Below are 57,671 nucleotides of genomic sequence, written 5' to 3'. Positions count from 1 at the left end.
GTTTTGGTAATTGTACTACTTTAGGGTTATCTAATAAATTAAGTCTACGCTTAATAGCTGTAAACATATTATTATCTAATTTAGGCGAAGCACTTCTGCTTAGCTCCCGTACAGCAGCCTCTATAGCCTCTATCTCTTTTTTAATTTCTGGGTATTGTTCCGCATCTTTATGTATTTGCAGGTTTTCCTCATTAGAGAGCAAGCCAGCAACATAAAGTTCTAATTTTCCGGACGCTATGTATTCTTCAATATTCATTTGCCTATCCTAATACATTTTTTCTTAGTTGTGTTATACAACTTCTGTTTCTTGTTTTTATAGTTCCTAAAGGAATATTTAATTCCTCCGATACTTCTTTTTGGGTATAACCTTTAAAATATAACATTTCTATAATTTGCACACACTTGTCTTTTAAGTTTAATAAAAACTTTTTTACTCCAATGGCATCCATTTTATCATCTAGGTTATTATTATCTTCTAAGATACTTACGAAATAATCTGTAGATAGGTTTTGTTTGCTGTTTTTGTGAGCTTTAGAACGCACTTCATCTATTGCAGCATTGCGTGCAATGTTTAAAATCCAAGTAAAAAACCTCCCTTTAGATGCATTGTATTTATCTGCATTATTCCAGATCTTTACAAAAACATCCTGACAAATTTCTTGTGAAATATCTGAGTTTTTTACAATTGTATTTATTACACCACAAATATTTTCAGAATACATATCATATAATTTTTCAAAAGCTTTTGGGTCTTTATTCTGAAATTGTATAACTAGGGTCTCTAATTGCATATATTGTATTTACAGTGGTAAGATAATATAAAAAAGCTACATAACTGTAGCTTTTTTATAATGTATATGTTTGTTTAATTTATTCTATAATTCCTGCGCAACTAATTCTTGCGCCAGCATCTCCACTTGGCTGAGAAGTAAAGTCGTCTACACCTTCATGAACTATAATTCCTTTTCCAAGGATATTTTTTTTAGGATCTTCACAGTCCAAACACCATTCATTGGTGTTAAATTTAATTTCAGAATTACCATTTTTATCTGCAATAAAGTTGCCAATATCTCCTTTATGGTAACCTTCTTTATCTCCCCATTTTCCGTGTTTTTCAAAAGTTGGGTTCCAGTGTCCGCCTGCAGATTTACCGTCATCAGAAGTACAATCTGCTTTTTCGTGAATATGTATTGCGTGTTCACCTTCTTTTAAACCAGTAAGGTTGGCAACCATTGCCACTTTGTTGTTATTTTGGGTAAAGGTAATTTTACCTGTAACATTACTGTTACTTTTTGGTTCCAATGTAATTGTAAGTGATTTTGAGTCCTTTGTATCAGGAATTACAGTGGCATTTGTTGTAGAAGAATCTTCAGCTTTTTTATTTTGATTTTTACAACTGTATGTAAAACTTATAAAAAGAATTGATAGCGTTACTATTATTTTTTTCATCTTGTTATGGTTTTCAATTAATACAAATTTATTGCACTAAACTAAGAGTAATACCCCTAAACCTTTAACTCATAAAAAGTAAATGGTAACGCTATCAATAAAAAATTATTTTTTAGCTAATAATACTTGGCCTTTAATCGCTACTTCGCTCCAAGTTTTGCTAACACCATCTGCACCAGTATGTAATGCTTCACAAGCTTTGTTTATAGATGCCACTGCATCTAAAGCATTCCATTCTTCTAAATTCATTACACCAGAAAAGCTATATTTATCATCTGCTAATTTTTCAGTAGTTAATGGTACAGTAGCGGTTTCTCCATTTAAAGTAACTTCTAATGAGGCCTTATCTCCTTCGGTTTTTAAAGTTCCAGAAATTAACTCGGTATTTTTCATTACACCAAAAAAGAATTCTAAAATTTTTGGATCTCTTGTGCCGGTGCCATCATTAGTAAATAAACTACTTACAGGTATACTAAATTCTGTGCCATTTAAAGCCTCAAAAGCTGTAGCGCCAGTGTTAGATTTAATAATGTTAACAGTTTTAAATGTTCCACCAACACCAATTTTATCTGTAGTTTTGTATGCAGTAAAACTTGCCTTTGTAGAGTCTGCAATTAATGAGTATTGAGCCTCTGTTTTTGCGTGACTATGATCTGCATTTTCACCTTCATGAGAATGGTCTTTTTTAGCATCTTTACAGCTAAAAGTGGTAACAGCTATTAAGCCTAAACATATTAATTTTATCTTTTTCATAATACTATAATTTAATAAAGTATAAAGGTAAAAAATCTATTACTCTTATCCTTTTAATTAATTGTAAAGGTTTTAATTTCTTTAAAAACGTTTGTGTTTAAACTACTTATTTTTGCTTTATACGGATTCCATTTTTCAGTGAAAAAAGTATTTGTTTTTTCTAGGGCAGTCTCTAATTCTTTTTTAGCAAATTGTATTAGATTTTTTTCAGTAGTTGTAAGTCCAGTTTTTCTACTACGTACATAACTACTAGCATTACCAATTCTTTGCATAACCGTAATTTCTGGGTTTCTGGTAATTCCTTGTCTTTTGTCTACTTTACCAATATACAGGGCAATAACAGCATCTATTTCTTTAACTACAGATGTAGATGATTCTATTTCTTGTTTATACTTTTCCTTGTCTAAAGCAGTTAAATCTGCTTTGTATTTATTAGCAGTATTTTTACTTTCTACCAATTGTTTTACTGCATCTGCAGCCGTTTGGGTATACTTAGCAAGTGTCTTGTTTGCATTGTACACTTCTTCAATAGCAGATTTAGAAACGTTTAACCTTGGGTCAGGTTTTACAGTTAGCATTGTTTCATCTATAGTTGTGCCATAAGTTAATTTAACTTTATAATTGTCTGGTAAAACACGTTGCCCACTTGGTTCATTTTTAGATTTACGTATGCTACGTGATGGTCTTTCTGGTCCTTTTTCAGACATATTCCAATAAAAACGATGCAAGCCTGTTTTTTTAGGGGCTTTAATTTTTATAGTACGGATTAACTCATTACCATTAAAAAACTGAAATTGTAAAGAATCTTTAGAAGCTATACCATCTTTTTTTGCAGGAGTATTTTCTTTTTCTTCCTCTTTTTTATCAGCCTCTGGTTTTTCTGCTTTTTCTTTTTTCTTATAAAAATAGGTTAGCATTGCGCCACCTTTTTTATTTTCTCCGTTAAATAAGGCATCTGCGCCAAATCTACTACCTGTAGGTTGTTGGTATGCCGCTTGGTAGGCAACAGGAGGAGTAAATAAAGCCACGTCTTTAGTAAGTATGGTTTTATCTTTAGCTATAGCTCTTAAAGGTCTAATATCATCTAAAACCCATGCGGCTCTACCAAAAGTACCAATAACAAGGTCATGTTCTCTTGGGTGTATTACTAAATCTTTGGTAGATACAGTTGGGTAGCCTTCTGTCCATTTTTGCCATTTGCTACCAGCATCAAAAGAAATGTACAAACCATCATCTGTACCTAAAAATAATAGGTTTGGAGTTTCAGGATCTTCAATAATAGATAACGCATAACTTTTTACATCATTTTCATCTACAATTCTAGTCCAAGTTTTACCATAATTAACGGTTTTGTATACGTAGGGTGTGTAGTTAAACCTACGGTAATCGTTAGCAACCAATAAAGCTTCCCCTTTGTTTTTGTTAGATGCTTTAATTTGCGGTATCCAACTACCTTCTGGTAATCCTTTTATGTTTTTGGTTACATCTGTCCAGTTGGCACCGCCATTCTGTGTTACATGTACGCGGCCATCATCTGTGCCAACCCACAACATATCTTTTTCTACAGAAGAAGGTTCTATTACTAAAATAGTACAGTGGTTTTCTGCACCGGTAGCATCCATAGTTAAACCGCCACTTTCGCTTTGTTTTTGTTTTGCTGGATCATTAGTGGTTAAATCCGGAGAAATAACCGTCCACGTTAACCCTTTGTCTGTTGTTTTATGTACAAACTGACTGCCAAAGTATGCAGTAGAATTGTTAAAAGGATCTTGCCCAATTGCAGAATTCCAGTTAAACCTTAATTTAGTTTCAGCATCTGGTGGTGTTGGTCTTACAGAGTAATTGTTCCCTGTTTTCCAATCATATCTAGATACATTTCCTTGCTGACTCATTGTATAACCAAATTGCGAATCATCTAAATCTGGTACAACATCAAAACCATCACCAAAAGAAATTTCTTGCCAGTAGCTATTTCGTATTCCTTGTGCTCTCCATACAAAAGCAGGTCCGCGCCAAGAGCCATTGTCTTGCATACCACCATAAACGTTATAAGGGTACTCATTATCTACGTTTATGTGGTAAAACTGTGCAACAGGTAAATTGCCAATAAATCTCCAAGATTTACCGCCGTCTTTGGTAATATTTAGTCCGCCATCATTACCATCCATCATAAATTGTCCGTTTTCGGGGTGTATCCACCACGCGTGATGATCTGGGTGTACGCCATTATCTGCGCCATAAGCTGGCATTAATTGGGTAAAGTTTTTACCGCCATCTTCAGATACGTTTATGTAGGTGAAAACAGAATATACTCTGTTTTCATTTTGTGGATCTACATAAATTTCTGAGTAATAAAAAGGTCTATTTCCTATATCAGATTTATCGTTAATTTTTTTCCATTTAAAACCACCATCAGTAGATTTGTATAATGCATTTTTTTTAGCTTCAACTAAAGCATAAACTACATTAGGTTTGTTGCGTGCAATAGCAATACCTATTCGACCAAGTTCACCTTTTGGCAAACCATCTTCTTCAGTAATTTTTTTCCAATTTTTACCACCATCATGGGTCATATATAAACCGCTACCAACACCACCAGATTTAAAAAACCAAGGATCTCTTTTGTGTTCCCACATTGCAGCAATAAGCTTGTTTGGGTTTGTAGGATCCATTACCAAATCTGCCACACCAGATTTGCTATTGGTAAAGAGTATTTTTTTCCAAGTAACACCACCATCTGTAGTTTTAAAAACACCACGTTCTGGGTGCTCTCCCCAAGGAGAACCAATAGCACCAACATAAACTATGTTAGGGTTTGTAGGGTCTATTACAATTCTGTGTATGTGTCTAGTTTTTTCTAAGCCCATAGGTAGCCAATTTTTACCACCATCTAAAGACTTGTAAATGCCATAACCACCATTTAAACTATTTCTAGGATTACCTTCTCCTGTACCTACCCAAATTACAGATGGGTTGCTTTGTTGTATAGCAACGGCACCAATAGATGCTGTTACCTCTTTATCAAAAATAGGGTCCCATTTTATACCGCCAGAGGTAGATTTCCATAGTCCACCAGAGGCAGTGCCTGCATAAATAATATCAGGATTAGTATGTATAGCATCTATAGCAGTTACACGGCCGCTCATACCTCCAGGGCCAATGTTTCTGGGTTTTAAATCTTGTACATAATCCATTTTAAAATCCTGTGCAGATAAGCACAAAACAGTAAAAAAGAACAGAAGTGAATGTAGTTTTTTCATTTTTTAGAGTTGTTAGTTGATTTTTAAAAATAAGTAATATTGGTTTAAATTATTGATAGTCAGTATTTTTTATTTTCTTTATTTTTTTAGGGTTTATCCATAGTATTATTCCGCTTACGCTAATAAATATTAGCCCTAGTGCTATTATTGTTGAGTACAATAGTTTAAATATTGATGCATCATTTTGTATAAAGTAATCTAGAATAGAGCCGTCGTGTATTTTTTCAATTATAGTATCTGTACGTTGTTTTACAGATACTATTTTACCAGTGTAACAGTCAATTTGTAATTCGGTAAAATGTTCATCAAACCTAATTTTAGCCACACCTTTTTTGGGTCTGTAATCTATACGATCTATAATGGTGGACAACTGTAAAGAATCTACATACGTTATGGCATTTTTTTCAATGGTTTCTAAAGCAAGTAAAGGAGTGTTTATTTTAGATGCTTTTTGGGTAGAGGGTTTTAAATAAAGTTCACTTTTCCAAGCAAGTAAAGCCCCTGTAACACTAATAAGTAGTATAAATATTGCCAAAATTATAGCTACAGTTTTGTGTAGTTTTCTGTATAAACGAGTGCTTTTTGCAAGTTTGTTAATCTTAATTTTCAATAGAAACTTATTTAAAGTTTCCGAAAATAACGAAAACTCTATTAAAATTTCATAATAATATGTTAACAAAGCAAGCTTACATTTAGCAAACATTTAATACAAATAGGTTTTTTGAAAATAGAAGTTTTATTGAAAAAGCCGTATTTTTATACTTGTATGAAGAACGATAAAATAAACAGAAAAGGTTTTGTATTTAAGCAATACAAAGCCCCTTCACAAACTCCGTTTGAAAAGCTTTTTGAAATTTTTAAAGAGCTAATTACACATACATCTGGAGATTTTGATGAGGCTATAGATTGGTTGCGGGAGTTAGATAAAGAATATAAACTTACCACAGAAGATTATACTATTGATGATTTTATAGAAGACCTAAAGGCTAAGGGCTACATTAGAGAAGAAATAAAACCAGATGGTAGTAATGGTACTGCTATTACGGCTAAAACTGAAAGAGCTATTAGGCAAGCCGCATTAGACCAAATTTTTGGTAAAATAAAACGTAGCGGTTCTGGTAACCATAAAAGCAAAGGTGTTGGAGCAGGTGATGAGCATACTGGAGACTTTAGAAATTACCAATTTGGCGATGCCTTAGATAAAGTGTCTATGACAGAAAGTTTACGTAACGCACAAATAAATAATGGCATTGGTGATTTTAGTTTAACAGAAGATGATTTGGTGGTTGAAGAAACTATGCATAAATCTCAAATGAGTACTGTACTTATGATAGATATTAGCCATAGTATGATTCTTTATGGTGAAGATCGTATTACACCAGCTAAAAAAGTAGCTATGGCACTGGCAGAATTAATTACTACGCGTTACCCAAAAGATACTTTAGATATACTTGTTTTTGGTAATGATGCTTGGCCTATAAAAATTGCAGATTTACCGTATTTACAAGTTGGTCCCTACCATACTAACACTGTTGCAGGTTTGCAATTGGCAATGGATTTACTCCGTAGAAAACGTAATACTAACAAACAAATTTTTATGATAACAGATGGTAAGCCAAGTTGTTTGCAAATGCCAGATGGTACGTATTATAAAAACAGTGTAGGTTTAGATGAAAACATTATAAATAAATGTTACGCTATGGCGCAACAGGCAAGAAAGCTACACATACCTATAACTACTTTTATGATTGCACAAGACCCATATTTAATGCAGTTTGTAAAAGAATTTACACACGCAAACCAAGGAAAAGCATTTTATACAGGTTTAAAAGGACTTGGAGAAATGATTTTTGAAGATTACGAAACCAATAGAAAAAAACGAATTAAAGGATAAAAAGAATAAAGAGAATAGAAATAGGATAATTACAATTAAATTAATTTTCTATAATCTCTTTTCTAAAAATAAAATATGAAAATAGATACAATTAAAACACTAGGCGATTTAAAAAAAGCTGGATATCAAAGTAAATCTATTAAAGATGAGTTACGCGATAATTTAATAGATAAAATTAAAAATAAAGAAACAACTTTTACGGGTATTCACGGTTACCAAAATACAGTTATACCAGAGTTAGAGCGCGCAATATTATCTAGACATAATATTAACTTATTAGGCTTACGCGGACAGGCAAAAACTCGTTTAGCAAGGTTAATGCTTAACTTATTGGATGAATACATACCAGTAGTTAAAGGATCTGAAATTAATGACGATCCCTTACAACCAATGTCTAGGTATGCTGTAGAGCTTATTAAAGAAGAAGGAGATAATACACCTATTAGTTGGTTACATAGAAGTGAACGTTTTGCAGAAAAATTGGCTACACCAGATGTTACTGTAGCAGATATTATTGGCGATGTAGACCCAATAAAAGCTGCAAACTTAAAGTTGAGTTATGCAGATGATAGAGTAATACATTATGGTATGATACCACGTGCTAACCGATGCATTTTTGTTATTAATGAGCTGCCAGATTTACAAGCAAGAATACAAGTTGCATTGTTTAACATATTGCAAGAAGGTGATATACAAATTAGAGGTTTTAAATTACGTTTACCTTTAGATATGCAATTTGTATTTACTGCCAACCCAGAAGATTATACCAACCGTGGGAGTATTGTTACCCCTTTAAAAGATAGAATAGGCTCACAGATTCTTACCCATTACCCAGAAGATATAGAAACTGCTAAAATAATTACAGAACAAGAAGCTAAGTTAGATAAGAGACAATCTAGCGCTATTATGGTACCGGAATTAGCGAAAGAATTGTTAGAGCAAATTGTTTTTGAAGCTCGTAAAAGCGAATACATAGACGCTAAAAGTGGTGTTAGTGCAAGACTTAGTATTACTGCTTTTGAAAACTTATTAAGTACAGCAGAACTTAGGGCTTTAAAAAATGGAGATGATAAAACTACAGTTAGATTAAGTGATTTTATAGGTATTATACCTGCTATTACTGGTAAAGTAGAGCTAGTTTATGAGGGTGAGCAAGAAGGTGCAGCAAGTGTAGCTTATAACTTAATTGGTGATGCGGTACAAACATTGTTTCCAGAGTATTTTCCTAAAATTGAAAAACTTAAAAAACAAGAAGATGTTAGTCCTTATGACAGTGTAGTGTCTTGGTTTTTTAATAACGAAGCTGGTTTTGAGCTTTTAGATGACTTAAGAGATAAAGAGTATAAAAATATGTTAGACGCAGTGTCTCCTTTAGATGATTTGTTAGGGGAGCACCAACCTAAGTTAAAAAAAGAAGAAAGTTATTTTGTAAAAGAGTTTATACTATGGGGCTTGGTACAGTTTAAACAATTAAGTAAATACAGGTTTACAGAGGGTATACAGTTTAAAGACCCTTATAGTAGTTACATAAGTGGTTTGTAAGCTACCACGTATTTCTAGATTTTATATTAGCATCGCAGAGTTTAATTATCTCTGCGATTCTTTTTTGCTTTGTTTCTTCTCTTTTTGCTTGGTTTAAATAGTACAAATAGCCTTTTTTATAGGATGGAGCAAAATTATTGTAATTACTAAAGGCAATAGGGTTTTTATTAAATGCTTTTTGTAGGCTGGTAGGTAAAACACCGTTTTCTACATCATCTAAAGCAGTCCAAGAGCCATTTTCTTTAGCTATTTCTATACTTTTTAGTCCGCTTTTATGCATTTGCTTGTTAGCAATTAAGTTTTTAATATGTGTTTTATTTACCTTACTCCAAACACTTTTAGGTTTTCTGGGGCAAAAATATTGTCTTCTTTTACCATCACCTAAGCTTTTTACAGTGCTGTCTATCCAGCCAAAACAAAGTGCAACTTTTACAGCATCTTCCCAACGCATACTTTGCTTTTTATGACCTACTTTATAAAGTATTAAATGTATACCAGTATTTGCATTATGGTTTTCTAATAACCAAGTTCTCCATTGGGTAGTGTTTTTAAAATAAAATTCTTCTACGTTGGTCATTTTTTGTTTGGTTATACTTTACTATAAAGATTAATGTATATTTATAATCAAAAATAAATAAAAAAATGCATCGTAATTTTAGTTTCGTTATTTTAACTTTTATAGTTTTAATGTCTATAAATGCTCAACAGCAGTCTAAACAAACCTTACCATATTACAATATACCAGAAGCTCCAGAGAATTTTACAGCAGGTGCAGTAGCAGCAAGAACTATAGACGCATTAGGTTTTAGATATTATTGGGCAACAGAAGGGTTATGTTCTCAAGATTTAGCTTACAAACCCAATAAAGAGGGGAGAAGTACTGGTGAAACCGTAGATCATATTTATGGTTTATCTAAAATGATTTTAAAGACAACCACACTAAAGGTTGATGAGGATAAGAATACCGAATTAACTTTTGAACAAAAAAGAAAGCGTACACTAGAGAACTTTAAAAAAGCTAGTGATATTTTAAAAAATGCAACCAACTTAAAAGCACACGAGTTGGTTTTTAATAAAAATTTTAAGCTTCCGTTTTGGAATGCTATTAATGGGCCTATAACAGATGCAATATGGCATAGCGGACAAATTGTTGTTATGCGCAGAACGTCTGGTAATCCAATGCCAAAAGGTGTAAATGTATTACTAGGAACAAAAAAATAATTACATAACTTAAAACTAATTCATCAATAAAAAATGAGAAAATTACAATCTTTTTTGGCAGCAGTAACCGTGTTGCTTGTAATCTCTTGTAAAGAGAAAACAGAAAAAACATCAGAAGAAATAGCAAAAACAGAATTTAAGGTAGATTTTGAAAAGTTCACACTAGATAATGGTTTACAAGTTATTTTTCATATTGATAGATCTGACCCTGTAGTAGCAGTAGCATTAACTAGCCATGTTGGGTCTGCAAGAGAAAAAGTTGGTAGAACAGGATTTGCACATTTATTTGAACACTTACTTTTTTTAGAATCTGAAAACCTTGGCAAAGGCGGTTTAGATAAAATGAGTGCACGTATTGGTGGCTCTGGTGCAAATGGATCTACAAGTAGAGACCGTACCAATTATTACCAAACAGTTCCTAAAGATGCTTTAGAAAAAATGATTTGGGCAGAAGCAGATAAGCTAGGATTTTTTATAAATACGGTTACAGAGCCTGTTTTAGCCAAAGAAAAAGAGGTTGTAAAAAATGAAAAAAGACAGCGTGTAGATAACAATCCATATGGACACGTTAATTATGTGCAAACAAAAGCATTGTACCCAGAAGGTCACCCGTACAGCTGGACGGTTATAGGATCTTTAGAAGACTTACAAAATGCTACCTTGCAAGATGTAAAAGATTTTTACAACAAATGGTATGTTCCTAACAATGTTACACTAACTATTGCAGGTGATTTTGATAAGAATCAGGCAAAAGAATGGGTTAAAAAGTATTTTGATGAAATAAAAAAAGGAGATGATATACCAGCTTTAGAAAAGCAACCCGTTACTTTAGCAGAAACAAAAAGGTTGTATTATGAAGATAATTTTGCACGTTTGCCTCAATTGTCTTTAACGTGGCCTTCTGTACCAGAGTTTCATAAAGATGCGTATGCTTTAGACGTGCTATCATCTTATTTAGCATATGGCAAAAAAGCACCTTTATACAAGATTTTAGTAGAAGATAAAAAATTAACAGATCGCGTACGTATGTACAATTACTCATCTGAACTAGCAGGAGAGTTAACACTATCTGTAACTGCTTTTGATACTACAGAGCTTACAAGTGTAAATAGTGCCATACAAGATGCTTTTGCTTTATTTGAAAAAGAAGGAATTTCTGATGCAGATATTAATAGAATAAAAGCCGGACAAGAAACAGATTTTTATAACTCGCTTTCTAGTGTATTGGGGAAAGGGTTTCAGTTAGCACAATATGAAATTTTTGCTGGAGATCCTGGTTATGTTAGTGAAGATGTTAAAAATATATTAGCAGTTACTAAAGAAGATGTTATGCGTGTGTACAATACGTATATAAAAGATAAAAATTTAGTGGCAGTAAGTGCTGTTCCAAAAGGGCAGGCATCTTTAGTGCTAAATGGGTCTAAAAAGGCAGAAGTTGTAGAGGAAAAAATTGTGGATGGCAAAGAAGCTAAGTTTGACCCAAGTATTGCTGCTACTTACCAAAAAACTCCATCTAGTTTTGACCGTAGCGTGGAACCGCCATATGGAGAAAGCCCAGATGTTATTGTGCCTGAAGTTTATAAAGAAGAGCTTTCTTCTGGTATAAAAGTCTTTGGCATAGAAAATAATGAAGTACCATTAGTAGAGTTTAATTTTACAATTAAAGGTGGTATGCTACTAGAAAATAAAGAAAAAATTGGTGTTTCTAATTTATTGGCATCTATGCTAACAAAGGGAACAAAAAATAAAACTCCTGAAGAGTTAGAGAATGCAATAGAAACTTTAGGGGCAACAATTGTTGCATCTGCCAGTGATGAATACATTACAATTTCGGCCAATTGCTTGGCTAAAAACTTTACAAAAGTAATGGACTTAGTAAACGAAATTATTTTAGAGCCACGTTGGGATGTTAAGGAGTTTGATTTGTTAAAGCAAAGTACAATTAGTCAATTGCAAAGAGCACAAGCTAACCCTAATAGTATAGCAAGAGATCAGTTTTATAAGGTTTTGTACGGAGATGATAATATTTTGTCTAATAACAATGCCGGTACAACAACATCTGTAAAAGCAATTACATTGCAAGATTTAAAAGAGTATTACAATGCTAATATATCTCCTGCAATTACCAATTTTCATATAGTAGGAGATATTACACCTAAAAATGCAATTGCCTCTTTAAAAATCTCAAATACAAAATGGGAACAAAAAGATGTAAATGTACCAACGGTAATTGCTGCTAAAACACCAGAAAAAGCGAAAGTGTATTTTTACAATGTTCCTAACGCTAAACAATCTGTGCTATTATTTGGAACACCAGCAATTGCAGCAACAGATAAAGATTTTTATCCTGCGCAGGTAATGAATTACAGATTAGGAGGAGGTAGTTTTGCGTCGCAGTTAACACAAGAACTTAGAGAAGGTAAAGGGTATACCTACGGAGTACGATCTAGTTTTAGTGGTGGTAAAACATCTGGTTTATTTACAGTGTCTAGTGGTGTACGCACCAACGTAACTTATGAGGCTTCTCAGTTGGTTAAAGATATCATGGCTAATTATAGTGAAGGCTATAACCAAAACGATTTGGAGATTTCTAAAGGCTATATGGTAAAAAGTAACGCTAGAGCTTTTGAAACTATGGGGTCTAAATTAAATATGCTAGAGAATATTAGTATGTATAATTATCCTGTAGATTATGCTAAGCAAAGAGAGCAGGGAGTAAAAAATATGTCTGTAGAAGATGTTAAAGCATTAGCAGATGAATATGTTAATCCAGATAAAATGATTTACTTAATTGTAGGTGATGCTAAAACGCAGTTTAATAAACTTAATAAGTTAGGGTACGGTGAGCCAGAATTATTAAATCCTGATGTGATATTAAAAGACTAAACACTAGTTTTTAATCATAAAAAATCCGCTTTACACATTGTAAAGCGGATTTTTTTATACTCATTTTATAAGTGCTATATATTTATATTTTTTTAAGATTGATGTAAAAATTAGGATCAAAAACTACAGTAGCGTTTTCAGAAGATATTTTAGTTGTTTTCCAATCAGCAGAAGGAAAAATCCATTGTTCTTTATCGTTAATTTTTACTTTTATAGGCAAATCAAAACCACTTACAATATTTGTATATCTGTACTTTAGTTTATTGCTTTCAATTTTATATTCTAAGTTAGGAATACGTACGTCTCTTAAATACTGATTAAAAAAAGTTGATAGATCTTTCCCAGATTGCTGACTTAAGTAATCTTCAATTTGTTCTGTAGTTACAACAGAATGGTAAAAATCTTTATTTAGTCCTCTTAAAATACGTCTCCATTTTTCATCATTATCTACCAATTGTCTTAACGTATGTATCATATTAGCACCTTTAAAATACATATCGCCAGATCCTTCATCATTTACATCATAATTACCAATAATAGGAGAATCATTAGCAATATTTCTTCGTAAGCCAATAATGTATTCATTAGCTGCTTGGGTGCCATAATAATAGTCTAAAAAGATGCTTTCAGAATAGGTAGTGAAACTCTCGTGTATCCACATATCTGCTATATCTTTATTGGTAATGTTATTAGCAAACCACTCGTGACCAGATTCGTGAATAATTAAATAATCAAACTTTACTCCCCAACCAGAACCAGAAAAGTCGTTTCCTTTATATCCTTTCATATAATTATTACCATAGGTAACAGAACTTTGGTGTTCCATTCCTAAATACGGAGCTTCCACCAATTTATAGCCATCTTTATAAAATGGATATGGACCAAACCAATGCTCAAAAGCTTTCATCATTTTAGGAGCATCTTTAAAATGTACTTTAGCTTTTTCTAAGTTATCACGTAAAACATAATAATCCATTGTTAACGGACCTTTTTCACCATTGTAAACTTCAGAAAAATGTACATAATCTCCTATGTTTACATTTACACCGTAATTGTTAATTGGGTTTTTAACTACCCAATGAGATGTTACAGTATTAGCGTGTTCTTCAATTTTCTCTAGCCTTCCGTTAGATATGTTAGATAGTCCTTTTGGGTTAGTAACACTAATGCGCATACTGTCTACCTCGTCATACATATGGTCTTTGTTTGGCCACCAAACACTGGCACCTAAGCCTTGGCAAGATGTAGCTACAAATGGCTTGCCTTTTTTGTCTTTAGACCAAGAAAAACCACCATCCCAAGGTGCATTTACAGCTTCTTTAGGATTGCCTTCATAGTAAACAACAACTTCATTAACAGCACCAATTTCCTGTTTTTGTTTTAGTTTTATAAAATGAGCATTAGTAGCTGAGGTAAATTTTAGCTTTTTCCCTTTTTGTGTTACTTTGGTAATTTTTAAAGGTGGTTGTAAGTCTACCTGTAGTACTTGGTTTTTATCTAAAACGGTATATTTAATGGTGTTTTTACCAGAAATATATTTTTTAGCAGGGTCTACTGTTACATCTAAGTGGTAATAATTTAAATCCCACCACGCCCGTTCTGGAGTAATTGAACCACGTAAAGTATCAGTTTTTGTAAATGTTTTTTGCGCATATACACCAAAAGATAGGAGTAGGATAGCACAAATTAATAAAGTTTTTTTCATAAGAGTAGTTTGTTAGTAGTACAAATATATTTATGTGTAAATGTAATAAAAAGAAAAAGCCATTAAATAGCTTCCTAATTAATGGCTTGTATTTTATGTGTTTTTACTATTTAGTTTTGATTTACACTTAGTAGATTAATATCAAAAATTAAAACCGAACCTCCTGGTATAGGACCATAATCATTACTGCCGTAGCCCAATCTAGACGGTACTAATAAAATACCATTACCACCTTCTTTAAAATAGGTAATACCTTCTGTCCAACCAGCAATTACTTGTTGTAGATTAAAAGAAATTCCGTTAGCATTACTCTCATCAAAAGTACTTCCGTCTGTAAAATATCCTTTGTAAGCTACAGTAACTTCAGATGTAGTAGTTGGTCTTATACCGTTGCCTTCATCATTAATAACATAATACAAACCACTATCACTTTTTAAGGCTGTTAGGTTGTTTTTTTCTATGTAAGTTTTAATTTCTGCTTCGTTTTGTGCAGTGTAATCTACAGGTTCTTTAATTGTAGCATCATCATTTTTACAAGATATAAATAGTGTAAAAACAAGTATCAGTATTCCGTATTTCATTTAAAATTATTTTAAGCTGAGCAAATATAGGTGTTTCCCTCTATCTTTATTTTTAAAAATAAGTTAATGTTACCTCATAATTTCATTAGGGAAAACAACAACACTCTCTAAACCATTTTTACTAACAGCTGCAACTCCAAAAAAAGAATTATCTATTACAATACCATTTAATGTTTGCTCTGTAACATTGCCAACATATTTACTGTTATCCCAAGTAGGAGAAGTGGTATCTCTCCAGTAAATTTTATAACCTGCAGCACCATCTACAGCAGACCATTTTAGTTTTGCAGAAGCCTCTACAATACCACCAATTTTAACTGTTTTTGGTGCAGGAGGAGCCCAAGCCAAACTAGCCATTGTTAAGGCATTAACAGCGGTTAGTTTTTTTGCGTAACCAAAATTAACGTGTTCTACAACATCACCATATGCAATGCCATTTTCTGTTCTAATATCTTGGTGTTGTTGTGTATAATTTTCATGCGCTTCCATAATACGTATTCCAGGAAAACCTAAATCATTAAAAGGTCTGTGGTGACCACCTCTACCAAACCTATCCAACCTATATATCATCATTGGATTCATTTCTGGCATATATGTTTTTACATTTTTATGAATGTAACGTGCTAATTGACGAGATATACCATCTACTTCACCACCATAAAAACGTCTTGCTTTACGTTGTCTTTCTGTTTCGTTAGCAGGTACGGGTTCAGAAAAAATTCTAAAATCTCTATTACTAATAACACCATCTACACCCTTAATATTTCCAATCATATCATTATTAAGTACACCAATAATTTCCCAATTTTTATCTTTTGCATATTTAGCTAGTCCTGCACCACCAAACAAGCCTTGTTCTTCTCCAGAAAGACCTACGTAAATAATACTGTTTTCAAATTTATATTTTGATAAAACACGAGCAGCTTCTATAGTCCCAGCCATACCGCTAGCATTGTCATTTGCACCGGGAGCATCTGTAGTAAAATCCATAGTATCGCTAGCGCGTGAGTCTATATCACCACTCATAATTATATACCTGTTAGGGTATTTTGTGCCTTTTTGTATGGCAACAACATTTACAACCCACGCATCATGAGGTACTCTGCTGTTCCCTTTTTTTGTAACAAAATCTTTTTGATAAAATACGTTTAAACAGTTGTTACATTGCTTAGATATTTCATCAAATTCAGATTTTATCCACCTTCTTGCGGCTCCAATACCTCTTGTGTTAGATAAAGTGTCACTAAAGGTGTTACGTGTGCCAAAATTAGCTAGTGTGGTAACATCACTTTTAATACGTTCTGCTGAAACCGCATTTATAATATCGTAAATTTTAGAATTTGTTTGTGCATTTGTAAACGTTACACCAAGAATAAATAAGAACAGAAATAATTTTTTGAGTGTCATTTGTAGTAGTTATTATAAAAGTTAGTTATATTTTTTAGATAAAAGAGTATACAAACCAATTGCAGGACCAATACCTAAAAATAAGAAAATTAGCGGGATGCTAATATTTGTACTTAGGTATGATAAAAGCTGAATACTTAAAATGCTTATTGCAAAACCTATAGAGTTTACAACTGTTAATGCTGTACCTTTTAGTTCCGCTGGTGCAGATTGTGCTACTAGGCTAGAAAACTGAGGAGAATCTGCCGTAACTGCCATTCCCCAAATGCACCAACCTATACAGAAGAAAACTGTTGGTATTGTAAACAATAAAGGAGAAATAATGCAAAATATACCAGAAATAAACAATGAAAAAATGGCAATTTTATAACTGCCATATTTTTTAGATAATGTACCACCAATTGCACATGAAACTGCACCTAGGGCAATAACTATAAAAGTAAAAATAGGAACCGAGTAGTTTGTATTTTGTATTGTATTAATTGTTTTTAATGCCAAAGGCGTAAAAGCCCAAAAGGCATACAACTCCCACATATGGCCAAAATATCCAATAGCAGATTTATAAAAATTAGTATTTTTAAACAACCTTAAACCTGCTTTAATTTGTAGCTTAGCACTTGGTTTTCTAAACGGGCCATTAGGTACCAACACAACAACTATTGCCCCTCCTAGTAGCGCTAAAAAAGACGTTGTTTTAAGTATAGTTTGGTAATTACTGCCTAAATTTAGACCACTAATTAAAAAGGGAAACGCAGTACCAAGTACTAATGCTCCTACTAAATAGCCTAAAGCTTTTCCTAGTCCGTTTTTATAATAGTCTGCCGCTATTTTCATACCAACAGGATAAATACCAGCTAAGAAAAAGCCAGTACCAAAACGTGCTCCTAATATGTGCCATTTTGTAATATTATTTGCAAGTAAACTAAAATTACATAAGGCAGCAAGCAAAGCACAAATAGCAAAAACTTTAGATGGTGAAAACCTATCTGCTATCATTAACAACGCAAAAACCAAAGTGCCTAAAATAAACCCCAGTTGTACAGAAGATAGTACATAACTAACAATACCATTTCCTAACCCGGTTTTTAATGCTAAATCGTCTACAATAGCATTGCCTGCAAACCATAAAGATGTGCAGGCAAATTGCGACATTATTAGCAAAGGAAGAATAAAATTTTTCTTTGTCAAGTTGTTAATTTTAAGTTTTAGGTTGGTCGTACAAAAATACTAAACCTAAAGCCTAAATATTAATTAGCAAAACGTTTTAATAATTTGCGCACATCTTCAGTACCATCTAAGTAGTATTTTGCTTGTGTTTTTTGGTGACCTACTTTTATTGTAATGGCAGAATTTGGTAATTCCTGAAACATAAATTCATCGGTCCAATCATCACCAATGGCAAATACAAAATCATAAGCTTTATCATTATAAACCCGCATTGCTGCACGTCCTTTGTTAACATTACTACTTTTAATTTCCATAACTTTATTACCATTTAAAACACTTAAATCGTCATTAGCAATTAAACTGGTTAGCACAGTATTTAACTCTGTTGCTCTTTTGTTACCAAAGTCTGGATCTGTTTTTCTGTAATGCCAAGCTAAAGAATAATTTTTTTCTTCAATAAAACTACCCGGAGTTCGGTCTACAAATGATTCTAAAACAGGATGAATTTTTTGCATCCACTCTTTCTTTACATTTTCTAGCATTCTAAACTCTTCTCCGTTTTGAGAAATCCAAACGCCATGTTCTACAATCATATTATATTTTTTGTGTAAAAACCACTTGCTAAAAGTTTCTTTATCTCTACCACTAATTAAATACATATCTGTATTTGGTTGTGCGGCAATATTGTCTAATAAAGTGTATAGTTCTTCATCTGGACTAGCTTTTTGCGGATCGTTTTTAAAAGCGGCTAGTGTGCCATCATAATCTATAAATAGAAGTTTGTTTTTAGCTTTGTTGTATTTTTCTTCAACTTTGCTAGAGAGTTCTTTTCCTAATTTTTTAGATACATATGATATACTATTTTCTTTTTGTTCCTTTAATGAGTTTATAAAGTCGTTTGCCCATTTCTCTACATTATACCGTTCTAATCTTTTTTGTAAAATATCATTGCGTTCTTGCTGTTCCTCTACAGGCATATTAATAGCTTGTTGTAATGCCGCAACTGTTTGTTCAAAATTATTAGGGTTAATTAGTAAAGACTCGTTCATTTCATTAGCAGAACCAGCCATTTCACTTAAAATTAAAACTCCTGTTTTATCTGCTCTGGTGGCAATATACTCTTTGGCTACAAGGTTCATTCCGTCTCTAATAGGAGTAAGCCAAGCAATATCGCAAGAGGTGTATAAATCTATTAAGTTTTCAAAAGGCATAGACCTGTAGAAATACCATATTGGAGTCCAGTTTACGGTAGAAAATTCTCCGTTTATTCTTCCTACCAACTCATCTACTTCTTTTTTTAGTAATTGGTATTGTGGCACATTAGATCTAGATGGTACTGCTAAAATTATTAACCTAACTTTTTCTTTATACTCTGGGTGTTTGTTTAAAAAATATTCAAACGCATATAATCTCTTTGCAATACCTTTAGTGTAGTCTAACCTATCTATAGATAATATTAATTTGGCATCTTTAGTAGACTCTTTATGTGCGTTTAATCTTTGCTGAAAGTCAGATTGTTTATCTTTAGTACTCAAAGCATTGGCTTTGCCAGCTTCACTAAACTTTTTATAGTCTATTCCCATAGGGAAAGAATCTACTTTTACAATTCGGTTTTCTACGTGTACTTCATTAAAACTAACTTCTAAACCTAGTAAACGTCTAACAGAACTTAAAAAATGCCTTTCATAATCGTAGGTATGAAAACCAATAAGGTCTGAGCCCATTAAGCCTCGTAAAATTTCTTCACGCCAAGGTAGCGTTCTAAAAATTTCGTAAGAAGGAAAAGGTATATGTAAAAAGAAACCTATAGAAATATCTGGTTTTTTCTCTTTTACCATTTGTGGTACAAGCATTAATTGGTAATCGTGCACCCAAATAATATCATCATCATCTGCTTTAGCAATAATTTCATCTGCAAATTTTTGGTTTACTGCTTTGTAAATTTCCCAGTTTTCAAGTTCAAACTCAGAATACTCTAAAAAATAATGAAACAAAGGCCAAATAGTTCTGTTGCTAAATCCAAAATAAAAACCATCTACTTCTTTGGCATTTAGTTTTACTTTAGCACAGCCGTGGTTGTTTAAAGTTTTATCAATTTTTTCTTCTAAATTTTTAGGAATATTTTCATCTGTTAAACCGCTCCATCCTATCCATAAATCGTTGCTTCCAGAGTGTACAGATTTCATACCTGTTGCCAATCCGCCAACACTAGGCGTTGTTTTTATTTCATTATTATGAATTTCTAATTGTACTGGTAGTCTATTTGAGATAATGATAGTTTTACTCATAAATTGCTCTTTTTTGATAGAGTTTAATTGTTTTTTGTATAAATTTCGATAAAATTGGTAATAAAACCTACTAATTAGAAATGTTTAACCCTAATTTATTATATGGATAATTTAGACTATGGAATTATAGGAAATTGTAGAAGTGCAGCCCTAATATCTAAGAATGGTGCAATAGAGTGGAGCTGTTTACCAGCGTTTGATTCTTCTTCTGTTTTTGCTAAAATTTTGGATGAAAATAAAGGCGGTAGTTTTGAAATCCTGACCAATAGCGACTATCAAATTACTCAGAATTATATATCACAAACAGCAATATTAGTAACAACATATACTAACGGAAATGATATTTTTGAAGTACGTGATTTTATGCCAAGATATAAGCTAGAAGATGGCTCTTATTATTCTCCTCCAGAAATTATACGTTACTTAAGGCACGTTTCTGGTAAGCCAAGCTTTAAAGTACTTTATAATCCTAAATTAGAGTATGCAGCGGGAGATACAAAAACGTATATAAAAAAAGATTTTATAACTAGTTTAACGCACGGAGAAAAGTTTGATACCGTGTTTTTATATACTTCTTTTAATAAAGAACGTGTAGTTAGTGGTAACGAAATAGAGCTTACCGAAGATGGTTATTTTTTATTTGGTTACAATGAAAAAATATTTTCGCCAAGTGTTAAAAAAGTTTATTTAGAGCAACAGCGTACTAAAGTGTACTGGTTAAATTGGAGCGGAAAAATTCCAAAATACCATTTGTATAACAAAGAAATAAACAGGAGTTCTATAACTTTAAAACTATTAACTTATGATAAAACAGGTGCTGTTTTAGCAGCAGCAACCACCTCTTTGCCAGAAACTATTGGCGAAGTAAGAAACTGGGATTATCGTTTTTGTTGGATTAGAGACGCTTCTATGGTTATAAAAGTTATGTCTGAATTGGGACATAAAAACGTAGCCAAAAGATACTTGCAATTTATAATAAACCTTATTCCAGATAAGGATGAAAAATTGCAAATTATGTATGGTATTAATGGCGAAAAAGAACTTACAGAAGAAACTTTAGAGCATTTAGATGGTTATAAAGGATCTAAACCTGTACGTGTTGGTAATGCTGCATACAAGCAAAAGCAGAACGATATTTATGGCATTCTTATGGATGTTATTTATGAGCAACTTGTTAAGTTTTCTACAGATTTGGAAAACGGAGAAGATTTATGGGGAATAACAAAGGGTATTGTTTGGATAGTAGATAAACACTGGAAAGAGGCAGATAAGGGCATTTGGGAATTTAGAGCAGAAGATCGTCATTTTACTTTTTCAAAAGTTTTGTGTTGGGTTGCCGTAGATAGAGCCATTAAAGTAGCACGTATTTTTAATAAATCTCACAAGATTGAAAAATGGACAAGGTTAGAGCAAGCAATTAAAAAAGATATTTTAGATAACGCTTGGAATGATGAAGTTAATGCCTTTACGCAGTCTTATGGGTCTACGTATTTAGATGCATCTGTTTTATTAATGGAATCTTACGGATTTATACACGCAAAGCATCCTAAGTTTGTTGCAACGGTTAAAGCTATAGAAAACAATTTATGTAATGATGGCTTATTGTATAGGTATAAAAATGAAGACGATTTTGGGTTGCCATCATCATCATTTACTATTTGTACTTTTTGGTTTATTAATAGTTTATTTAAAATAGGTGAAGAAGAAAAAGCACGTATGTATTTTGATAGGTTGCTAGGCTATAGCAACCATTTAGGGTTGTTTAGTGAAGATGTAGATTTTAAAACAAAACGACTATTAGGTAATTTCCCTCAGGCATATTCTCATTTAGCATTAATAGAATGTGCACTTAATTTTTCTGCTAAAGAGAGCGATGAAAAAGTGCTAGAATCTATGCGAGAATAACTCTTATATTTACATTAAAAACAAAACCCTTATCTGTATAAAAGATAAGGGTTTTGTTTTTAGTTTACTTGTTGTAAAACACGTTCTAATAATTGTTGCAAATGTGCTTTTGTTGTAAAAGGATTCATAATTGTGACACGTAAATAATGCTTTCCTTTTAACTTGGTTTGCACAATATAAAACTCTTCTTTTTCTAACAAAGTTTGACGAATTTTTTCGTTAAGAGTGTTTGTTTCTTTTTCTGATAATTTTGGACTTACATACCTAAAGCAAACAATGTTTGACGCGGGTTGTATGGCAATTTCTAAATTAGGAGTAGCGGTAACCATTTCTGCAAACTGCTGTCCTAAGTCATAAAGTGTGGTAACATATTCATCAAAAATTTCTTCTCCATAGGTTTTTAAAATAGTATACCAATGTATGCTAGCCATTGTTTTAGTACATTCAAACGTTCTTTTAGCAATATTGTACCAATCTTCTTCTTTAGATTCTTCTAGTAAATAATCTGCTTTTTGGCTAAAAGTAGCGTGAGATGTATTGCCATCTTTAAAGAGTAGGGCAGTAGTTAAAGCCGGCATCATCATCATTTTGTGTCCGTCTATAACAATGGAATCTGCTTTTTCTATACCTTTTACAGTATGTTTGTAGGTTTTAGAAAATATAGCAGCACCACCGTGGGCACCATCAACATGAAACCATATATTTTTTTGTTTACTAAATGTTGCAATAGCTTCTAAATCATCAAAAATTCCTGTAGATGTAGAGGGCGCACTACCTACAATGGCAAATATTTCTATTCCTTTATCTTTTGCTTTTTTATAATACTCTTCAAGCAATTCAATATTCATATTAAAATTAGGGGTAGAAGGTATTTTAATTATACCGGCATCGCCTAAGCCCATAATTCTAGCTGCCCTATCTACGCAATAATGCGCTTCTTCACTCACCATAATTCCTAATGAGTTGGTGTTACCCTTTGCCCACACATTTGTAGCAACTTTTGCTTTGCGTGCAGTAAGTAATGCGGTTAAATTAGCTAGTGTACCACCAGAAGTTAATATACCATTAGATGCAGTTGTAAAGCCTACTTTAGTGCACAAATAGTCTGTAACAATACGCTCTATTGCAGATGCTGCTACACCCATTTCATAAACAGCCATACCATTGTTTAATGATGCACTTACAAGTGCGCTTAATGCTGTTATTGGTAAGGTAGGTGTTACCTGGTGACCAATATATTTAGGATTGTGAACGTGTATGGAATGAGCAATAATAGTATTAAAAAGGTTTTTCTTATCACCATTATTTAAAAACTCTTTCCAAAATATATGTTCATCCTTTGGTTGATTCCAATGTATGGTCTTGTTATTTTTGTTTTGTAAAGTGTTTTCAAAATGATTTGCTAATTCATCAATTAGATCGTGACCTCTTTTTCTAAAGTCTTCTGGACTATATGCTTCAACTAATTTTTTCAATATTCTGCAGTTAAAATATGTGATGTAAAATTAGTTCTTTTAAAAATAAAAAACCATCAGTAAAACTGATGGTTTTGTTAAATCTCTGCCTTAAAAGCTTCAATTTGAATTAGTCAATCTTTGGTTATAAACTCCAATATTGTAGGTTATAACAATGGTAAATATACGTTTTTATATGTTAAAAACAATATTTGTTTTCTGCCTTTACTTTTTCAGCAATTTCGTTACGTAAATCTACTATATCTGGGTAGTTTTGGTATTTTGTAAAACGTTTAAGTCCCATTAACATCATACGTTGCTCATCGCCTTCAGCAAAAGAAATAATACTTTCTTTTCCTTTTTTCTCAATAATATCTACAGCATTATATAAGTATAACTTAGACATTGCTATTTGTGTTTTTTGTGAATCTTCACCAAAACGCTTTGCATTTTTCTCTGTTCTTAATATAGTAGATTCTGCCATATAAATTTCAATTAAAATATCTGCAGCAGCTATAAGTAATTGTTGGTGATCTTCTAATTGTGGTCCGTACTTTTGCACTGCTCCACCGGCAACCATCAAGAATGTCTTCTTTAACTTCTTAATCATTTCTTTTTCTTCAGAGAACAACTCAGAATAATCTGGAGTTTCAAAAGAAGGAATACCCATTAGTTCTTTTTGAACTTCACTAGCAGGACCTAATAAATCTACATGGCCTTTCATAGCTTTTTTAACCAACATACCTACAGATAGCATACGGTTAATTTCATTTGTTCCTTCGTAGATACGTGCTATACGTGCATCTCTCCAAGCAGCTTCCATTGGTGTTTCTTCAGAGAATCCCATACCACCAAATATTTGAATACCTTCATCTGCACAATTTTGTACGTCTTCAGATACTGCTACTTTTAAGATAGAGCATTCTATAGCGTACTCTTCTACACCTTTAAGTTCTGCTTCTTGGTGTGTATTACCAGCAGCCTCACGCATAGCAATACGATCTTCTATGTTTTTAGAAGCTCTGTATGTTGCAGACTCACCGGCATAAGCATTAGTTGCCATTTCAGCAATTTTAACTTTAATAGCTCCAAAATCTGAAATAGGAGTTTTAAATTGCTTACGTTCATTAGCATATTGTACACCTGTAGTTACAATTCTACGCTGAGAATCTAAACAAGCAGCAGCTAATTTTATACGTCCAACGTTTAGGGCGTTCATAGCAATTTTAAAACCTTCGCCACGTCCGGCAAGCATATTTTCTACAGGAACAACAGTATCATTAAAGAAAACTTGTCTTGTAGAAGACGCTCTAATACCTAACTTATGTTCTTCTTCGCCTAATGTAATACCGTTAGCGTTTTCTGGATCATACTCTACAATAAATCCTGTGATGTTTTTATCGTCTTCAATACGAGCAAAAACTATCATCAAACTACAGAAACCTGCATTTGAAATCCACATTTTTTGACCGTTAATTTTATATGACTTTCCATCTTCAGATAAAACAGCAGTTGTTTTACCTGAGTTTGCATCAGAACCAGCGCCAGGTTCTGTTAAACAGTACGCTCCAAACCACTCACCAGTGGCTAATTTAGGAACATATTTTTGTTTTTGTTCTTCTGTACCATATAATGTAATTGGCATTGTACCAATACCAGTATGTGCACCAAATGCAGTACTAAAAGATCCTGTACCACTAGAGATATAATCACATGTTAATACCGTAGATACAAATCCCATACCCAAGCCGCTGTACGCTTCTGGTACAGCAACACCTAAAAATCCTAATTCACCAGCTTTACGCATAACTTCTTCTGTTAATGCATAATCTTTAGCTTCAAATCTAGCTTTGTGCGCTATAATTTCACGTTCGTTGAATTCAGCTACCGCTTCTTTCATCATTGTTTGTTCTTCTGAAAAATCTTCAGGAGTAAAAACGTCTTCGCAATTTGTTTCTTTTACTAAGAATTGACCTCCACGTAGGATATCTTTTTCTGTATCTGCCATTTGTTTTTTTATATTAGATTATAGAAGAAAGAAAATAGAATATAGACTCAGTTTAGCCCGTTTTGGAATCCCATCGTCATTCTTTGGAATTCTTCTATTTTATCTTCAATTGTTTTTAATATTTCGTTGTTTATATATTGTCTATGTTTTGCTACTAGTAACTGAGTTCCTAATTCAAAAGAAGAACCTAAAGCAATATCTAGAAAATGACTAAAAGATTTATCTGTTCTAGAAGAACCCTCAGCAATATTACTTGGAATTGACACTGAGCATCTACTTAATTGTGAACTTATATCAAATCTCTCGTGCTTTGGAAAGTTTAATAATATATCAGAAATATCATTTGTAATCTCTAAACCGAGCTTCCAAATTTTTAAATTTCTATAATTATGTCTTTGTTTGGCACACATTTGTCTTTACTCTATATTCTTTTCTCTTTTACTCTTTTTAGTTTAAAAACTCAAATATTCCGCAAGCTCCTTGTCCTGTACCTACGCACATTGTAACAGCTCCATATTTACCTTTCATATCACGTTTACGCATTTCATCAAAAAGTTGAACAGAAAGTTTTGCTCCTGTACAACCAAGCGGATGACCTAGTGCAATTGCACCACCGTTTACGTTAATAATATCTGGGTTAAGGTCTAATTCTCTAATTACAGCTAAAGATTGAGATGCAAATGCCTCATTTAGTTCTATTAAACCTAAATCTTCTTGTTTTAAACCTGCTTGCTTTAAAGCTTTTGGAATAGCCTTAACTGGACCAATACCCATAATACGAGGTTCTACACCTGCAGCTGCATAGTTTACCAAGCGTGCAATAGGCTCTAGATTTAATTCTTTAACCATATCCTCACTCATTACCATTACAAATGCAGCACCGTCACTCATTTGAGATGAGTTACCCGCTGTAACACTACCTCCAGCAGCAAATACTGCACGTAATTTAGCTAAAGCTTCTTTGCTGGTCCCTTTACGCGGACCTTCATCTTTAGTTACAGTATATTTTTTTGTTGCTTTTTTACCATTAGCATCAACATAAGTTTGTTCTACATCTATTGGTACTATTTGATCCTGAAAACGATCTTCTGCTTGTGCTTTTAACGCTTTCATATGAGAGTTGTAAGCAAATTCATCTTGGTCTTCACGAGAAACTTTAAACTGCTTTGCAACAGCTTCTGCAGTGTTACCCATTCCCCAGTAATAATCTTCATGACCAGCTTTAACAATGTCATAATTTAATTCTGGTTTAAAACCTGTCATTGGAACACTACTCATACTTTCTGCACCACCCGCAATAATACAGTCTGCCATACCGGCTTGTATTTTTGCAGTTGCCATACCAATTGTTTCTATACCAGAAGAGCAAAAACGGTTTACTGTAACTCCAGGAACATCTACAATATCTAACCCCATTAAAGAGATTAAACGTGCCATATTTAATCCTTGAGAACCTTCTGGCATTGCGTTACCAACAATTACATCATCAATACGCTTAGGGTCTAAACTAGGCAGCTCACTCATCATATGTTTAATGGTTTCTGCAGCTAATTCATCTGTTCTTTTAAAACGAAACACGCCTTTTGGAGCTTTACCAACTGCGGTTCTGTATGCTTTTACTATATATGCTGTTTTCATTTTTTTTCTTTAAGATTAATAGAATAAAGCCTCAAAAATTTTATCTTGATTCTCCAAGTCTAATTTCTTGTTTCTAGTTTCTAAGTGGTTTACCTTTAGTTAACATGTGCTGTATTCTTTCTAATGTTTTACGTTCTGTACATAAACTTAAGAAAGCTTCACGTTCTAAATCTAACAAATACTGTTCACTTACTAATGTAGGTTCAGATAAGTCTCCACCGGCCATTACATATGCTAGTTTATTTGCAATTTTATGATCATGTTCACTAATGTAATTACTATCTTCCATAGAGTCTGTACCAACAAGGAACATACCTAAGGCTTGTTTACCAAGTACTTTTACATCTTTACGTTTTACAGGTTGTGTGTAGCCCATATCTGCCATTAATTTAGCATGTTGTTTAGCAACTGCTATTTGGCGTGCTTTGTTTACTACAACTATATCTTTTCCTTTCTGCAATAGGTTAGTGTCAAATGCTTCATAAGCAGAAGTAGATACTTTTGCCATACCAATAGTTAAGAAATGCTCTTGCAATACATTTAACTGCACATCACCTTTACTAAACAAGTCAGATGCTCTTAAAGCCATTTCTTTAGAACCACCACCACCTGGTATAACACCTACACCAAACTCTACAAGTCCCATATAAGTTTCTGCGGCAGCAACTACTTTATCTGCATGTAATGATAACTCACAACCACCGCCTAAAGCCATTCCGTGAGGAGCAGAAATAGTTGGTATTGCAGAATAACGCATACGCATCATAGTATCTTGGAAATATTTAATAGCCATATTAAGCTCATCATACTCCTGTTCTGCAGCCATCATAAATATCATACCTATGTTAGCACCTACAGAGAAGTTTGCAGCTTGGTTACCAACTACTAAACCAGCAAAATCTTTTTCAGCAATGTCAATAGCTTTGTTTAAACCTGCTAAAACATCACCACCAATGGTGTTCATTTTAGACTGGAACTCCACATTAAGTATACCGTCTCCTAAATCCTCTACAACTACTCCAGAGTTTTTAAATACTTCAGATGTTTTTCTGATGTTGTCTAGAATGATAAACGCATCTTGACCAGGAATTTTAGTTTGGGTTTTAGATGGAATGTCATAAAAATATGAAGCACCATCTTTTACAGAGTAGAATGATTTGCTACCAGAGGCAATCATTTCATTAACCCAAGCAGCTGGCTCTAAACCTTCAGCTTTCATTAATTCAATTCCTTTTTCTACACCAATTGCATCCCATATTTGAAAAGGACCGTGTTCCCATCCAAAACCAGCTTTCATTGCATCATCAATCTTATACAATTCATCTGTAATTTCTGGAATACGATTAGATACGTATGCAAACAAAGCAGTGAAACTTTTTCTGTAAAATTCACCAGCTTTATCTTTTCCTTTTACTAGTATTTTAAATCTGTCTACAACTTTATCTACTGTTTTAGTAAGTTCTAAAGTTGCAAACTTTGCTTTTTGGGCAGATCTGTATTCTAATGTATTTAAGTCTAGAGATAAAATTTCTTTTTTACCCTCTGCAGAAACAGTTTTTTTATAAAATCCTTGTCCGGTTTTACTCCCTAACCATTTATTCTCCATCATTGTATTAATGAAGTCTGGCAATTTAAAAAGTTCTAAACGCTCATCATTAGGGCAGTTTTCTCTAATACCGTTTGCAACATGTACTAAAGTATCTAAACCAACAACATCTACAGTTCTAAAAGTTGCAGATTTTGGACGACCAATAACTGGACCAGATAATTTATCTACTTCTTCAATAGTTAAATCTAAATCCTTAACTGCGTGAAATAAACTTTGTATGCTAAAAATACCAATACGGTTACCTATAAAAGCAGGTGTGTCTTTAGCAACTACAGATGTTTTTCCTAAAAATTTTTCTCCATAACCATTTAAAAATTCTAATACCGCAGCATCAGTTTTTGGTCCAGGAATAATTTCAAATAAGTTTAAGTAACGTGCAGGGTTAAAAAAGTGAGTACCGCAGAAGTTTTTCTGGAAATCTTCAGAGCGTCCTTCACTCATAAATTTAATAGGAATACCAGATGTGTTAGATGTAATTAAGGTTCCTGGTGTTCTATATTTTTCAAGTTTCTCAAAAACTTGTTGCTTAATGTCTAATCTTTCAACAACAACTTCCATAATCCAGTCTACGTCTGCAACCTTGGCAATATCATCTTCTAAATTACCAGTTGTAATTCTGCTTGCAAATTTTTGACTGTAAATAGGAGAAGGTTTAGATTTTAAAGATGCAGTTAAAGCATCGTTTACCAATCTGTTCCTTACCACCTTGTCTTCTAGTGTTAAGCCTTTTGCTTTTTCTTTGTCGTTTAGTTCTCTTGGAACAATGTCTAACAATAGCACTTCTACACCAATATTTGCAAAGTGACAGGCAATGCCACTACCCATAATACCAGAGCCAATAATGGCTATTTTTTTAATGTGTTTGTTCATTTCTATTTAGACCTATTAATTAGTTATATTATTTAAAAATTTCTTTTTTTGCTATAAGCGCATTAATTGTTTCTGTAACCTCAAAAAAATGATTTAGTTTTTCTTGAGATATGTTAGCTTTAATAGTACTGTTAAATTGAAATACCGTTTCTTTAGAAAGTGTTCTTTTTTCTAAACCAAGTTCTGTTAAGTGTATAATAACACCTCTGCCATCATTAGGATTTGGTTTACGTACTATAAATTCTTTTGCTTCTAAACTTTTAAGTATCCTAGACAAGCTTGTGGCTTCCATTCCCATTTTAGGACCAAGTGCAGTAGATGCGGTACCTGTTTTTGGGTCTATGCTTAACAGTGTAAAAGCCATTGCCATTGTGTTGTTATGGTTTTTTGCTTCTTCATTGTACATCTTAGCTACAGATAGCCAAGTTTCTCTTAAAGCATAATCTATGGTAATCTCTTTCATTTGTAATTTGAATAGGTTACCAAATATAGTAAAATTTATTATGCATGCATAATAAATTCATAAAAAAATGTGAGCTTAATATATACTTAACATTAAGTATATGTATGGTAGAGAAATTTGTAGATGTTTAGCTGCTAAGGTTTTAGGTCTTAGCAGCTAAATAAAATTTAATATCCGTAAATATCATTGTAAAGAGCTTTATATTTCTCTTTAATTATTTTTCTACGCAATTTTAGGGTAGGGGTAACGTGTCCACCTTCTATACTCCAAACGTCTGGTGTAAGTCTAAACTGTTTTATTTTTTCCCATTTAGCGAAGTTTTCGTTGGCAGCATCAACTTCTTCTTGAAAACGAGCTATTACTTTTTCATTGGTTACTAAATCTTCATTACTAGTAATAGTAATGTTGTAACGTTTAGCCCATTCCTTTACAAAATCAAAATCTGGCTGAATAAAAGCTGCAGGCATTTTTTCTCCTTCACCAATAACCATTACTTGGTCTATAAACCTAGACTGCTTACATCTGTTTTCTAATAATTGTGGAGCAACATACTTACCACCAGATGTTTTAAACATTTCTTTTTTTCGATCTGTAATTTTTAAGAATCCATCTGAATCAATTTCACCTATATCTCCGGTATGAAAATAACCATCTATAATTACTTCTGCAGTTTTAGCATCATCCTTATAATAACCCATCATTACTTGTGGGCCTTTAATGCATATTTCTCCGTCTTCTGCTATTTTAACTTCTGTACGGTCTAATGGTTTACCTACGGTACCAATTCTAAATCCACCATTACGCATATCATTTACAGATATTACAGGCGATGTTTCTGTAAGTCCATAACCTTCCATAACACCAAATCCGGCAGCATTAAATACACGTGCAAGTCTTGGTTGTAGTGCAGCACTACCAGAAGCCATAACAGCCACTTCACCACCAAGGGCAGCTTTCCATTTGCTAAATATTAATTTACGAGCTAAACCTAATTTTTTCTCGTACCACCAACCATTTTGTTGGTAAGGCTTATATTCTAAACCAACTTCTACAGCCCAAAAGAATAGTTTCTTTTTTATACCTTTTAAATCTGTTCCTTTAGCAATAATTTTATCGTATACTTTTTCTAATAATCTAGGTACAGCGGTCATTACTTGCGGATGAACCTCTTGTGCATACTCACTAATTTGGTCTATTGGCGCGTAGTGTATTGCAGCACCACAATATTGGTATAAGTAAATTAGCATACGCTCATACACATGGCAAAGCGGTAAAAAACTAAGAGCTCTAGATTTACCTAGTTCTATAGGTATTCTTTTAAAACTCTCCAGTGCGTTGCTTACAAGGTTATTGTGAGATAGCATAACCCCTTTTGGTCTTCCAGTTGTTCCAGAAGTGTAAATTAAGGTGGCCAAATCTGTTGGCTTAACGTCGTCTTTTAATTTTTCTACTTCTGGTTGATTAGACTCATCTTTACCAAGGTCTAAAACTTCAGACCAATTTTTACAACCATCTAATTCATCAAAAGAATAAATCTCTAGTAAAGATGGTACCTGATCTTTTATTTTTATAATTTTTTCGTAAACATCTGTACAAGAAATAAAGCAATATTTAGCTTCGGAATGGTTTAGTACATATGCATAATCTTCTTCAGAAATTGTTGGGTAAACTGGTACATTTTGTGCGCCAAGTTGAAGAATTCCAATATCCATAATATTCCACTCCATTCTGTTGGTAGAGGATATTACAGCAATTTTATCATTTTTAGAAACACCTAACCTTAATAGTGCTCTACTCATTACATTTGCTTTGTCTACATACTCTTGGGTAGACATATATTCCCACTTATCATCATATTTTGTTGCTAATGATTTTTGTAGGTTGTATTTTTTTAATTGATAGTAAGGAAAATCAAATAATCTAGTTACTTCTTGCATAAGAATTGATTGTATCAGAGTTGCAAATTAAGAAAAGGAATGCTTATTTTAAAATTAGATTCGTAAAAAAACACCATAAATTCTATTATTTTCTTAGTTTGAATTAGTAAAATGCTAAAATATAACAAGTTAACATTTTGTTAAAATTACAATTATATGAACAATTGTTTTTCTTTAAAGTCACTTTGTACTAATTTTTACTAAAACATTACCTAAAGTACAAAATTAAAAAGTGCGAAATATGTAATTAAATGTTATAATTTTTCTTCTAAGTGCCTATTTTTTAAGCTTTTTACCGTTTGTCTATAGTTAACTGCATTTTATCGCACTAAATAAGCCTTTAATCTTGTACTGCTACTAAAATAAGAAGTAAATAAGCACTTTTGCTGTAATTAATTAACGCCCCAAATCATTAATTATGACTAAAATTTTACCTTTAAAAACCTACTTTTTACTACTGAGTGTGGTTTTCTGTGCTTTTAACGCAACTGCACAGTCAGAACCTTTTGAGTGCGACTATAATGCGTACCTTTTTCAAACAAATGATATTTATGCTTTAGATTTAGCATCTGGAAGCTCATATTTGGTTGCAGCCGATGTTGTACCAGGTAATATTAATGCTGCAGCATACAACTCTGCAGATGGTTACATTTGGGGATATTTGTCTACACCGCAAATATCTATAGTGCAAATAGGAAAGGACTTTACACCTACAGTGCACACTATTCCAGAACTACCAAATAATGGAAACAAGTATGTAGGAGATATTAACTTAGATGGTATTTATTATCTTAGAGCTGGTTCTTCTACTTATTATGCAATAGACTTAAATCCTGAGTCTAATAATTATTTAGAGTATATAGGTTCTTACACATTAGATACCAGTATAAGTATTCATGATTGGGCATTTAATGCCGTAGATGGTAAACTTTATGCAGTTAGCAAGGGTACTAACAGGTTGTATAGGATTACTGCAGAAACTGGTGTGGTAGAAGACTTAGGAGAAGTACCTGTTTTGGCTGGCTTTAATTATACGTATGGTGCTGTTTATTTTGATGTAGATGGTAACCTTTACATATCGGCAAACCAAACTGGTTCTGTTTATAAAATTAATGCGGTACATACCATTGTTGCAAATGTTATGGTTTCTAACATTTTTGCTTTTGGTCCTGCAAGTTCTTCTAATGACGGAGCCCGTTGTCCTACAGCACCTGTGCCACAAGAAGATTGTATTAATGGTATTGATGATGACGGTGACGGACTTGTAGATTGTGATGACCCTTCATGTTCTGGTATTAGTTTGTGCCCGGTAATTACAACTACATCTGGTGGTAATGATGGCGGATTGGAAAGTAATGACAGACTTGCAAACCTTATTACAAACAGAAATTATAACAGGGCTAAAAACAATTATATTTTTGATAAAACTACCGCAAAACAAATTACTAAGGATAAGGGATACAAGTTAAGCGGAAAATATACCAGTGATAATATTCCTTTATCTTCTTTGGTACCACTAAATGTTTTAGGAGAAACAAGTACAATAGAGTCTTCTCCGGCAGATTTATTAGAACTAACTAATGCTAGTGATATTTTCTCTGTAGATTATTTAAAAGGAGACCAAACTATTGGAGCTTTAATGGTTATTAAAACTGATAATACTGTTTATGAGCACAGTAAATTTATATGCGATCGTTTTTTAGGAGCAGAATTACTTTCTGTATCTAATTTAAATATTAGAGATAATAACTTTATAAAATCTATCATTAAACAGGCAGATGGTAGCAAAGAATTTGCTTTATCTTTTTCTGCAAAAGTTAACCCAAATAACAGTTTTACAATAGAATCTCATTGGAATATTGATGCATATGAAAAAGATAATATGTTTTACAATTTTCAAATATGGTCTAATTCTGTAGATGATTTGGTTGTAATGGCAGAGGAAATTTTATCTCTACTTGAAGCCAATGCAGCAATAGAAGGTTATAAAGGTTCTACACCACCACCTGTTTTTGTGAGGTCTGCAAAATATACGAATGGTACTGTAGAAATGACAGTTGTAAACACAAACGTATCTAAACAAATGACTTTGGAGGGTGGTTTAAAACGTACAGAAACTAGTGAAACGGATATGGTTACATTACAGGCTTCTTTAGATAGGTATATAGATACTGTAACTGTAGAAACTGGAGCTTTATTTGATTTAGGTTTTAGGTTAAAAAATGAAAAAGGTGATACGCCGGATGATTTATTTGTTGCAGATGCACCTTGGGGCGTAGATAGTTCTACGGCTACTACAGAAGTTACAATGTATAATGTAGAACAAAACAGTGCGCCATACTTAGGTGATGGCTACAGAATAGAACGTAATGTACATTTAAAGGGGAAAACACAAGAGTATATTGGTACTTATAGAGCGTTTAATCCAAGGTTTTTAGCTGTAGATTTATCAGAGTACAAACAATTATCGTTTACAGCTTCTGGTACAGGAACATTAGAGGTAAAATTATTAAAAGGTTCTGGTGAGCCATATATTGCAACTGTGGACTTAACAAATGAAGAACAACGCTATGTGCTAGAGGACGCCGATTTTAAAAATGAGTTTGGAGGAAACACAGATTTTAGTTCACTTAAAGTGTTATTATTTAACTTAAAGTCCAGCGATGGTAGTTTGCAAGAAAAAGAACTGCAGTTATCTGATATAGATTTTAATAACACAGAGCAAAGAAATGCGTATTTAGAGAAAAACAGAACAAAGTCTATTTTACTACCTAACCCAGTAGAAAGTACCACAACCTTGTATTTTTATGAAGAAATGGCTAGTACTTATACACTAGAACTGTACACTATTACTGGTACATTAATGCCTGCTTACACTATTGTAGGCGAAGCAAACCAAGGCCAAAATAGTATAGATGTAACTGTGCCAAGCTTAGCATCTGGTATATACTTATACAAACTAATTAGTTCTAACAATGCCATTTGGAGCGGAAAATTAATTAAAAAATAAACACTACCATTACACAAACACAAACCATTGCAAAAAAAAGCAGGATTTTTAATCCTGCTTTTTTGTTTTTATGACGGTATTCTACTTTTTATAAATTTAAATTGCCCATTATGGTTAGACTCGTGTTCACAAACGTGAAACCATTTGCAGTAGTTGTTTGTTGGGCCCCAAGGAAAATTTTCATCAACTTTTAACAACCACTTATCATCTCTGTTCGCAAACTCTTTTAACGTATTTTGTCTTACTTCATCTAATGCGTCTAAATAATAACTTAACTCATTACCATTTATTTGTTTACGTGCTTTGTCTCCTAAACCAGAAGCAATACTCCATCTTTTTTTATCTTCTTTGGGCCAGTCTCCCCAGTTTTTATTATTAAAGGTGTGTATTTGATAAAAACGTTCTGTTGCAGCTAAGTGCATAAGCATTGCGCCAATAGAATTTGCATTTTCATCTACTAAGTAGTCTAAATCTGAAACACTCATATTACTTACAGGTGCTAATATTACCATACGCATCCAAGTCATCATAGAAACTAAAGTTCCAATTTGTGGACTATACCCTTCTTTAGGACCAATAATATTTATATCTGTATCTTGAGTGTAAATAGTAGTAGTTGGTTTTCCTAGCGGAAAAGCTAATAAGCTACTTGTTCCCATTGTTAGTAAAGACGCATTTTTAATAAAAGATCTTCTACTGCTGTTTTGTTCTTTTTTTTTCATTGTTTTTAGATTGATGATTTATGAGGTAAGTTACAAAATTCATTTCAACATAAATGTCATCCTTTTTTATCTGTATTAAATGGTTATGTACTTGTTATATTATTTATTTTTGCAATTTGAAAATTAATAGTATGATTAAGAAGCGTGTAAAACAGCTTACTTTTAGTTTAATTATCATTTGTCATTTAGGTTTCTTGGCTGCAATTCTTTTTGAAAAGCAAAACAATTATTTAGTTTTTGGCTTTTTAATTTTAGCATTGGTATTATTGCTAATAACTTATAAAAAGACTCCAGTAAGTGCAAAAAGTCACACTTTTGAGCATTTTTTAACTGTAGCCTTTGTTTTTTTTGGAGCAATAATAACTTATATATTGCATACATCTTTAGGTTTTTCTACAGTTTTGGCGGCATCAACAGTGGGTCTGGTAATTAGTTTTGTTCCTAACGTATTTAAAAGTAATTCTTTAATAAATACCATACCAACCGCTGTTTATTGCGGAGCGTTTGTAGGTATGACAAATGCTAGTGTAGCGCCAGATTATGTTTTTATAGCATTAGCAAGTTTATTTACAGGTTTGCTTTTAGTAGGCTCTAAAGATAGTTTTCACGGAGTAGGAGGTAAGCTTGGCACATTGGCTTTTGGTGGTGTAGTATTGGCTTTTTTTATAACTTTTTTACTATCGTAATGAAAATAGAACACTTTATACTAATATTTGCAGGTAGTTTATCTGCAATTGTAACTTATTTACTTCAGTTTAAATACAAACAAAGTGCTGTTAGAGCATCTGCACTGGTTGGTGTTTTTTCAGGTTTATTTGTGTTGGTGTTTCCTAGTGTACTGTCAAGCTATTTATCCCAGAATTTAGCCTTAGTATGTTTTGGAGCTTCTTTTATAGGTATGGTATCCTCTAAGCTTGTAAAAAGCTATTGGGTAATAGGTGTGTCTGGTGCAATATTTACAATACTTTATTTAAATACAAGTAGTTTTTTTGCAGGTTTTGGTGGCGGATTAGGCTCTGCCGCTTGTATAGCTCTTTTGGTTACTTTAGCAATACCCATTGTTGTAAATAAAGGGAATGTAACAAACGGTTTTTTACAGCTAAAAAGACTAATAAATAAACGAAGCTTAAAAAAGTAAGATTGTTATTTTAAAGCAATACTTTTAAGTTCTAATTTAAAATCTTCTACTGTTTTATTGCCAATTAAAAAGGCTATTTCATTAATGTTTTCTGCGTTAAAGTTAGGAATATCAACCTTATTTCCTCTAAACATTGCATACATATTATTTAGTTTAATTTCTATGGTTTGCCAATCTCCATTTGTTGTAAAAGGAGCAATAAACCAATGTTTAGTTGCTGTGTTTTCTTTTATTCTAATTTGATATACTTTACCGTCTCCCTTAAGTGTTATGCAAATAGTACTATAGTTTTTACAGTGCAATGATGTGCAGTGTTTAACCATTGCAAAGCCACCATTATTTTCTAGCGATACGTAACCACTAAAAACGCCTAAATTATCAGTTGCAATTTTAAAATTACTTTTTGATACTCCACCCATAACAGCATCTGTAATGGTATGCCATTCTTTTGAGTCTGTTGTATGTATAAAGTTGATATTGTTTTTCATATGGATGAATGAGTTTTGCAGTGTGAAGATAAGTTGTTTTTATTGGATGTAAAAAATCCCGTTTCTTAATTGAAACGGGATTTTACTTTATAATTTAAAAAACAATATTATCCTTTTTGTTTTAAAATCCACTCTCTGGCATTTGTAAATGCTTCTAACCAAGGTGTAACTTCATCCTTACGGTCTGTTGGGTAATTTGCCCAGTTCCATTGGAATGTAGAACGCTCTATGTGTGGCATTGTAACCAAGTGTCTTCCTGTTTTATCACACAACATAGCAGTATTAAAATCACTACCGTTAGGATTTGCAGGATAACCCTCATAACCATAAGTAGAAACAATATTGTAGTCTTCTTTGTTTTGTGGTAAGCTAAATTTACCTTCACCGTGACTAATCCAAACGCCTAATGTAGTGCCTGCTAAAGTAGAAAGCATTACAGAATTGTTTTCTTCAATTTTTACAGATGTAAAGTTACTCTCGTGTTTATGAGAATCATTATACGTCATTTTTCCGTGTTGCTCGTGCTCAGGGTTAATTAGTTCTAATTCCATAAACAATTGGCAACCGTTACAAATACCAACAGATAAAGTGTCTTCTCTTTTAAAGAAGTTGTTTATTACTTTGTTGGCTTTTTCATTGTATTTAATGGCACCAGCCCAACCTTTTGCGCTACCAAGCACATCAGAATTAGAAAAACCACCAACGGCTCCTAAAAACTGAATATCCTCTAAGGTTTCACGTCCCGATATTAAATCGGTCATATGTACATCTTTTACATCAAAACCAGCTAAATACATTGCATTTGCCATTTCACGTTCAGAGTTACTTCCTTTTTCACGTAAAATAGCTGCCTTTGGTCTTTCTCCGTTTATTACAGGTAATTTACCCGTAAAGTTTGCAGGGAAAGTGTATTGTAAAGGTTGGTTTTTATAATTGTTAAACCTGTCTTTAGCTAAATTGTTTGACGTTTGTTTACTATCTAATAAGTATGATGTTTTAGACCACGTATCTCTTAAAGAGGTTACGTTTAAGCCCATTTCCATACCGTTATTCTTTATTGTTAATGTAGCTTCTTCAACCACAGAACCAATTTTAATAGCAGTTACACCAGCGTTTGCAAATAGCGTTTCTGTACTTGCATCTGCCTGAAAAACAACACCAGCATTTTCTGCAAATAATAATTTAATAGTGTCTTCTTCGCCTAAAGCAGATAGGTCTAAGTTAGCGCCCAAATTAACATCTGCAAAACACATTTCTAGTAGAGTTGTAATTAAACCACCAGAGGCTACATCGTGTCCGGCGTTAATTTTATCAGCTTTTATTGCGTCTTGTAATGTGTTAAATACTGTTTTTACGTAAGCAGCATCCGTAACGTTTGGTGCACTATTTCCTATTTTGTTCTGTGTTTGTGCAAAAGAAGAACCACCTAATTTAAAATTGTCTTTAGATAGGTTTATATAGTAGATAGCATTGTTGTTTTTTTGTAAAACAGGCTCTACTACTTGGTTAATATTGTTACAGTTTGCAGCAGCAGAAATAATTACGGTTCCAGGAGCTATAACTTCTTCATTTTTGTATTTCTGCTTCATAGAAAGCGAATCTTTACCTGTTGGTACGTTAACGCCTAAAGCAATACTAAATTCAGATACAGCTTCTACAGCTTCATACAAACGTGCATCTTCGCCTTCGTTTTTACAAGGCCACATCCAGTTAGCAGATAAAGAAACAGATTGTAAACCATCTTTTAAAGGAGCCCAGACAATATTAGTTAAAGCTTCTGTAATACTATTTTTACTACCTGCAGCTGGGTCTATTAATCCTGAAATAGGAGAGTGCCCAATAGAAGTTGCAATACCTTCTTTACCTTTAAAATCTAACGCCATAACACCACAATTGTTAAGTGGTAATTGCAATGGGCCTGCACATTGTTGTTTGGCAACACGGCCACCAACACAACGGTCTACTTTGTTTGTTAACCAATCTTTAGATCCAACGGCTTCTAATTGTAAAACTTGCTCTAGATAATCATGAAAAAACTCTAATGAATAACTAGCATCTTGGTAATTACGAGTAACAGTTTTATCTGTCATTATTGTTTTAGGAGAACTCCCAAACATATCTTCTAAAGCTAAATCCATAGGTTTTTCTCCCGTGGTTTTAGACTCAAACGTAAATCTATGGTTGTTTGTAACCTCACCAACTTGGTACATAGGAGAACGCTCACGCTCTGCAATACGCTCTAGTAAGCCCATATCATCTTTACCAATTACAAGTCCCATACGTTCTTGAGACTCATTACCTATAATTTCTTTAGCAGAAAGTGTTGGATCGCCAACAGGTAGTTTATCTAAATCTATATGTCCACCTGTATCTTCAACAAGTTCGGATAAGCAGTTTAAGTGTCCGCCTGCACCGTGATCGTGAATAGAAACAATTGGATTTTCATTACTTTCTACCAAACCACGTATTGCATTTGCTGCTCTTTTTTGCATTTCTGGGTTAGAACGTTGCACTGCATTTAGCTCAATACCAGAAGCAAACTCACCTGTGTCTGCACTAGATACAGCAGCGCCACCCATACCAATGCGGTAATTGTCTCCACCAAGAATAACAATTTTATTACCTTCTTTAGGTTCGTCTTTTAAGGCTTGGTTTTCTTTACCATAACCAATACCACCAGCTTGCATAATAACTTTGTCAAACCCAAGTTTGCGAGCATCTTCTTGGTGTTCAAAAGTTAAAACAGAACCAGTAATTAATGGTTGCCCAAATTTGTTTCCAAAATCTGATGCCCCATTAGATGCTTTTATTAAAATATCCATTGGTGTTTGGTACAACCAAGGACGTTCTTCCATAGCTTTTTCCCAAGGTCTGTTTTCTTCTAGCCTAGAGTAAGATGTCATATAAACCGCAGTACCAGCTAAAGGCAAAGAACCTTTTCCGCCAGCTAACCTGTCTCTAATTTCGCCTCCAGAACCAGTAGCAGCACCATTAAAAGGCTCTACGGTTGTAGGGAAATTGTGAGTTTCTGCTTTTAATGATATAACAGAATTAAATTCTTCTTCGGTATAAAAATCTGGTTTATCTGCTGTTTTAGGAGCAAATTGTGTTACCGTTGGGCCTTTAATAAATGCAACATTATCTTTATAAGCAGATACAATTGTACCCGGGTTTTCTTGAGATGTTTTTTTTATTAACTTAAATAGAGAAGAAGGTTTCTCTTGTCCGTCTATTACAAATGTGCCGTTAAAAATTTTATGTCTACAGTGTTCAGAGTTTACTTGACTAAAACCAAAAACTTCAGAATCTGTTAGTTTTCTGCCAATTTTAGTAGCTACGCTTTCTAAGTATTCAACTTCTTCGTTGCTTAGAGCTAAGCCTTCTTGTTGGTTATAGGCTGCAATATCATCAATAGGTAAAACTTCTTTAGGAGAAATAGCTATTGTAAAAATATCTTGAGTTAAAGCAGTATATTTTTGAGATATCATTGGATCAAAATCTTTTGCCTCTGCTGTAGATGCAAAAAATTCTTCAATTCTTATAATGCCCTTTATACCCATATTCTGGGTAATTTCAGTAGCGTTGGTACTCCAAGGAGTAATCATTGCTGCTCTTGGGCCAACAAAAAAGGCGTCAAGAGACGCCGCATTTATTTTAGTATTGTTGCCAAAAAGCCATATTAATTTAGAAATATCTTCCTGTGTAAGATTATTTTTGGTTTCTACAGCAAAAACTTTGCTGGTTTGGTCTCCGAAAAAGTGAATCATTGTAGCTCTTGTGTTGTTTTGTTTAACAAGCCACAAATTTACACTTTTTAAGTGTAAATTTTCACAAGAATAGTTAACAGTTTTTAGTGGTGATTGTTAATTTCTTCTATGTCCAGTTTACACTTTATTCTTTACTAAAGAAATGACTAGTTTGTGTTTAAAAGAAATTAAAATGAAAAAGAGTCTTGTCGGCAAAAACAAGACTCTTTTTACGAGAACACTATATGAAAATGAAAAATTTATTCTGACTAATTACACTGCTAATGTATTACCAATATTTAGTTTTATAAACTATATGTTGTAAACCATTGTATAGTTGTTGTTTGTTAAGCAATTTATGTTGTGATGTTTTTTTATTGGTGTTTGTATATTGATAAAACTCTGTTTTTTAATTGTTTATAAATGAAAAAGAGTCTTGTTGGCAAAAACAAGACTCTTTTTACGAGAACACTATATGAAAATGAAAAATTTATTCTGACTAATTATACTGCTAATGTATTGCCAATATCTTGTTTTATAAATTATATGTTGTAAACCATTAAATAGTTGTTGTTTGTAAAGCTACTTATGTGGTAGATAATTTTTTTAAAAAATAAAGTAGGGTTTTTTTAGTGTTAATTGTTTTAAGAGTGTATTACGGTATTATTGATAGTTGTGATAACATTTTAAAACCAAATTTTATGAAGAAACTACATTTTTTATTATCGACAGTTTTATTGGCTATGTCATTTACAATGATGGCTCAGGAAAAAGAAGTAACTGAAAAGGAAAAATTATCTTATTATGAACAAAGAGCAAAAGAAGATGCTGCATATGAGCAGTCTACAGAAATAGCTGTAGAAGATGAGGAAGAATTTTGGGAAGACCAAAAAGCATATGAGAAAAACTTAAAGAAAAGAGATAGAAAGGCATATAGAGCGTATATGAAGGGTAAGAGAGATGCATATGCAGAACACGCTGCACATTGTGATTCTCATTGTCACCATAGTGATTATTACCATACTCACACAACGTATTACTATAGCTACAATAATTACAGAAGAGCACCAAGACGCTCAACTGTAGTACGGACTAATGTTGGCGTTAGGGTACCTAGCGTTAGGATTGGATTATAATTGATAATTTGTATTTGGGAACGAAAAAGTCGGCTGGTTAGAGCCGACTTTTTTATTTATATGAGTGTTTTTTTTATTTCTTTTGTAACAAAGCCATATAAAAACCATCGTAACCAGAATCGGATGCAAATATTTTATCTTCTTTTTCTAATGTAAAATCTTTACCAGCTTCTGAGGCTAAAAATGCTATAACTTGGTCGTTGTTTTCCTGTGGTAAAATAGAACAAGTGGCATATACCAGTTTTCCTCCAGATTTTACTATTTTACTATAGCTTTGTAAAATTTCTTGTTGTGTTTTTGTAATCTTATCTAAAAATTCTGGCTGTAATTTCCATTTAGCATCTGGATTACGTTTTAGTACACCAAGACCAGTACAAGGAGCATCAATTAACACTCGGTCTGCACTGTTGTACAGTTTTTTAATTACTTTGGTAGAGTCTATTTCCCTAGTTTCAATATTGTGGGCCCCATCTCTTTTTGCACGTCTTTTTAACTCTTTTAATTTGTTGCCATAAATATCCAAAGCAATTAATTGCCCTTTGTTTTCCATTAAGGCTGCAATGTGTAAAGTTTTTCCTCCTGCACCAGCACAAGTATCTACAACACGTTGTCCTGGTTTAACATCTAAAAAGTGACCCACTAATTGTGAAGATGCATCTTGCATTTCAAACATACCGTTTTTAAAAGCCTCTGTTCTAAAAACATTAGCTCTTTCTGTAAGTGTTAAAGCATCTGGATATCCTTTTATAGGATTGGCAACTATATTCTCTTCTAATAAAGCTTTTTGTAAGTTTGCCTTTGTTGTTTTTAAAGTATTTACTCTTAAAACTACTTCGGCTTGTTTATTTAAAGCGTTAATTTCTTTTGTCCACTTTTTATCACCTAAAGCTTTTTCTCCAACTTCATCAATCCAATCTGGTATAGATTCTTTAAATTTTCTAATTTTAGACAATTCATCAAACCTTCCTTTAATTCTGCGTGTAGGCGTTGGTTCAATTTGTTTCCAGTCTGGCAATTCTATGCCTTTTAAAACAGCCCAAACTGCCCATATTCTAAATAAGTTAGGTCTGCTATATGGTGCTTTAACTTCGGCAATTTCTGTGTATAATCTTTTCCAGCGTACAATTTCATACGTGGTTTCTGCAATAAAACCACGATCTCTAGATCCCCAACGTTTATCAAATTTTAAAACTTTTTCTACAACCTTATCTGCATATTCATCTTCATTAAAAATAAGGTTAAGTGCGTCTATAACTGCAAATACTAAGTTTCTGTGTAATTTCATTTCTACCTTTTATTGTTTTTATTTTCTAGGAGTCTTTGTATCAAAAGCTTTAACTAGAATGGCTATAATTTTTAAATTTATGTAGTGTTATTTTTAAAATGAAAAAACACTAATAATTACTCTAGAAAAAATATGGCTGCAAAGGTATTGTTTTAGAAAGGAATACGCTTATTTTTGATGAAATATATATGTGTAAATAGCTATTTTAGGCTGTATCTACGTATTTAAATAGTAAATACTTATAATGTAAAGTATTTGTAGAATACACAAAATTAGAAGAAAATGAAGAAATTAGTAGTAGCAATTTGTGCTTTAACCCTTTTTGCTTGTGAACAAAAAAATGAGGTTAAACCTTTTACCTCTGTTGTAGTAAAAGACGTTTACACTAAAAATGTTAGCATTAGGGCTATAGAAGTTTTAGATGGTAGTATTGGTTTTGCTGGGAGTAATGGTGTTTTTGGCTCTGTAGACTTAAAAACAAACAAGGTAATTACCAATGTACAAAAATACGATACTATTTTACCTGAGTTTAGAGCTGTTGGTACAACCGGAGCAGATTTTTTTATGTTATCTGTAACTAACCCTGCATTATTATATAAAACAGGTGAAAACGGAAAAATGGAATTGGTTTATACAGAAAAAGGTGATGGTGTTTTTTATGATTCAATTAGTTTTTGGAATGCTAATGAAGGTATTGCTATTGGCGATAGTGTAGATGGTTGCTTGTCTGTTATTATTACTAGAGATGGTGGCAGTAGTTGGAATAAGATTGCGTGTAATAATTTACCAGAAGGTATTGCTGGTGAAGGTGCTTTTGCAGCTAGCAATACCAACATTAAAATTATAGGAGATAAAACTTGGATAGCTACCACCAAAGGTCGTGTTTTTTATTCTGCAGATAAAGGAGCTACTTGGGATGTATTTAGTGTACCAATGACAGGTTTGGGAGAAACACACGGAATTTTTTCTTTAGATTTTTATAACGAAAATTTAGGTTTTGCTATTGGAGGTGATTTTACAAAGCCAGAACAAAACATTAAAAATAAAGCAATAACCACAGATGGTGGTGTAACCTGGAGCTTAGTTGCAGATGGAAAAGAACCAGATTATAAAAGTTGTGTGCAATTTGTGCCAAAGCGCAATGGTAATGAACTAGTAGCTGTAGGGTTTACAGGTATTGCATATTCTAGTGATAAAGGGCAAACGTGGAAAGAGTTGTCTAAAGAAGGTTTTTATACAATTAGGTTTGTTAATGATACTCTTGCGTATGCAGCAGGTAAAGACAGAATAGCACAATTAATATTTAAGAAATAAAAAAGGAAAGCTTATTGCTTTCCTTTTTTATGTTTATTTCTATATTCACGTATTAACCTGCGTTTAAAATCTTCTTCTAAACGAGCAAGTTTGTATGTTTTTCTGTAGCTTAACACTTTGCTAATTTTGGCATAGTGTTTTTTAGTAATTTCTACTTTTTGCTTTTCAAACTCTAAATAAGTTTCTAGTAAATGTTTAGAGTCTTTTTCTGATAGGTTGTTGTAGTTGTACTTTTTTTTAAGCTCTCTTCTATCATCATAGAGTTTATGAAGTTCTTTTTCAAAATCATCATAAACAGGCCAAAAACCTTTTGCTTCATCACTAGAAAGTTCTAGCTGTTCTGTAAAAAAAGCAACCTTTAAAGATTTAATTTTTTCCCAATCGTTATTTTGTCCATAGAAAAACGTTGTTCCTATTAAAAAAAACAAAATAGTTACTATGTTACGGGTTTTATTCTTCATTTTCATTAAAATAAATATCTTGTATGTCTATACTATTATTAGACTCCAAATAGTTCATAATTTCATCTTCGTAAAATTCTCCTTCTGTAACATCAGACACATTAATATCATCCATAGGTAATATTTGTGCTAAGTCGTAGGTAGAGAATTCTATATCATTTTCATTAAAATAACTTTCAATGTCTGAGGCAGCTATGTCTTGAAAAGTTACGGGAGTAGAACCGTTGTTAAAAACTACAGCAGCAACTAAAATAGCTATAGCAGCAGCAATACTAGATACTGCGTATAGTTTCTTTTTAAAAGAGTTTAGTTTTATAACCTTAGGTTCTGTTTTTTGGTTTAGTTTGGTTTGAATATTTTGGTGTATGTTGTCAAAATAATTATTTGGTACGGTAAAACCTTCTTTTTTAGGTATAGCATTTTGTTGCTGAGTAATAGAATTATTCAGTTTATCAGAGAAGTTTTCTAAATAAGACTCTGGCATTTTAAATCCGCTATTTTTTGGTAGGCTTTTCATACTTATAATTTGACTCTCAATACTCTAAATGGTTTAATTGCTTTTTAAATAATTTTCAATTTTTTTTGCTGCTTGGTGGTATGATGCCTTTAAACCACCAACAGAAGTGCCTAGTATATCTGATATTTCTTCGTATTTTAATTCGTCAAAATATTTCATATTAAATACTAATTTTTGCTTTTCAGGTAACGTGCTAATTGCTTTTTGTAGCTTTAATTGTATTTCGTCACCTTCAAAATAAACATCAGATTGCAAATTTTCTAATAATAATTCTTGCAATTCTTCACTTGTAACCCCAAGCATTTTAGATTTTGTTTTTAAAAATGATAGAGATTCATTTGTGGCAATGCGGTATATCCAAGAAAATAGTTTGCTGTCTCCTTTAAATTTATCAATATTTCTAAATACCTTTATAAAGGTGTTTTGTAATACATCATCAGCATCATCATGGTTAAGTACAATTTTACGTATGTGCCAATATAACCTTTCCTTGTAGGTATCAACAAGAACCTCAAAAGCTTTTGCTTGCGAGTTTTTTTCTTTAAGCTGATGTACTAAAGTTTCTTCGGTCATCAAAAATTGTAATTAATTTAGTATTTTGACTTTTTAACGTGTAATTGGTTTATTCTTAAATGTCAAAAGATTGCATATCTACTAGTTTTTTGTAGACATTATTATTATTTGTAAGCTCTGCGTGCGTACCTTGCTCTACAATTTCTCCTTTTTGTAATACAACAATAGTATCTGCACTTTGTATTGTAGATAACCTGTGGGCAATTACAATAGAGGTTCTGTTTTGCATCATTTTTTCTAAAGCGTCTTGTACTAAACGCTCACTTTCTGTATCTAAAGCAGAAGTGGCCTCATCTAATATCATTATTGGTGGATTTTTAAGTACCGCACGTGCAATGGATAAACGTTGTTTTTGTCCGCCACTTAATTTATTTCCGCTATCGCCAATATTGGTATCATAACCATTAGGTTGTTCCATTATAAAGTCGTGAGCATTAGCAATTTTAGCGGCTTCAATAATTTCTTCATCCGTAGCATTAGTTTTGCCTAAAGCAATATTGTTTTTAATGGTGTCATTAAATAAAATAGAATCTTGTGTAACCAAGCCCATTAAGTTTCTGAGTGATTTTTTAGTAAGGTCTTTTATGTTGTCACCATCTATAGCAATTTCACCTTCGTTTACATCATAAAAACGTGTAACTAGGTTTGCAATGGTACTTTTACCACTACCAGACTGACCAACAAGTGCTACGGTTTTTCCTTTGTTTACTGTTAAATTAAAGTTTTTAAGCACGTAATCATCCTCATACTTAAAAGAGATATTTTTTAGAGTGATGTTATTTTTAAATTCTTCCTTAGCAATTGCGTTTTCTTTTTCGGCAATAGGATTTTCGGTTTCTAAAATTTCTAATACACGTTCTGCTGCAGCATTACCTTTTTTAACACCGTATGATGCTTTACTTATGGCCTTAGCAGGTGTAAGTATTTGGTACGCAAGTCCCATATAGGTAATAAAAAGTTCTGGTTCTATACTTTTTTCTACCAAAACCATTTGTCCGCCATACCAAAGTAAAATACCAATAACACCAATGCCTAAAAACTCACTAGCGGGCGAAGCTAAGTTTTGTCTGTTTAATAAACTGTTAGAGAATTTAAAAAATCTGTTGGTTGATTTTTGAAAGGTACTAGCAAAAGTTTGTTCTGCATTAAAAGCTTTAATTACACGTAAACCTCCTAAGGTTTCTTCTAAAATAGATAAAAAGGTACCTTGTTCTTTCTGTACTTTATCAGATTTCTTTTTTAACGATTTACCAATTAATGAAATTATAAAACCAGAAATAGGAAGAAAAATAAATACAAAAATGGTAAGCTTTGCACTAAAAGCAACCATCATTGCAATGGTAAAAATTATAGTAAGTGGCTCTCTAACGGCTAACTCTAACACAGATAAAAATGAATGTTGAATTTCTAAAACATCAGATGTAATACGGGCAATAGTATCTCCTTTTCTTTTTTCTGAGTAATAAGATATTGGTAGTTCTACGGTTTTATCATACAAAGCATTTCTTAAATCTTTTAAAACACCGTTTCTTAAAAAAGCAATAAAATACATAGCTAAATAGCCAAATAAGTTTTTTAAGAAAAACATACCTATAACCAAGCCAACCATTAGCATTAGTGCATCGCCTTGGTTACCACTACCAACATTTTGCGTTATGTAATAGTTTAAATAGTCTATAGTATAATCTTTAATTTCTGTAATGCCTGCCCATTCTGGCGCAACAGTAATAGATTCTGTTTGTCCAAATAATACAGATAGCATAGGAAATAAAGATACCATTGCTAGCGTACTAAATAAAGCGTAAAAAATGTTAGAAATAATATTTAGAATTGCATAGCTTTTGTAAGGCTTTGCATATACTAGTATTTTTTTAAAATATTTCATTAATTTAACTTGAGTTCTTTTAGAATTCTGCTTATTTTTTGCTCTAATTCGTCGTTTTTAGCTGTAAAATCTGCCGCTGTAAATAAGTTGGTATTAACACTAAAATAGAATTTTATTTTTGGCTCTGTACCACTTGGTCTTGCAGCCATTTTTGTGCCGTCTTCAGCTATATAAATAAGTACATTAGATTTAGGAATAGTAATTTCCTTTTCTTCTCCAGTAATTATATTTTTGGCAATAGATGTATTGTAATCTTCAATCCATTCTACTTTAGAATTATCTATTGTGGTTACTGGATTGTTTTTAAAATCTTCCATCATTTGCTTAATTTCTTGGGCACCAGAAGCTCCTTTTTTAGTTAAAGACACTAGTTTTTCTTTGTAAAAACCACAATCTACATATGTATCTATTAAATCTTTATAAAAGGAACTGCCGTTAGCTTTTGCATTTGCAGCAATTTCACAAGCCAGTAGAGTAGAGGTTACGGCATCTTTATCTCTAACAAAGTCACCAACCATAAAACCAAAACTTTCTTCGCCACCACCAACAAAATATTGGTTTGGTGCGTCTTTTATCATTTTAGCTATCCATTTAAAGCCTGTTAATGCAGTTTTGCACTCTACATTGTATTGGTCTGCCAACTTATTCATCATTGGTGTAGAAACAATAGTAGAACCAATAAACTCATCTCCAGTAAACCCTTTTTGTTTACGTTGTTCTAAAAGAAACTTGGTCATTAAAACCATAGTTTGGTTGCCGTTTAGTAGCTCTAGTTTGTCTTCTAAATTACGAACAGCAATACCAAGTCTGTCACAGTCTGGATCTGTACCAATAACCATATCGGCACCAATTTCCTCTGCTTTTTTTATAGCCATAGACAATGCTTCTGGTTCTTCTGGGTTAGGAGAAACAACCGTAGGAAAATCACCATCTGGTTTAGCTTGCTCTTCAATAATGGTAACATTAGTATAACCCGCACGTTTTAAAACTTCGGGCACAGCAGTTATAGACGTACCGTGTAACGATGTAAAAACAATTTTAAAATTGTCTTTTCCTTTAGCATTAAAACTTCCGTTTTTTACAGATGCACTCAAAAATGCTTCATCAACTTCTATGTCTATTAATTCAATTTTAGTTTCGTCTGCATTAAAGTTAATTTCACTAAAATCTAATTTGTTAATTTCTGTAATAATTTCCTTGTCCTGTGGTGGTACAATCTGTCCGCCATCTGTCCAGTATACTTTATAGCCATTATATTCAGGAGGATTATGAGATGCTGTTAGTACAATACCAACGTGGCAATTTAGGTGCTTTACGGCAAAAGATAATGCTGGTGTTGTTCTTAGGTCAGAAAATAAAAATACTTTAATGCCATTTGCAGAAAAAACCTCTGCAACAGTTTTAGCAAGTGTATCGCTATTATGTCTACAATCGTAAGCAATAACAACTTTTAAATCTTCATTAGGGTATACTTTTTTTAGATAATTACTTATTCCTTGGGTATTTTTACCTAAGGTGTATTTATTAATTCGGTTTGTACCAACACCCATTACCCCTCGCATACCACCAGTACCAAATTCTAAGTTTTTGTAAAAACTATCATTAAGTTCTTCTGTATTGTTTTTTATTAAATCTTCTACTTTTGTTTTTGTTTCGGTATCAAAAGTAGTAGTAAGCCAAGTTTTTGCGGTATCTAAAATTGAACTCATTTTTAGTATATTTTTAAGTGGTACAATATAATTTAGTTGATATTTAACTCTTCAGAGATAGAATATCTTGTTTCGTTTTTTTTAGAGCGTACAATAATTTCTCCTATAAAGCCGGCTAAAAATAACTGACTGCCCATAACCATAGCGGTTAAAGAGATGTAAAATTGTGGTCTTTCTGTAATTAACCTGCCAAATTTATTAAGAAATAGTTTATCTATACCCAAATATAGAGCAAAACCAAAACCAATAACAAACATTAGTGCGCCCAAAGCACCAAACAAATGCATAGGTCTTTTTCCAAATTTAGATAAAAACCATATGGTTATTAAATCTAAAAAGCCATTTATAAAACGTTCCATACCAAATTTTGTGCTTCCGTATTTGCGTGCTTGGTGTTGCACAACTTTTTCATCAATTTTAGTAAAGCCAGCATTTTTAGCAAGTACAGGTATATAGCGGTGCATTTCGCCTGATACTTCTATGTTTTTAACAACTTCTTTTCTGTAAGCTTTTAAACCACAATTAAAATCATGAAGTTTAACTCCAGAAGTTTTTTGTGCAGCCCAGTTAAATAGTTTTGAAGGTAGATTTTTTGCAATTACAGAGTCGTATCGCTTTTTTTTCCAACCAGAAATTAGGTCGTAACCGTCATTAATAATAAGGTTGTAAAGTTCTGGTATTTCTTCTGGGTTATCTTGTAAGTCTGCATCCATTGTAATAACCACGTTACCTTTTACTGCTTTAAAACCAGCGTGTAGTGCTTGTGATTTTCCAAAGTTTTTAAAAAAACGTATGCCTTTTACATTGGGGTTAGTAGTAGATAATTCTGAAATAATCTTCCAAGAATTGTCTGTGCTACCATCATCTATAAATAGTATTTCATATAAAAAATGATTGGATTGCATTACGGATACAATCCAATCATGTAGTTCTTTTAAAGATTCTTCCTCGTTTAAAAGAGGAATAACAATAGATAAATTCATAGGGTACTCTTGAAAATATATTCAAAAGTACAAATTCCTAAATTGTTTCTTGCTTTTTTATTAAGAATGCAGGAATTAATGAAAGTAGAAATCCTGCAACTATGCTATAAAGAAGACCAAATAAGATTTGCATTACTGGGGTTTGAAAAGGTTTTGACATTTCTATGTTAGCTTCTATTTGTTCCATAGATAGGCCAGATTCTAAAAGCATTCCTTTTTGATATTCAGTTGCTTTAGTCATAAAATCAGGATCTATTACGCCTGCCAGTATTTGGTTAAATATTACGCCTATTATGCCACCTATTAAGCTAATACCTACGCCTACTTTTAAAGCCTGACCTACAGATATAAATCCTCCGTTATCTTTTTTAAATTGTAGCATACCTATAATAATAAAAGCTAAAGACAATAGAACACTAATTAAAAAAACCATTGCGCCTCCTTGGTAATGCATATCTAGTGAAAATAACATAAGTACAAACGCAATACTAATTCCGCCTAACATTAAACCGTATTTTAAAGCATATTTTCCTGTTTTTGGTGTATTCTCTTCCATATTAATTTATATTTTTTGGTTGTTATATTATATGTATTCATTTTATTATTTTTGTTACAGAAAAATGCCGCTTATTTTTTTATTATTTTTTTTAGTTAAGTATTGTGGTTTTCATAAAAAAGCGTATTTTTGCACCGCTAAATTTATTTAGAAGAATTAAAGTTTTAAAAAATGAGAAAAGGTATACACCCAGAGAATTATAGATTAGTAGCGTTTAAAGATATGTCTAACGATGAAGTATTTTTAACTAAATCTACTGCAAATACAAAAGAAACATTAGAGGTTGATGGTGTTGAATACCCATTAGTAAAATTAGAAATCTCTAGAACATCACACCCATTTTACACAGGTAAGGCTAAATTAGTTGATACTGCTGGGCGTATTGATAAGTTTAAAAACAAATACAAGAAATTTACTAAGTAATAATTTCTTTTCAATAATATTTTTAAAAGTCACTTTTCAATTAATTTTGAAACGTGACTTTTTTAGTTTAACACAAAATACTTTAGTCTTATGAATTACATTTTATTTGATGGTGCCGCAAGAACAGCTTTATTACCTTTTACTTATACTAGACCTGTTGCAGAAATTAGAATAGGAATACTTACTATTAGAGAAAAATGGGAAAAGTTTTTAGGAAGCACTACAAGTACAATTACAGAAGACTATTTAAGTGATAAGCATCCAATGGTAGAGCTAGAGGAGAATGTAATGATAAACTCATCATACCTGCCAAACCCTAATTTGGTCACTTTAATTACCAACTTAAAAGAAAACCAAGTTATATATCATAAAGATAATATTGTTGCTTTTTTTACAAAAGAAGCACAAGAAGAAGTAGATTTTAATTCTTATGAGGAAATTTATTTTGAAGAAGATGTAATAACGGTTGAAAAAACTTGGGATATTTTTTCTAAAAATGAAGAGGCCTTACAAGCAGATTTTAATTTAATAACTGAAGGGCGTATAAGCGCTCCTGTATCTGATACAAATACACTTATAAATCCTGATAATATTTTTGTTGAAGAAGGAGCAACAGTAGAGTACTGTATGTTAAATGCAACCAAAGGTCCTATTTATATAGGTAAAAACGCAGAGATTTGGGAAGGTGCTATGGTGCGTGGTCCGTTAGCATTATGTGACAATGCAGTAATAAAAATGGGAGCAAAAATTTACGGAGCAACCACTATTGGTCCTTTTAGTAAAATTTGTGGAGAGGTAAGTAACTCTGTTATATTTGGTTACTCTAGCAAAGGTCATGAAGGTTATTTAGGCAACTCTGTATTAGGTGAATGGTGTAATATAGGTGCGGACTCTAACAACTCTAACTTAAAAAATAATTATGCTAAAGTTAGGCTTTGGAATTATGAAAGTGAGAGTTTTGAACAAACTGGTTTGCAATTTTGTGGTTTAATGATGGGAGACCATAGTAAAAGTGCAATAAATACAATGTTTAATACAGGTACAGTAGTTGGTGTAAATGTAAATATTTATGTGCCTGGTTTCCCTAGAAATTTTGTACCTAGTTTTAGTTGGGGTGGTGCATCTGGTTTTACAACATATGGTACTAAAAAAGCTTTTGAAACTGCTAAGATTATGATGGCTAGACGTAATGTTGAGTTTACTGCAGAGGATGAAGCTATCCTGACTCACGTTTTTGAGGAAACTAAAAAATGGAGGAAAGATTAAAAAATAATTAAGAACCCTTAATACTTTAAGTTAAATCTAATAAGTTTTTGTATTTTTCCATTTAATTTTTTAATCTATAGTAGCATTAAAATTAAATGAAAAAACTTACCCTAATTCGTCACGGAAAATCCTCTTGGAATTACGATGTTTCAGACAGAGACAGACCTTTGTTAGAACGTGGTATTAATGATGCTTATTTGGTTGCAAGCGCAATTAATAAGCCGGTAATAGATGCTGTTTTCTCTAGTCCCGCCAATAGAGCTTTACATACGTGTAATATTTTTTTAAGAGTTTTAAATATTCCTTCTAGTGAGCTGCGTATTTATGATGAGCTTTATGACTTTTCTGGAGAGCACGTTATTAATTTTATAAAGTCATTAGATAACAAGTTGCAAAATGTTGTAATTTTTGGGCATAACCACGCCTTAACACATATTGTAAATATGTATGGAGATAAGGTTATAGAGAATGTTCCTACATCTGGATTAGTAGAATTAAGTTTTAATATTTTAGAGTGGGGTGCTATTACTAAGGGTAGCACGCAAAATGTAATTTTTCCTAAACAATTAAAGAATGATTAAGTCAAAAAATCAATATATAAATAGAGAAATTAGTTGGTTAAGTTTTAACGCTCGTGTTTTACAGGAAAGTGCAGATACTAAAGTGCCTTTAATTGAAAGATTGCGTTTTTTAGGAATATTCTCTAATAATTTAGATGAGTTTTTTAAGGTACGTTACGCCACTGTAAAACGCATTGTAGATGCGGGTAAAACAGGAAAAAGTGTTTTAGGAGGAGAAAAAGCTAAAGATTTACTAGAAGAAATAACCAAAATTGTAATTAAACAACAAACCAAAAGTTTAAAAATACTTGGTGATATTGAAAAAGAATTAGAATCAGAAAACATATTCATTATTAACGAAAAAGAAGTTAGTAAAAGTCAGGCGGCTTTTATTAAAACTTATTTTATGGAGAAAGTTAGTCCGCGTTTAATGACCATTGTTTTAAATGATTTACGCGAATTTCCTCTGTTAAAAGATACTGCTGCTTATTTAGCCATAAAAATGGTACTAACAAGTTTAGATGGTGTAGAAGATGTTCCAGAAAATAAATACGCTTTAATAGAAATACCTAAAGATATAGATCGTTTTGTTGTACTTCCAAAAGAAGGAGATAAGAATTATATTATTATTCTAGATGATTTAATAAGGTACTCTTTACGTCATATTTTTAATATGTTTACGTATAAATCTATCTCTGCTCATATGATTAAAATAACCAGAGACGCAGAACTAGATATAGATAACGACTTAAGTAAAAGTTTTATAGAAAAAATATCTTCTAGTGTAGAGCATCGTAAAATTAGTGATCCCGTTCGTTTTGTTTATGATAAAAGAATAGCAAAAGACACCCTTTCTTTTTTAATGGAAAAAATGGGGATTGAAGAAACTGATAGTATTATTCCTGGTGGTATTTACCATAATCGCAGGGATTATATGAAGTTTCCTAGTTTAGGACGTAAAGACCTTATGTATGATAAAATAACACCTTTGTTAGTTAAAGATTTTAATTTTGAGGGTAGTATTTTAGAGCAAATTGCGGTAAAAGACCATTTGCAATACACGCCTTACCACACATTTTCATACATTACTAAATTTTTAAGAGAGGCTGCCTTAGATCCGCAAGTAAGAACCATTAAACTTACTGTTTATAGGCTTGCAAGTAATTCTCAAGTGGTTTCATCACTAATAAATGCAGTAAAAAACGGAAAACAGGTAACAGTACAAATAGAGTTACAAGCTAGGTTTGATGAGCAAGCAAACATACAATATGCAGAACTTTTGCAGGCAGAAGGTGTTAAACTTATTTTTGGAGTTCCAGGTTTAAAAGTGCACAGCAAAATATGTTTAATAGAAAGAGAAGAAAACGACAAATTAAAGCGCTATGGCTTTATAAGTACAGGTAATTTTAATGAGTCTACTGCTAAAATTTATACGGATTATACGCTTTTTACTGCACACTCATCAATATTAAAAGAGTTAAACAAAGTTTTTGATTTTTTTGAAACAACTTATAAAATTAATAAGTATAAACATTTAATTGTTTCACCTCATTATACAAAAAATGCTTTTAAAGCGTTAATAGATCAAGAGATTGAAAACGCAAAAGCAGGTAAGGAAGCTTACATAAAATTAAAAATGAACAGTTTAACATCATACAAAATGGTAGATAAACTGTATGAGGCTAGTAACGCTGGAGTAAAAATACAACTAATTATAAGAGGCGTTTGTTGTTTAATTCCTGGTGTAAAAGGAATGAGTGAAAATATACAAGCTATAAGTGTTGTAGATAAGTTTTTAGAGCATACTAGGTTATTTGTTTTTGGTAATAATGGTAATCCTAAAGTTTATATTTCTTCGGCAGATTGGATGACACGTAACTTGGATTTTAGAGTAGAGGTAGGATGCCCAATTTATGATGAAGATATAAAGAAAGAATTACTAGATACGTTTGATATTTCTTGGAACGATAATTTAAAAGCACGTATTTTTTCTGAAAAGCAAGACAATGCTTATCGTAAAAGTGATGCTCCTGAGTTGCGTTCTCAGTTTGAATTATATGATTATTACAAGACCAAATTAAGTAAATAGATTTTTTATTTTGAAGATTTTTAAGCTTGCAGCAATAGATATTGGCTCTAATGCCATAAGGTTGCTTATACATAATATTATTGAAGCCAAAGACAAAAAAACCGAATTTAGGAAAAGTTCTTTAGTTAGGGTGCCTATACGTTTAGGTGAAGATTCTTTTACTGTAGGAGAAATATCTGACCGTAATGTTGAGCGTATGATAGATGCAATGAAAGCCTTTAAATTATTAATGAATGTTAACGGCGTAGAAAGTTATATGGCTTGTGCTACATCTGCAATTAGAGAAGCTAATAATGGCTATGAGGTTATTGAAAAAATACGTGACGAAGCGGGAGTTAATATTGAAGTTATAGATGGTAAAAAAGAAGCAGCAATTATAGCGTCTACAGATTTAAAAGAATTAATAAATAATGACCAAGCTTATTTGTATATAGATGTTGGTGGTGGTAGTACCGAGTTTACTGTTTTTTCTGAAGGTAAACTTGTAGCATCTAAATCTTTTAAAATTGGAACCGTTAGGTTGTTAAATGATATGGTAGGTGTAAAGGTTTGGAATCAGTTAGAAGAGTGGATTAAATTATATACCAGAGATTTGTCTAAAGTATCAATTATTGGTTCTGGTGGTAATATAAATAAGCTACATAAAATGTCTGGCCGAAAAATAGGGGAACCTTTATCTTATATTTGGCTTAATGCTCAGTATCATTTTTTAGAGAGCATGTCTTATGAAGATAGAGTTTCTGAACTAGGTTTAAATCAAGATAGGGCAGATGTAATTATACCAGCCACACGTGTATTTTTATCATCAGCAAAGTGGTCTGGAGCTAAAAAAATACATGTGCCTAAAATAGGCCTTTCAGATGGTATGATTAAAACCTTGTACCAAAAAAATAAGGAGTCAATTTAATATTACCCGTGTACATTACCAGTTGCCCCTAAGTTTTTCATTAGGTTAGCTTCATACTCTAACAAATCTTGCCATTTTTGGTCTACTTCATCACGGTCTCCGTATTGCCTTGCAAAATTTAAAAACATAGTATAGTGTCCGGCTTCACTTATCATTAGTTTTCTGTAAAATTCTGCCAGTTCTTTATCGGCTAATTCTTCAGAAAGTAATCTAAAGCGTTCACAGCTACGAGCTTCTATTAGGGCAGCATATAAGAGTCTGTGCACCAGTTGTGTGGTTCGGCTACCTCCTTTAGGAAAAAACTTTAATAAATCTACAACATATTGGTCTTTACGGTCTCTACCTAGGGTATTTCCGCGAGCAATTATTTTGTCATGAACCATTTTAAAATGTCCCATTTCTTCTCTGGTTAAAGCAACCATCTCTTGTACCAATTCTGTGTACTCAGGAAAACTAACTATTAAAGATATTGCTGTAGCAGCAGCTTTCTGCTCACAAAAAGCGTGGTCTGTTAATATATCATCTATATTTTTTTCTACAATATTTACCCATCTTGGGTCTGTAGGTAGTTTTAAGCCTAGCATAGTGTTTGTTTAAGTTGCAAAAATAATGATATTGATTTGGATGCAAATAAAAAAGACATATTTTCTAAGGTAGAAAATATGCCTTTTAAAGGTTTTGGTTGATTAGTTATTTTAAATATAATAGATACTTTAAAAACGCTTGTTATTGTAATAAATTACAAAGGTAAGTGTTTTTGTTAAAATTATATTAAAGCCTAAATGTAACATAAATCATCCAATAATGAAATAAAATGTAGAAAAAAGTAACAATTTTGTACTATTTGTTAAATGTTTTTATTTGGT

General features: G+C 32.5%; 46 protein-coding genes (1 of these 46 running past the window's edge). 15 read left to right on the top strand and 31 right to left on the bottom strand.

What is annotated here, in order from left to right; genetic code table 11:
* The 6 genes from BFJ87_RS10485 to BFJ87_RS10460 all read right to left on the bottom strand — a co-directional run.
* Window positions 1-256, bottom strand: the 5' end (the start) of a protein-coding gene (locus BFJ87_RS10485) for an anti-sigma factor (protein WP_077403924.1). Its footprint begins 545 nt before the window's first position; only the first 256 of its 801 coding nucleotides appear in the window; its start codon is at window positions 254-256; its stop codon lies off the left edge, out of view.
* Window positions 257-260: 4 nt separating this feature from the next.
* Window positions 261-791 (bottom strand): RNA polymerase sigma factor, encoded by a 531-nt coding sequence (locus BFJ87_RS10480; protein WP_077403921.1) that lies wholly within the window; start codon window positions 789-791, stop codon window positions 261-263.
* Window positions 792-870: 79 nt separating this feature from the next.
* Window positions 871-1,449, bottom strand: coding sequence for a superoxide dismutase family protein (locus BFJ87_RS10475; RefSeq protein WP_077403918.1), 579 nt, complete (start codon window positions 1,447-1,449; stop codon window positions 871-873).
* Window positions 1,450-1,554: 105 nt separating this feature from the next.
* Window positions 1,555-2,202, bottom strand: a complete 648-nt coding sequence (locus BFJ87_RS10470) for a hypothetical protein (RefSeq protein WP_077403915.1) — start codon at window positions 2,200-2,202, stop codon at window positions 1,555-1,557.
* A gap of 53 nt (window positions 2,203-2,255) precedes the next feature.
* On the bottom strand, window positions 2,256-5,462 hold the full coding sequence (locus BFJ87_RS10465; RefSeq protein WP_077403912.1) for a WD40/YVTN/BNR-like repeat-containing protein: 3,207 nt from the start codon (window positions 5,460-5,462) through the stop codon (window positions 2,256-2,258).
* 49 nt (window positions 5,463-5,511) lie between these two features.
* Entirely contained in the window at window positions 5,512-6,072 is a 561-nt protein-coding gene (locus BFJ87_RS10460; RefSeq protein WP_245799621.1) for a PepSY-associated TM helix domain-containing protein, read from the bottom strand.
* A 156-nt stretch (window positions 6,073-6,228) separates the two neighbouring features.
* Here BFJ87_RS10460 and BFJ87_RS10455 point away from each other — a divergent pair, with 156 nt between their 5' ends.
* Window positions 6,229-7,356 (top strand): vWA domain-containing protein, encoded by a 1,128-nt coding sequence (locus tag BFJ87_RS10455; protein ID WP_077403906.1) that lies wholly within the window; start codon window positions 6,229-6,231, stop codon window positions 7,354-7,356.
* A 75-nt stretch (window positions 7,357-7,431) separates the two neighbouring features.
* Window positions 7,432-8,898: a magnesium chelatase gene (locus BFJ87_RS10450; RefSeq protein ID WP_077403903.1), complete on the top strand. Its 1,467-nt coding sequence runs from the start codon at window positions 7,432-7,434 to the stop codon at window positions 8,896-8,898.
* Between the two features lies 1 nt (window position 8,899).
* On the opposite strand, the gene BFJ87_RS10445 is transcribed toward BFJ87_RS10450, so the two are convergent.
* Complete coding sequence (locus BFJ87_RS10445) at window positions 8,900-9,475, bottom strand: YdeI/OmpD-associated family protein (protein WP_077403900.1); 576 nt, start codon at window positions 9,473-9,475, stop codon at window positions 8,900-8,902.
* A 65-nt stretch (window positions 9,476-9,540) separates the two neighbouring features.
* On the opposite strand from BFJ87_RS10445, the gene BFJ87_RS10440 reads away from it, so the two are divergent.
* Both BFJ87_RS10440 and BFJ87_RS10435 read left to right on the top strand, forming a co-directional pair.
* Window positions 9,541-10,119: a hypothetical protein gene (locus BFJ87_RS10440; protein WP_077403897.1), complete on the top strand. Its 579-nt coding sequence runs from the start codon at window positions 9,541-9,543 to the stop codon at window positions 10,117-10,119.
* A 33-nt stretch (window positions 10,120-10,152) separates the two neighbouring features.
* The gene (locus tag BFJ87_RS10435; RefSeq protein WP_077403894.1) at window positions 10,153-13,005 is read left to right on the top strand and encodes a M16 family metallopeptidase; all 2,853 of its coding nucleotides are present in this window, start codon (window positions 10,153-10,155) and stop codon (window positions 13,003-13,005) included.
* 82 nt (window positions 13,006-13,087) lie between these two features.
* On the opposite strand, the gene BFJ87_RS10430 is transcribed toward BFJ87_RS10435, so the two are convergent.
* The 5 genes from BFJ87_RS10430 to BFJ87_RS10410 all read right to left on the bottom strand — a co-directional run bounded on the left by BFJ87_RS10430 (window position 13,088) and on the right by BFJ87_RS10410 (window position 20,153).
* Window positions 13,088-14,710 carry a M1 family metallopeptidase gene (locus BFJ87_RS10430; protein WP_077403891.1) on the bottom strand — a complete coding sequence of 541 codons (1,623 nt, stop codon included), beginning with the start codon at window positions 14,708-14,710 and terminating at the stop codon, window positions 13,088-13,090.
* Between the two features lie 110 nt (window positions 14,711-14,820).
* On the bottom strand, window positions 14,821-15,291 hold the full coding sequence (locus BFJ87_RS10425) for an FKBP-type peptidyl-prolyl cis-trans isomerase (RefSeq protein ID WP_077403889.1): 471 nt from the start codon (window positions 15,289-15,291) through the stop codon (window positions 14,821-14,823).
* A 69-nt stretch (window positions 15,292-15,360) separates the two neighbouring features.
* Window positions 15,361-16,698: a M28 family peptidase gene (locus tag BFJ87_RS10420; RefSeq protein WP_077403886.1), complete on the bottom strand. Its 1,338-nt coding sequence runs from the start codon at window positions 16,696-16,698 to the stop codon at window positions 15,361-15,363.
* Window positions 16,699-16,719: 21 nt separating this feature from the next.
* On the bottom strand, window positions 16,720-17,850 hold the full coding sequence (locus BFJ87_RS10415; RefSeq protein ID WP_077403883.1) for an MFS transporter: 1,131 nt from the start codon (window positions 17,848-17,850) through the stop codon (window positions 16,720-16,722).
* Window positions 17,851-17,945: 95 nt separating this feature from the next.
* Window positions 17,946-20,153 (bottom strand): bifunctional alpha,alpha-trehalose-phosphate synthase (UDP-forming)/trehalose-phosphatase, encoded by a 2,208-nt coding sequence (locus BFJ87_RS10410; protein ID WP_077403880.1) that lies wholly within the window; start codon window positions 20,151-20,153, stop codon window positions 17,946-17,948.
* A gap of 102 nt (window positions 20,154-20,255) precedes the next feature.
* Between BFJ87_RS10410 and BFJ87_RS10405 the strand changes: the two genes are divergently transcribed.
* Window positions 20,256-22,058 (top strand): glycoside hydrolase family 15 protein, encoded by a 1,803-nt coding sequence (locus tag BFJ87_RS10405; RefSeq protein ID WP_077403876.1) that lies wholly within the window; start codon window positions 20,256-20,258, stop codon window positions 22,056-22,058.
* Between the two features lie 59 nt (window positions 22,059-22,117).
* Here the strand turns inward: BFJ87_RS10405 and BFJ87_RS10400 are convergent, their stop codons facing one another.
* From BFJ87_RS10400 to BFJ87_RS10370, 7 genes are all read right to left on the bottom strand, one after another.
* Window positions 22,118-23,533: a pyridoxal phosphate-dependent decarboxylase family protein gene (locus BFJ87_RS10400; protein WP_077403873.1), complete on the bottom strand. Its 1,416-nt coding sequence runs from the start codon at window positions 23,531-23,533 to the stop codon at window positions 22,118-22,120.
* Window positions 23,534-23,711: 178 nt separating this feature from the next.
* The gene (locus BFJ87_RS10395; protein ID WP_077403870.1) at window positions 23,712-25,520 is read right to left on the bottom strand and encodes an acyl-CoA dehydrogenase family protein; all 1,809 of its coding nucleotides are present in this window, start codon (window positions 25,518-25,520) and stop codon (window positions 23,712-23,714) included.
* A gap of 47 nt (window positions 25,521-25,567) precedes the next feature.
* The gene (locus tag BFJ87_RS10390) at window positions 25,568-25,930 is read right to left on the bottom strand and encodes a four helix bundle protein (protein WP_077403866.1); all 363 of its coding nucleotides are present in this window, start codon (window positions 25,928-25,930) and stop codon (window positions 25,568-25,570) included.
* A 37-nt stretch (window positions 25,931-25,967) separates the two neighbouring features.
* Window positions 25,968-27,158 carry an acetyl-CoA C-acyltransferase gene (locus BFJ87_RS10385; protein ID WP_013622104.1) on the bottom strand — a complete coding sequence of 397 codons (1,191 nt, stop codon included), beginning with the start codon at window positions 27,156-27,158 and terminating at the stop codon, window positions 25,968-25,970.
* A 73-nt stretch (window positions 27,159-27,231) separates the two neighbouring features.
* Window positions 27,232-29,637: a 3-hydroxyacyl-CoA dehydrogenase/enoyl-CoA hydratase family protein gene (locus BFJ87_RS10380; RefSeq protein WP_077403863.1), complete on the bottom strand. Its 2,406-nt coding sequence runs from the start codon at window positions 29,635-29,637 to the stop codon at window positions 27,232-27,234.
* 28 nt (window positions 29,638-29,665) lie between these two features.
* Window positions 29,666-30,100, bottom strand: coding sequence for a MarR family winged helix-turn-helix transcriptional regulator (locus BFJ87_RS10375; protein ID WP_077403836.1), 435 nt, complete (start codon window positions 30,098-30,100; stop codon window positions 29,666-29,668).
* 167 nt (window positions 30,101-30,267) lie between these two features.
* Window positions 30,268-32,037 carry an AMP-dependent synthetase/ligase gene (locus BFJ87_RS10370; RefSeq protein WP_077403833.1) on the bottom strand — a complete coding sequence of 590 codons (1,770 nt, stop codon included), beginning with the start codon at window positions 32,035-32,037 and terminating at the stop codon, window positions 30,268-30,270.
* Window positions 32,038-32,455: 418 nt separating this feature from the next.
* Here BFJ87_RS10370 and BFJ87_RS10365 point away from each other — a divergent pair, with 418 nt between their 5' ends.
* Window positions 32,456-35,047 (top strand): T9SS type A sorting domain-containing protein, encoded by a 2,592-nt coding sequence (locus BFJ87_RS10365; RefSeq protein ID WP_077403830.1) that lies wholly within the window; start codon window positions 32,456-32,458, stop codon window positions 35,045-35,047.
* Between the two features lie 68 nt (window positions 35,048-35,115).
* Here the strand turns inward: BFJ87_RS10365 and BFJ87_RS10360 are convergent, their stop codons facing one another.
* Complete coding sequence (locus BFJ87_RS10360) at window positions 35,116-35,769, bottom strand: DinB family protein (RefSeq protein WP_077403827.1); 654 nt, start codon at window positions 35,767-35,769, stop codon at window positions 35,116-35,118.
* Between the two features lie 131 nt (window positions 35,770-35,900).
* Between BFJ87_RS10360 and BFJ87_RS10355 the strand changes: the two genes are divergently transcribed.
* On the top strand, window positions 35,901-36,455 hold the full coding sequence (locus BFJ87_RS10355) for a hypothetical protein (protein ID WP_077403824.1): 555 nt from the start codon (window positions 35,901-35,903) through the stop codon (window positions 36,453-36,455).
* Window positions 36,455-36,907, top strand: coding sequence for a hypothetical protein (locus BFJ87_RS10350; RefSeq protein WP_077403821.1), 453 nt, complete (start codon window positions 36,455-36,457; stop codon window positions 36,905-36,907). Before BFJ87_RS10355 ends, BFJ87_RS10350 begins: the two co-directional genes overlap by 1 nt.
* 5 nt (window positions 36,908-36,912) lie before the next feature.
* Here BFJ87_RS10350 and BFJ87_RS10345 read toward each other — a convergent pair whose 3' ends face one another.
* Both BFJ87_RS10345 and purL read right to left on the bottom strand, forming a co-directional pair.
* Entirely contained in the window at window positions 36,913-37,395 is a 483-nt protein-coding gene (locus BFJ87_RS10345) for a CIA30 family protein (RefSeq protein WP_077403818.1), read from the bottom strand.
* Window positions 37,396-37,502: 107 nt separating this feature from the next.
* Complete coding sequence (purL, locus tag BFJ87_RS10340; protein WP_077403930.1) at window positions 37,503-41,162, bottom strand: phosphoribosylformylglycinamidine synthase; 3,660 nt, start codon at window positions 41,160-41,162, stop codon at window positions 37,503-37,505.
* A 680-nt stretch (window positions 41,163-41,842) separates the two neighbouring features.
* On the opposite strand from purL, the gene BFJ87_RS10335 reads away from it, so the two are divergent.
* On the top strand, window positions 41,843-42,277 hold the full coding sequence (locus tag BFJ87_RS10335; protein ID WP_077403927.1) for a hypothetical protein: 435 nt from the start codon (window positions 41,843-41,845) through the stop codon (window positions 42,275-42,277).
* A gap of 73 nt (window positions 42,278-42,350) precedes the next feature.
* Here BFJ87_RS10335 and BFJ87_RS10330 read toward each other — a convergent pair whose 3' ends face one another.
* Complete coding sequence (locus BFJ87_RS10330; protein WP_077403815.1) at window positions 42,351-43,562, bottom strand: RsmB/NOP family class I SAM-dependent RNA methyltransferase; 1,212 nt, start codon at window positions 43,560-43,562, stop codon at window positions 42,351-42,353.
* Between the two features lie 282 nt (window positions 43,563-43,844).
* Here BFJ87_RS10330 and BFJ87_RS10325 point away from each other — a divergent pair, with 282 nt between their 5' ends.
* The gene (locus BFJ87_RS10325) at window positions 43,845-44,876 is read left to right on the top strand and encodes a WD40/YVTN/BNR-like repeat-containing protein (protein WP_077403812.1); all 1,032 of its coding nucleotides are present in this window, start codon (window positions 43,845-43,847) and stop codon (window positions 44,874-44,876) included.
* An 11-nt stretch (window positions 44,877-44,887) separates the two neighbouring features.
* Here the strand turns inward: BFJ87_RS10325 and BFJ87_RS10320 are convergent, their stop codons facing one another.
* From BFJ87_RS10320 to BFJ87_RS10290, 7 genes are read right to left on the bottom strand one after another with little or no spacing between them, the layout of a single operon-like run.
* Window positions 44,888-45,337 carry a hypothetical protein gene (locus BFJ87_RS10320; RefSeq protein ID WP_139344232.1) on the bottom strand — a complete coding sequence of 150 codons (450 nt, stop codon included), beginning with the start codon at window positions 45,335-45,337 and terminating at the stop codon, window positions 44,888-44,890.
* Window positions 45,327-45,854 carry a hypothetical protein gene (locus tag BFJ87_RS10315; RefSeq protein WP_077403806.1) on the bottom strand — a complete coding sequence of 176 codons (528 nt, stop codon included), beginning with the start codon at window positions 45,852-45,854 and terminating at the stop codon, window positions 45,327-45,329. Before BFJ87_RS10315 ends, BFJ87_RS10320 begins: the two co-directional genes overlap by 11 nt.
* A gap of 33 nt (window positions 45,855-45,887) precedes the next feature.
* Window positions 45,888-46,427: an RNA polymerase sigma factor gene (locus BFJ87_RS10310; protein WP_077403803.1), complete on the bottom strand. Its 540-nt coding sequence runs from the start codon at window positions 46,425-46,427 to the stop codon at window positions 45,888-45,890.
* Window positions 46,428-46,482: 55 nt separating this feature from the next.
* Complete coding sequence (locus BFJ87_RS10305) at window positions 46,483-48,312, bottom strand: ABC transporter ATP-binding protein (RefSeq protein WP_077403800.1); 1,830 nt, start codon at window positions 48,310-48,312, stop codon at window positions 46,483-46,485.
* Entirely contained in the window at window positions 48,312-50,021 is a 1,710-nt protein-coding gene (locus BFJ87_RS10300; RefSeq protein WP_077403797.1) for a phospho-sugar mutase, read from the bottom strand. The genes BFJ87_RS10305 and BFJ87_RS10300 overlap by 1 nt, the downstream gene beginning before the upstream one ends.
* A gap of 32 nt (window positions 50,022-50,053) precedes the next feature.
* A complete protein-coding gene (locus BFJ87_RS10295) occupies window positions 50,054-51,004 on the bottom strand; it encodes a glycosyltransferase family 2 protein (protein WP_077403794.1) in 951 nt (316 codons plus the stop codon).
* A 37-nt stretch (window positions 51,005-51,041) separates the two neighbouring features.
* Entirely contained in the window at window positions 51,042-51,560 is a 519-nt protein-coding gene (locus BFJ87_RS10290) for a DUF4199 domain-containing protein (protein WP_077403791.1), read from the bottom strand.
* 171 nt (window positions 51,561-51,731) lie between these two features.
* On the opposite strand from BFJ87_RS10290, the gene BFJ87_RS10285 reads away from it, so the two are divergent.
* The 5 genes from BFJ87_RS10285 to BFJ87_RS10265 all read left to right on the top strand — a co-directional run bounded on the left by BFJ87_RS10285 (window position 51,732) and on the right by BFJ87_RS10265 (window position 56,805).
* Window positions 51,732-51,983, top strand: coding sequence for a type B 50S ribosomal protein L31 (locus BFJ87_RS10285; protein ID WP_077403788.1), 252 nt, complete (start codon window positions 51,732-51,734; stop codon window positions 51,981-51,983).
* Window positions 51,984-52,073: 90 nt separating this feature from the next.
* Window positions 52,074-53,249 (top strand): GlmU family protein, encoded by a 1,176-nt coding sequence (locus BFJ87_RS10280; RefSeq protein ID WP_077403785.1) that lies wholly within the window; start codon window positions 52,074-52,076, stop codon window positions 53,247-53,249.
* Between the two features lie 95 nt (window positions 53,250-53,344).
* Window positions 53,345-53,830 carry a SixA phosphatase family protein gene (locus BFJ87_RS10275; RefSeq protein ID WP_077403782.1) on the top strand — a complete coding sequence of 162 codons (486 nt, stop codon included), beginning with the start codon at window positions 53,345-53,347 and terminating at the stop codon, window positions 53,828-53,830.
* Window positions 53,823-55,898 (top strand): polyphosphate kinase 1, encoded by a 2,076-nt coding sequence (gene ppk1, locus BFJ87_RS10270; protein ID WP_077403779.1) that lies wholly within the window; start codon window positions 53,823-53,825, stop codon window positions 55,896-55,898. Before BFJ87_RS10275 ends, ppk1 begins: the two co-directional genes overlap by 8 nt.
* 10 nt (window positions 55,899-55,908) lie before the next feature.
* The gene (locus BFJ87_RS10265) at window positions 55,909-56,805 is read left to right on the top strand and encodes a Ppx/GppA phosphatase family protein (protein WP_077403776.1); all 897 of its coding nucleotides are present in this window, start codon (window positions 55,909-55,911) and stop codon (window positions 56,803-56,805) included.
* 2 nt (window positions 56,806-56,807) lie between these two features.
* Here the strand turns inward: BFJ87_RS10265 and BFJ87_RS10260 are convergent, their stop codons facing one another.
* Window positions 56,808-57,389 (bottom strand): MiaE family protein, encoded by a 582-nt coding sequence (locus BFJ87_RS10260; protein WP_077403773.1) that lies wholly within the window; start codon window positions 57,387-57,389, stop codon window positions 56,808-56,810.
* Window positions 57,390-57,671: the final 282 nt, after the last annotated feature.

Origin of the sequence: Cellulophaga omnivescoria, from assembly GCF_001999725.1 — a bacterium.
Classification (GTDB): domain Bacteria; phylum Bacteroidota; class Bacteroidia; order Flavobacteriales; family Flavobacteriaceae; genus Cellulophaga; species Cellulophaga omnivescoria.
The sequence above is the reverse complement of the archived record's forward strand: the minus strand, read 5'-3'. Positions and strand labels throughout refer to the sequence as shown.

Bases quoted from the DNA above. Each gene is read 5' to 3' on its own strand.
- BFJ87_RS10480 (WP_077403921.1), bottom strand. From the start codon at position 791: ATGCAATTAGAGACCCTAGTTATACAATTTCAGAATAAAGACCCAAAA.
- BFJ87_RS10475 (WP_077403918.1), bottom strand. From the start codon at position 1,449: ATGAAAAAAATAATAGTAACGCTATCAATTCTTTTTATAAGTTTTACA.
- BFJ87_RS10470 (WP_077403915.1), bottom strand. From the start codon at position 2,202: ATGAAAAAGATAAAATTAATATGTTTAGGCTTAATAGCTGTTACCACT.
- BFJ87_RS10465 (WP_077403912.1), bottom strand. From the start codon at position 5,462: ATGAAAAAACTACATTCACTTCTGTTCTTTTTTACTGTTTTGTGCTTA.
- BFJ87_RS10455 (WP_077403906.1), top strand. From the start codon at position 6,229: ATGAAGAACGATAAAATAAACAGAAAAGGTTTTGTATTTAAGCAATAC.
- BFJ87_RS10450 (WP_077403903.1), top strand. From the start codon at position 7,432: ATGAAAATAGATACAATTAAAACACTAGGCGATTTAAAAAAAGCTGGA.
- BFJ87_RS10445 (WP_077403900.1), bottom strand. From the start codon at position 9,475: ATGACCAACGTAGAAGAATTTTATTTTAAAAACACTACCCAATGGAGA.
- BFJ87_RS10440 (WP_077403897.1), top strand. From the start codon at position 9,541: ATGCATCGTAATTTTAGTTTCGTTATTTTAACTTTTATAGTTTTAATG.
- BFJ87_RS10435 (WP_077403894.1), top strand. From the start codon at position 10,153: ATGAGAAAATTACAATCTTTTTTGGCAGCAGTAACCGTGTTGCTTGTA.
- BFJ87_RS10430 (WP_077403891.1), bottom strand. From the start codon at position 14,710: ATGAAAAAAACTTTATTAATTTGTGCTATCCTACTCCTATCTTTTGGT.
- BFJ87_RS10425 (WP_077403889.1), bottom strand. From the start codon at position 15,291: ATGAAATACGGAATACTGATACTTGTTTTTACACTATTTATATCTTGT.
- BFJ87_RS10420 (WP_077403886.1), bottom strand. From the start codon at position 16,698: ATGACACTCAAAAAATTATTTCTGTTCTTATTTATTCTTGGTGTAACG.
- BFJ87_RS10415 (WP_077403883.1), bottom strand. From the start codon at position 17,850: ATGTCGCAATTTGCCTGCACATCTTTATGGTTTGCAGGCAATGCTATT.
- BFJ87_RS10410 (WP_077403880.1), bottom strand. From the start codon at position 20,153: ATGAGTAAAACTATCATTATCTCAAATAGACTACCAGTACAATTAGAA.
- BFJ87_RS10405 (WP_077403876.1), top strand. From the start codon at position 20,256: ATGGATAATTTAGACTATGGAATTATAGGAAATTGTAGAAGTGCAGCC.
- BFJ87_RS10395 (WP_077403870.1), bottom strand. From the start codon at position 25,520: ATGGCAGATACAGAAAAAGATATCCTACGTGGAGGTCAATTCTTAGTA.
- BFJ87_RS10390 (WP_077403866.1), bottom strand. From the start codon at position 25,930: ATGTGTGCCAAACAAAGACATAATTATAGAAATTTAAAAATTTGGAAG.
- BFJ87_RS10385 (WP_013622104.1), bottom strand. From the start codon at position 27,158: ATGAAAACAGCATATATAGTAAAAGCATACAGAACCGCAGTTGGTAAA.
- BFJ87_RS10380 (WP_077403863.1), bottom strand. From the start codon at position 29,637: ATGAACAAACACATTAAAAAAATAGCCATTATTGGCTCTGGTATTATG.
- BFJ87_RS10375 (WP_077403836.1), bottom strand. From the start codon at position 30,100: ATGAAAGAGATTACCATAGATTATGCTTTAAGAGAAACTTGGCTATCT.
- BFJ87_RS10370 (WP_077403833.1), bottom strand. From the start codon at position 32,037: ATGCAAGAAGTAACTAGATTATTTGATTTTCCTTACTATCAATTAAAA.
- BFJ87_RS10365 (WP_077403830.1), top strand. From the start codon at position 32,456: ATGACTAAAATTTTACCTTTAAAAACCTACTTTTTACTACTGAGTGTG.
- BFJ87_RS10360 (WP_077403827.1), bottom strand. From the start codon at position 35,769: ATGAAAAAAAAAGAACAAAACAGCAGTAGAAGATCTTTTATTAAAAAT.
- BFJ87_RS10355 (WP_077403824.1), top strand. From the start codon at position 35,901: ATGATTAAGAAGCGTGTAAAACAGCTTACTTTTAGTTTAATTATCATT.
- BFJ87_RS10350 (WP_077403821.1), top strand. From the start codon at position 36,455: ATGAAAATAGAACACTTTATACTAATATTTGCAGGTAGTTTATCTGCA.
- BFJ87_RS10345 (WP_077403818.1), bottom strand. From the start codon at position 37,395: ATGAAAAACAATATCAACTTTATACATACAACAGACTCAAAAGAATGG.
- purL (WP_077403930.1), bottom strand. From the start codon at position 41,162: ATGATTCACTTTTTCGGAGACCAAACCAGCAAAGTTTTTGCTGTAGAA.
- BFJ87_RS10335 (WP_077403927.1), top strand. From the start codon at position 41,843: ATGAAGAAACTACATTTTTTATTATCGACAGTTTTATTGGCTATGTCA.
- BFJ87_RS10330 (WP_077403815.1), bottom strand. From the start codon at position 43,562: ATGAAATTACACAGAAACTTAGTATTTGCAGTTATAGACGCACTTAAC.
- BFJ87_RS10325 (WP_077403812.1), top strand. From the start codon at position 43,845: ATGAAGAAATTAGTAGTAGCAATTTGTGCTTTAACCCTTTTTGCTTGT.
- BFJ87_RS10320 (WP_139344232.1), bottom strand. From the start codon at position 45,337: ATGAAGAATAAAACCCGTAACATAGTAACTATTTTGTTTTTTTTAATA.
- BFJ87_RS10315 (WP_077403806.1), bottom strand. From the start codon at position 45,854: ATGAAAAGCCTACCAAAAAATAGCGGATTTAAAATGCCAGAGTCTTAT.
- BFJ87_RS10310 (WP_077403803.1), bottom strand. From the start codon at position 46,427: ATGACCGAAGAAACTTTAGTACATCAGCTTAAAGAAAAAAACTCGCAA.
- BFJ87_RS10305 (WP_077403800.1), bottom strand. From the start codon at position 48,312: ATGAAATATTTTAAAAAAATACTAGTATATGCAAAGCCTTACAAAAGC.
- BFJ87_RS10300 (WP_077403797.1), bottom strand. From the start codon at position 50,021: ATGAGTTCAATTTTAGATACCGCAAAAACTTGGCTTACTACTACTTTT.
- BFJ87_RS10295 (WP_077403794.1), bottom strand. From the start codon at position 51,004: ATGAATTTATCTATTGTTATTCCTCTTTTAAACGAGGAAGAATCTTTA.
- BFJ87_RS10290 (WP_077403791.1), bottom strand. From the start codon at position 51,560: ATGGAAGAGAATACACCAAAAACAGGAAAATATGCTTTAAAATACGGT.
- BFJ87_RS10285 (WP_077403788.1), top strand. From the start codon at position 51,732: ATGAGAAAAGGTATACACCCAGAGAATTATAGATTAGTAGCGTTTAAA.
- BFJ87_RS10280 (WP_077403785.1), top strand. From the start codon at position 52,074: ATGAATTACATTTTATTTGATGGTGCCGCAAGAACAGCTTTATTACCT.
- BFJ87_RS10275 (WP_077403782.1), top strand. From the start codon at position 53,345: ATGAAAAAACTTACCCTAATTCGTCACGGAAAATCCTCTTGGAATTAC.
- ppk1 (WP_077403779.1), top strand. From the start codon at position 53,823: ATGATTAAGTCAAAAAATCAATATATAAATAGAGAAATTAGTTGGTTA.
- BFJ87_RS10260 (WP_077403773.1), bottom strand. From the start codon at position 57,389: ATGCTAGGCTTAAAACTACCTACAGACCCAAGATGGGTAAATATTGTA.